The following is a 55,795-nucleotide window of genomic DNA, read 5'->3' on the forward strand; positions in this document are numbered from 1 at the left end:
GGTGCGGGAGGCCCCCCTTCGGCGAGCGATCAGCCCGCGAGCTGGGCGATGATCCCGGCCCGGTCCGGCAGCACCGAGTACTCCACGATCCGCCCGTCCCGGAACCGGATGGTGCTGATGCTGAACCCGGTGAAGTGCCGCCCGGTGTCCGGCACGCCGAAGAGCTCGCCGCGCTGCGTGCCCTCGATGGTCCAGTAGACGACGACCCGGTCGTCCTCGGCGACGGTGTCGACGACGGTGGCGGTGACGTTCTCGACATTGGCGCGCAGCCAGGTGATGTGCTCGACGAAGCCGCCGCGGCCCTTGACGCTGCCTGCCGGGACGGCGCTGTCGGTGCCGTCCTCGGCGATGATCTCGTCCAGCAGGTGCAGCTGCCCCTCGGTGATCACCTCGTGGTAGAAGCGACGCGCGACATCCTTGTTCGTCTGCGTGGTGGTGGTCAATCGTCTCTCCTTCTCGGGTGGCGGAACGGGATTCAGAAGGACTGGCCGGGCAGCGGGAGGATGCCGAGGTTGGCGTCCAGCCCGCCGTCCACGACGAGCGTGGTGCCGGTGATGTAGCCGGCCGCCGGGGAGGCCAGGAACCAGATGGCCTCGGCCTGTTCGCGCGGTTCGGCGAAGCGCCCCAGCGGGATCCGGCGTTCGATCAGCTCCAGCAGCGCCGGATCCTGGTGCACGTTCGCGGTGATGCCGGTGCGGGTGAGGCCGGGGGCGAGGGCGTTGACCCGCACGCCCTGCGCGGCGTAGTCGATGGCGAAGGCGCGCACCAGGTTGATCAGCGCGCCCTTGGAGGCGTTGTAGGCCCAGTTGCCGGGGTCGCCGCGCAGCCCGGCCACCGAGGAGGTGAAGATCGCCGACCCGCGGGTCTCGCGCAGCGCGGGAACGGCGGCCTTGAGGCCGTGGATGGGGCCGCGCAGGTTGACCCCGAAGATCCGGTCGGCCGCCTCGACCGAGCCCGGCGTCTCCAGCGGCGGGGTGCCGCCGGTGCCCGCGTTCAGCACGACGGTGTCCAGCCTGCCGAACCGCTCCAGCGCGGTCCGCACCGCGGCCCGGTTCACCTCCTCGGCGGAGACGTCGCCGGTGATGCCGACGATGCCGTCGCCGAGCGATTCCAGGCCGCGGGCGGAGACGTCGACGGCGACCACGTGCTCGCCGCGCTCGGCGAAGAGCTCGGCGGTGGCCCGGCCGATGCCGGAGGCGGCGCCGGTCACGAGCACCACGCGGGTGCGGGAGGGTGCGCTCACAACGATCCTTTCGAGAGGGGGACGGGGACGGCCGCGCGCGGGACGGCGGCCAGCAACTGCCGGGTGTAGGGGTGCTGCGGGGCGGCGAAGAGCCGCTCGGTCGGCCCGGCCTCGACGACCTGGCCGTCCCGGGTGACCAGCACCCGGCGGCACAGCCTGCGCACCACCGCCAGGTCGTGCGAGATGAAGAGCAGCGCGGTGCCGGTCTCCCGCCGGACCCGGTCGAACAGCTCGAGGATCTGTGCCTGGATGGTGACGTCGAGCGCGGAGACCGGCTCGTCGGCGACGATCAGCTCCGGCTCGGTCGCCAGGGCTCGCGCGATCGCCACCCGCTGCCGCTGTCCGCCGGAGAGCTGCGCCGGACGGCGTGGGACCAGCTCGGGGTCGAGCCCCACCGACACCAGCAGCGCCGCCACCCGCGCCGCCGGGGAACGCTCCCGGTGCAGCGCCTCGGCGATGATCCGGCCCACGTTCCAGCGCGGGTCGAAGGCGCTGAGCGGGTCCTGGTCGATGAGCTGGACACGCGGCCGCAGCGGCCTGCGGGAGCGTTCGGTGCGCGCGCTCCACGGCTCGCCGTCGAAGTGCACCGTGCCCGCGTTCGGGGTGAGGTGGGCCAGCGCCAGCCGCGCGATCGTCGACTTGCCCGACCCGGATTCGCCGACCACGCCGAGTGTCTCACCGCGGGCCAGGGTGAACGAGACGTCCTCGACGGTGCGCCGCCTGCCTCCACCGACCACCTTGTACTCGTGCGCCACCTCCCGGAACTCCAGCAGCGGCGGGCCGTCCGGCGCGGGCGGCTCCGCCGGGGGCGCGAGCCGGGCGCGCGGCCGGTGCTCGCCGGGGCGCAGGCAGCGCGCCGCGTGCCCGGCGCCGAGCTCGACCAGCTCGGGCAGCGCCGTCCGGCAACGCTCCTCGACCAGCGGGCAGCGGGTGGCGAACGGGCAGCCGGACCCGGCGGGCGGTGCCCACGGCGCGAGCGCGGGGTGCTCGGCCGGGCCGTCCACCGTCGGCGCGGCGGCCAGCAGCTCCACGGTGTAGGGGTGCGCGGGCGCGCCGAAGATCTCCGCGGTGCTGCCGCGCTCCACCACCACCCCCGCGTAGAGCACCGCCACCTCGTCGGCGCTGCCCGCGACCACGGCGAGGTCGTGGCTGATCAACAGCACGGCGCTGCCCGCGGCCCTGCGCTCGTCGAGCAGCCGCAGGATCTGCGCCTGCACCCCGACGTCCAGCGCGGTGGTCGGCTCGTCGGCGATGATCAGCTCCGGCCCGGCCGCGACGGCGGAGGCGATGAGCACCCGCTGCCGCAGCCCGCCGGAGAGCTCGTGCGGGTACTGCAGCAGCCGGTCGTCGGGGTCCGGGATGCCGACGGCGGTCAGCAGTTCCAGCACCGCGTCGTCCAGCTCGCCGGGTTTCGCCAGGCCGTGGATGTGCAACGGCTCGGCCACCTCGTGCCCGATCCGGCGCAGCGGGTCCAACGAGGTCAGCGCGTCCTGCAGGACGAAGCCGATGCGCCTGCCCCGGATCCGGCGCCACGCGCGGCCGGACAGTGCGCGCAGGTCGGTACCGTCGAAGCTCAGCCGCTCCGCGTGCACCTCCGCGTTCGCGCCGGCCAGCCCGAGCAGGGTCCTGGCCACCACGCTCTTCCCGGAGCCGGACTCGCCGACCAGCGCCAGGCAGCGCCCGGCCGCGAGCTCCAGCCCGACCTCGCGCACCGCGGGCGCGCCGGAGCCGAACCGCACCGACAGCTTCCGCACCTCGAGCAGCGCTTCGCTCACCCTTCTCCCTCCGATCGGGCCTGCAGCGCCCGGCCGAGCACGCTGACCGCGAGCACCGTCACGGTCACCGCCAGCCCGGGGAAGACGGCCAGCGTCCACTGCGCGGACAGGTAGTTGCGGGACTGCGCGAGCAGCGAACCCCACTCCGGCACCGTGGACTCCGCGCCGAGCCCGAGGAAGCTGAGCGAGGCGCCGATGATGATTGCGGTGCCGATATTGATCACCACCAGCACCCCGAGCGGGATCAGCACGTTCGGCGCCACGTGCCGCAGCACCACCCGCCACGGCGCGATGCCGAGGTCGAGCGCCGCCCGCACGTACGCGAACTGCCGCACCAGGTGCGTGCGGATCCGCACGATCCTGGCGAACCCCGGCGCCAGCGCCACCGTCACCGCGATCGCGACGTTCCCGGTGCCCGGCCCGAGGATCGCCACCACCAGCAGCGCCATCAGCACCGCCGGGAACGCCAGGAAGACGTCGGCGAGCCGCATGCCGACCTGGTCGGCCACCGGCCCGCCCAGCGCCGCCAGCAGCCCCCACACCGCGCCGACCAGGCTCGCCGCCAGCGTCGCGCCGACCCCGACCAGCAGCGTGGCCGCGGTCCCATGCACCACCCTGGCGTAGACGTCGCGGCCGAGCCAGTCGGTGCCGAACGGGTGCGCCAGGCTCGGCGGCCGCAGCGCGACCGCCGGGTCGATCGCCTCCGGCGAGCCGGCCAGCAGCCCCGGCGCCACCGCCGCCAGCAGGATCACCCCCAGCGTGACCCCGGCGAGCAGCACCCCGAGCCCGGGCAGCCCGGCACCGGGGGTCGGCACGATCGGGGTCGGGGCGCTCACCGGACCACCGCCCCGACCCGCGGATCGACGATCCGGTACAGCTGATCCAGGGCGATCCCGATCAGCGAGAACGCCGCCGCGGTCAGCACCACCAGCCCGGTCACCACCGGGTAGTCGCGCCCGCGCACCGCCGTCACCAGCACCTGGCCCAGCCCCTGCCGGGCGAAGACGGTCTCCACGACCACCACCCCGCCGAGCAGGTTGCCGAACATCCAGCCCGAGATGGTCAGCACCGGCAGCGCCGCGTGCCGCAGCGCGTGGTGCAGCCGCACCCTGGTCTCGGTGGCGCCGCGGGCCCGCGCGGTGAGCGCGAACGGCTGCGCCAGCGCCTGCTCGATCCCGTCCCTGGTCACCTGGGAGAGCACCCCCGCGATGGCGACCGCCAGCGTGATCCAGGGCAGCACCAGCGCCGCCGGGCCGCCGTTGCCGAGGACCGGGAACAGGTGCCAGCGGAAGGAGAAGAGCGCGAGCAGCAGGAACCCGATCCAGAACGTCGGCATGGAGAGCGCCCCGAACTCCGCCGCCCTGGCGATCGCGCGCGGCCGCGGCCTGCCCGCGGTGGCGACCGCCACCGCGAGCGCGAGCAGCAGCCCCAGCGCCATCCCGCCCAGCGCCAGCGCCAGCGTCGCCCCGGCCTGCTCGGCCAGCACGGTGAGCACCGGCTGGTTCAGCTGGTACGAGCGGCCCAGGTCGCCCCGGAGCAGCCTGCCCAGGAAGCGCAGGTACTGCACGAGCACCGGGTCGTCGAAGCCGTAGTCGGCGCGGATCCGGGCCAGCACCTCCGGCGAGGCGGTGGCCGCGACCCCGCCCGCCACCGCCCGCGCCGGATCGCCCGGGATGAGCAGCAGCCCGGCGAAGGTCACCGTGGCCGCGCCCCACATCACCAGCAGCGCCAGCGCCAGCCGCCCGGCGAGCCAGCGCAGCGGCTCCGGCACCCGGCTCAGGAGCCGAGCCAGACGTCGGCGAAGCGCGGGTAGGTCTGCGCGTCGAAGACCAGCCCGCGCACCGAATCCGCGAAGCCGGTGAGGCTCACCGGGGTGTAGACCGGGACGATGTAGGCCTGCTTCAGCACCTCGCGCTGCACCGCCGAGTAGGCCGCGCCCGCCTTGCCCGGATCGGCCGCCGCCTCGGTCACCCACGCGTCGATCTCCGGCGAGTTCACCAGCGCGACATTGCCGCCCGCCTTCGCGTAGGTGTTGGCGGAGAAGAAGGCGAAGCGCAGCACGTCCGGGGTCGGGCGGGCGAAGCTCACGTCCACCAGGTCGTACTCGCCGCCGATCAGGTAGCGGTCCACGTAGGTGCCGGTGTCGACGGTGGGCCTGGCGATCTCGATGCCGACCGTGCGGGCCTGCGCCTTGAACCCCTCCGCGATCACCTCGCGCTGCTCGCGGGTGCCCTCCGGCCAGTACGGCCAGACCAGGGTGAGCCGCCTGCCGTCCTTGACCCGGTACCCGTCGGCGTCGGTGCCGGTCCACCCGGCCTGGTCCAGGAGCCGACGGGCGGCGTCCGGGTCGTGCTTCGCCAGCTCGGCGCTCGCGCCGTCGTCGTAGTCGGCGGTGATCGGGCTGAGCGCGTTGTCCGCGACCGGGTATCGGCCGAAGTAGACGTTGCGCACCAGCGCCTCGACGTCGACCGCCGAGCTCAGCGCCCGCCGCACCAGCGGGTCCTGCAGCGCGCCGCGGCTCCGGTTCAGGTAGACGTTGTAGTTCAGCCCCGGCGTCTCGGTGCTGTGCAGGGCGAAGCCGGGCAGTTCGGCCAGCTCACCGGCGGAGACCGGGGGCACCCCGGCGATGCCGTGGACCTGGCCGCCGGTCAGCGCGCCGTAGCGGGTGGCGTCCTCCGCGACGAACTCGAACACCAGCCGGTCCAGGTAGGCGGCGCCCTGGTTCGCCGCGCCGGTCGGCGGCGAGCTGTAGGTCTCGTTGCGCACCAGCGTCTCGCGCTTGCCCTGCTCCCACCGCTCGAAGGCGAACGGGCCGGTGCCCACCGGCCGGTACTCCGGCGCGGCCAGCGCCGCCGGGCTCTGGATGCCGAGGCTCGGCGTGGAGAGCGCCTGCAGGAACGGGGTGAACGGCTGCCTCAGCACCACCTCGAGCCGCCGGGCGTCGAGCACCCTGGTCTCCTGGTACGGGGTGATCAGCGAGGCGGCGTAGGCCGACTTGGTCTTCGGGTCCACCACGTGGTCGAGGGTGGCGCGCACCGCTGCGGCGTCCAGTGGGGTGCCGTCGTGGAAGGTGACGCCCTCCTTCAGGGTGAAGGCGTAGGTGCGGCCGTCGGGGGAGAGGCTCCACTCGGTCGCCAACCACGGCCCGAAGCTCTCCGGGCCGGTCTGCACCACCAGCGAGTCGAAGATGTTCCGGTTGATCACGCTGGTCACCGCGGTGGCCGCGACCGCGGGGTCGAGCGAGACCTGGGTGCCCGCCACCGCGTAGGTCAGCGTCCCGCTGCGGGCCGGGGTCTCCGCCGCGGCCTCCGAGCCGGGGCGGGTGGCAAGCACCACCCCGGCCGCCACCACCGCGACGACCGCGATCACCGCCGCGATCGGCCACGCCCGGCTGCGGCCCAACCTGTTCCTCGGACGCCGGGGCGCTTCGTGCTCTGCAGACATGAAATCGACTCCAGCACGGCCGATCGAGCACGGTCAATGATTGGCGCACAACCGAATTCACGTTCCGCCGATACTGATCGGAACCGATCGGAAGAGGCGATCGAAGCGCGGAATCCCGCTGCGCGCAGCGCTGGACACGGCCGGAAATCCGCTGCCGCGCGCGGCGCCGCGCTCTACGATCCCGACATGACCGGAACCGGCAGGATCCTGGCCCGCGCGTTCCACGACGACCCCATGTTCACCTACATCCAGCCCGACCCGGCCCGCCGCGCGGCGGTGCTGCCGTGGTTCTTCGGCGCCAGTGCCCGGCTCGGCGCGAAGTACGGCAGGCTGGACGAGCGTCCCGGCGCGGGCGCGGCCATCTGGCTGCTGCCCGGGCGCGGACTCGGGATGCGCGAGCTCGCGGGCGCCGGATTCCTGAGCGCGCCGGTGCGGCTCGGGCTCGGCGCCTTCCGCCGCTTCGGTGCCTTCACCGGCGAGCTGGAGCGGGCCCAGCGGGAGGTGATCGAGCAGCCCTTCCTGCCCCTGTTCATCCTCGGCGTCGACCCGGCCGAGCAGGGGCGCGGGCACGCGGGCGCGCTCATCGACCCGGTGCTCGCCGAGTCCGGCCACCCGGTCTACCTGGAGACGGTCAACGAGGCGAACGTGCCCTTCTACGAGCGGCACGGCTTCGACGTCGCCGCCACCCACCGACCCGACGGCATGCCGCGGTTCTGGACCATGATCCGCAGGCCGTGACGCCGACGGCCCCCGGCGGGCTGCCGGGGGCCGTCGGGCGGTGTCGGTGTCAGGACGCGCGGTAGGTGCGCGCGACCAGCGCCGAGCGCAGGTACCACAGCCCGGAGGGCTGCGAGGGGTCGAAGCCGGTGAGCTGGCCGATCCGCTTGAGCCGGTAGTCCACCGTATTGGTGTGCACGTGCAGGACGCGCGCGGTGCGCTGCCGGTTCAGGTTGTTGGCGATGTGCCGCTGCAGCGTCTCCAGCAGCTCGGGGTGCTCGTCCAGCGGGTCGAGCAGCGACCCCAGGTACTCCCGGCCGGGGCCGGGGCGGGTGAGCTGGTACTCCAGCGCCAGCTCGTCGAAGCGGTAGAGCCCGGCCACCGCCTGCAGCCGCTGCACCATGTCCAGCAGTTCGTGCGCCTGGTCCGCGGCGTCCGGGATCTGCTCCGGGGTCGCCTCCACCACGGTCGCCGTGATGCCGACCTGCGCCGCCCGCGACAACTGCTCGACCAGGGCGTCGAAGCCCTCGCGGTCGAAGCGGGAGGCCGGGATGAGCACCGTGCCGCCGTCCACGCTGAGCAGCGAGAGCGCGCTCTCCCCGCAGCGGGTGGCCAGCTCGGCCTGCACCCGGCGCAGCTTGCGCCGCGCCACCACCAGGCCGTCCAGGGTCGGGTTCGCCTCGTCCCGGTGCGGCGGGATGGCGACCGCGAGCACCGCGTACGAGGTCGCGATGGCGATCCCGCACTCGCGGGCCATGGTCGAGGTGCTGTGCCCGCCGAGCAGCGCCGAGGTCAGCGTGTGCACCGCGGTGTGGTGCTCGCTGACCACCGAGCGCAGCTCGCGCACGTAGGCCATGGAGATCGTGGTGGTGATCATGTCGAGCATCTCGACGACGGTCTTGGCGCCGTCCACCAGGTTCTCGTAGTCCTTGATGCTGGCCTGCGACACCACCAGGTCGAGCCCCATCTTGAAGCCCTCGTGGATGGAGTGGTGGATGGTGTCGATCGGCACGCCCTCGCGCGCCCACCCCGCCGCCGCGTCCTGCAGCCGCTGCAACTTCTCCGGAATGTCCTTGCCGTCGAGCATGCTGACCGCGAATTCGAGGCAGACCCTGGTGATCGTGGTGACATCGCCGGAGATGGCATCGCCGGGTAGGGTCCCGCAGGGCACGACGTTCGCGACGAAATGCCCCACCATCTGACGGGACAGCGACCGGACGTCCTGGAGGGACGACGACATCGGTTTGCCCGACAGGGTCAGGCCCGCTCGGGACGAACTGTCGACGGACATAGGCGACTCCTTCTGCCCCCGGGTTCTACTAGCTGTGCAGGTTGATCACAGTAATCGCCGCACGCTGTCCGGGGAACGAATCCCGTGCTTCTGTGAATCCCGGCGTCGTCGCCCGAAAAGCCACTGTGACCGATCACAGCCGGTCCGGAAAGCGTAGCCGAAACCGGGCGTGAGTCGTATCACGTCCGGTTCGGGTCGCCGCCGAAACCCCGGGGCGGCGGTGGCCGCGGCTTGTAGAGTCGGTGCCGCCTCCGTCCGGTCGGCACCGGGAATCGGGGGCTTGCCGGTTCGTGTCGCGAGGCCGACAGTGAGGGCGATCTCGTGACACGCGCGTCGACGACCGATAGGAGCGGGCGGATGAGACCGGCTCTGCGCTGCCTGGTGTGGGAACCGGACCACACGCTGTGGAACGGCGCCGTCAGCGACGGCCACGGCGGTGCGCTGCGCCCCGCCGCGCTGCGCACCCTGCGGCTGCTCCGCGACCGCGGCGTGCTGCACGCCGTCGCCGGTCGCGGCCACCGCGACCGCACCGTGGCCGCGCTGGCCGGGCACGGCGTGCTCGAGTACTTCTCCGCCGTCGAGGTGGGGTGGGGCCGCAAGTCCGGGGCGGTGCTGCGGATCGCGCGCACGCTCGGCGTCGGGCTGGACGTGATCGGCTTCCTCGACCCCGAGCCGCTGGAGCGCGCCGAGGTGGCCGGGCGGCTGCCGCTGGTGCGCTGCTACGCCGCGCGTAACACGGACGTATTGCCCGCACTCGCCGACTTCCGCCCGGTCCCGAGCAACCCCTACCCGACGCCGCCGCTCGGCTTCGCCCGCGTCCCGGCGCACTGAGTTCTCAGGGGTTCCGCAGGAACTTCGCCGCCTGCTCGCCGACGAAGACGGCGGGGGCGTGCGTGTGCCCGCGGACCAGCAGCGGCATCACCGAGGCATCGGCCACCCGCAGCCCGTGCACGCCGCGCACCTCGAGCCGCGGGGTGACGACGCTGGCCGCGTCGGTGCCCATCCGGCAGGTGCCGACCGGGTGGTACAGCGTGTGCGAGTACTGCTCCAGGGTCAGCCGCATGGCGGCGGCCAGGTCGTCCGGGGCCTGCGGCGGGTAGATGAGGTCGCCGAGCACCGCCTTCATCGCCGGGGTCTGCGCGATCTCGGCGCAGGCGCGCAGCCCGGCCAGGATGGCGGCCCGGTCGGCGCCGTCGCTGTCGGTGAGGTAGCGCGGGTCGATGAGCGGCTTGGCGAGCGGGTCGGCCGAGGCCAGGGTGATGGCGCCGCGGCTGAAGGGACGCAGCAGCACCGTGGCCAGCACCACGCCGTGCTCCTCGGGGTCGCGCAGCCCCTCGTGGAAGAACGGCGCGGGCGCGAAGATCAGCTCCAGGTCCGGCTGCTCCAGGTCGCGGCGGCTGCGCACGAAGCCGTACGCCTCGCCGACGTTCGAGGTCAGCATGCCGCGGTGGCGCAGCAGGTAGCCGAGCAGCTCGCGCGGCTTCTCCGCGGCGAAGAGCGAATCGCCCTGCACCCCGTAGCCGAGCGCGGCCACCAGGTGGTCCTGCAGCCCCGCCCCGACCTCCGGCGCGTGCTGCACGACCGGGATGCCGTGCGCGGCGAGCTGTTCGGCGTCGCCGATCCCGGAGAGCAGCAGCAGCTGGGGGGTGTTGATCGCGCCGCCGCAGAGCACCACCTCGCGCCGCGCCCGCACCACCCTGGTCGCACCGCCCTGCCGGTACTCGACGCCGACCGCGCGGGTGCCGTCGAAGAGCACCCGGGTGGCCTGCGCCTCGGTCCGCACCCGCAGGTTGGAGCGGCGCATGGCCGGGCGCAGGTAGCCGTCGGCGGTGCTCCACCTACGCCCCGCCCGCTGGGTCACCATGGTCTGCGAGAAGCCCTCCGGCTCCGGCCGGTTCGCGGGCTCCACCGGGTACCCGGCCTCCCGGACCCCGGTCAGGTAGGCGGCGGTGAGCCCGCGCGGGCTGCGCTGGTGCTGGATGTGCAGCGGGCCGGTGGTCCCCTCGTCCGGGTACGCGGCGCCCTCGACGTTCTCGATCCGCCGGAACTGCTCGACCGCGGCCTGGAACCCCCACTCGCTGCCCGCCAGCAGCGCCCACTCGTCGTAGTCGGCCTTGAACCCGCGCACCCACATCATGGCGTTCATCGACGACGAGCCGCCCAGCATCTTGCCGCGCGGCCAGTAGATCTGCCTGTTACCGAGCTGCTGCTGCGGCTCGGTCAGGTAGTCCCAGTCCACCTCGGTGCGGAACAGCTTCGAGAACCCGGCCGGGATGTGCGCGAACCGGTTCTTGTCCGCGGGCCCGGCCTCCAGCAGCACCACCTGCGTGGCGGCGTCGGCGCTCAGCCGGTTCGCCAGCACCGCTCCCGATGAGCCCGCCCCGACGATCACGTAGTCGGCGTCGATTTCGTCCGTTGGCACAGTTGCACGCTCCGATCGGCCGCACCGGTGTGGGGACATTCGTCAATGTACGAGCAATGGTCGAACGCCATCCGCAAAACGCGCGAAGGCGGCGGCGCGGCGGTCAGCTCACCGCGGGGGTGCTCGGCTGCCCGGAGGTGATGTGCACGATGGGCAGCACGAGTGCGGCGGGGGAGTGCGCCGGGACCACCGGGTGCTCGGGCGCGACCGGGGCGACCTGCCGGTAGCGCTCGCTCTGCGCCGGCCGCTGATCGACCTGGCCCCGGTTGGGCCAGTAGGCGGCGGCCCGCTCGGCCTGGGCGGTGATGGTGAGCGAGGGGTTGACGCCGAGGTTGGCGGAGACGGCGGCGCCGTCGACCACGCTCAGCGTCGGGTAGCCGAAGACCCGGTGGTAGGCGTCGATCACCCCGTGCTCGCGGTCCGCGCCGATCGGCGCGCCGCCGAGGAAGTGCGCGGTGAGCGGGATGTTGAAGACCTCGCCCCAGGTGCCGCCCGCCACGCCGCCGATCTTCTCCGCGACCCTGCGGGTGACGTCGTTGCCCGCCGGGATCCAGGTGGGGTTGGGCTCGCCGTGCCCCTGCCTGCTGGTGAGCTTGCGGCCGAAGAGCCCGCGCGTGGTGTAGGTGGTGATCGAGTTGTCCAGGTGCTGCATGACCAGCGAGATGATGGTCCGCTCGCTCCAGTTCCGCACGCTCAGGAAGCTGAGCAGGGTGAGCGGGTGGCGCAGCGCGACGCCGAGGAAGCGCAGCCAGCGCGGCACCCGGCCGCCGCCGTCCACCATGAGCGTCTGCAGCAGCCCCATGGAGTTCGAGCCGCGGCCGTAGCGCACCGGCTCGATGTGCGTGTCCGGGGTGGGGTGGATGGAGGAGGTGATGGCGACGCCGCGGGTGACGTCCAGGTTCGGGTCGACCTTGCGGGTGGCGGCGCCGACGATCGACTCGGAGTTGGTGCGGGTCAGCTCGCCGACCCGGGGGGAGAGTTCGGGCAGCGTCCCGGTGTCGCGCATGGCGTGCAGCAGCTTCTGGGTGCCGAGCGTGCCGGCGGCCAGCACCACCTGGGCGGCGGACCAGGTGTGCGGCCGCTTGCGCAGCCAGGCGCCGGTGCGCTCGGTGGTGACGTCCCAGGTGCCGTCGGCGTGCGGGCGCAGCCCGGTCACCGTGGTCAGCGGGATCACCTCGGCTCCGGCCTGCTCCGCGAGGTAGAGGTAGTTCTTGACCAGCGTGTTCTTCGCGCCGTGTTTGCAGCCGACCATGCAGTCGCCGCACTCCAGGCAGCCGGTGCGCTCCGGGCCGACGCCGCCGAAGTACGGGTCGGGCACCGTCTCGCCGGGCTCGCCGAAGAAGACGCCGACCGGCGTCTGCACGAAGGTGTCGCCGACACCCATGTCGTCGGCGACCTGCTTGAAGATCTCGTCGGCGGGCGTCATGTGCGGGTTCCGCACCACGCCGAGCATCTGCTTGGCCCGCTCGTAGTACGGGGTCAGCTCGGCGCGCCAGTCGGTGATGTCGCGCCACTGCGGGTCCTGGAAGAACGGCTCCGGCGGCACGTAGAGCGTGTTGGCGTAGTTCAGCGAGCCGCCGCCGACGCCCGCGCCGCCCAGGATGAGCACATTGCGCAGCGGGTGGATGCGCTGGATGCCGTAGCAGCCGAGCTTGGGCGCCCAGAGGAACTTGCGCAGGTCCCACGAGGTGCGCGGCAACTCGTCGTCGGCGAAGCGGCGCCCCGCCTCCAGCACGGCGACCCGATACCCCTTCTCGACCAGCCGGAGCGCGGTCACGCTTCCGCCGAACCCCGAGCCGACGATCAGCACGTCGTAGTCGGTCGTCCGCTGGTCCATGGGCTGCTCCTCGATCCGGGCGAGTAGTGACGGAAGCAACACTACTCCTCGGTAGCTTGTAGACGAAACCGCCGGTTACGTCTTTGTGCGGAGCGGCGCTCACCAGAGTTGACACCGCTCTCTCTTCCGAGCCACGCTGGGACGATGCCGACACCCCGCGACCGCGCCAGGGCGCAGACCATGACCGACATCCTGGAGATCGGCCGCCGACACCTGGCGGCCGACGGTGCCGCCGCGCTCTCACTGCGCGCCGTCGCCCGCGACCTCGGCGTCGTCTCCTCCGCGGTCTACCGCTACGTGCGCAGCCGCGACGAGCTGCTCACCATGCTGCTCATCGACGGCTACACCGCGCTCGGCGACGCGGTGGACGCCGCACTGGCCGCCGAGCCCGGCGACCCGGTGCACGGGTTGCGCGCGCTCGGCCGCACGCTGCGCGGCTGGGCGCTCGCCGAACCGGCCCGCTACGGCCTGCTCTTCGGCACCCCGGTGCCCGGCTACCACGCCCCCGCCGAGCAGACGGTGCAGTCCGGCACCCGGCTCATCCTCGCCATGATGCGGCTGCTCGCCGCGGCGCACGCGGCGGGCGCGCTCACCGAGCCCCCCGGGGTTCCCGCTGCCTCGCCCGCACTGCACGCCGACTTCGAGGCGATCCGAACGGAGTTCGGGCTGCCGCTGCCGGATTGGCTCGCCGCCCGCGGCACCGCGCTCTACGCCGGGCTGATCGGCGCAGTGAGCGCCGATGTGTTCGACATGTACGGGGCGCAGACCTTCGCCGACCGCGCCGAGCTCTTCGAATACCAGCTGGACGGCCTGCTCGCGATGGTCGGAGCGCAGCCGGTCCGCCGCGCCGCCCCCGCGCCCCGCCCGCTCACCGCACCGTGACCACCCGGCTGTGCCACCCGGAGGAGCCGTCCGGGAAGGGGCGGGCGCGGGCGTCGGTCTGGGTGGTGCCGGTGCGGTCGGTGGCGCGCACCCGCAGCGTGTGCGCGCCCGGCGCGGCATCCCACGCCCAGCGCCACTGCCGCCAGGTGTCGATCGAGTACTCGGCCGCCAGTTCGGCCTGCTGCCAGGGCCCGCTGTCCACCTGCACCTCGACCCGGTCGATGCCGTGCCGCTGCGCCCACGCGACCCCGGCGACCACCACCCGCCCGGCGTCGACCGTGGCGAAGGAGGCGGGGACGTCGATCCGGGACGAGGTCTTGATCGGCGCCTCGGCGGCCCAGCCGCGGTCGGTCCAGTAGGCGGTGGCCCGGTCGAAGCGGGTGAGCTCGAGGTCGACCACCCACTTGGTGGCGGAGACGTAGCCGTACAGCCCCGGCACCACCATGCGGGCCGGGTAGCCGTGCGCCACCGGCAGCGGCTCGCCGTTCATGCCGACGGCGAGCAGCGCGTCGCGGCCGTCGGTGAGCGCGCCGAGCGGGGTGCTCGCGGTGAAGCCGTCGATGCTCGTGGAGAGCACCATGTCGGCCTCGGGGCGCGGGCCCGCCTCGGCGAGCAGGTCGGCGAGGCGGTAGCCGGTCCAGGTGGCGGTGCCGAGCAGGTCGCCGCCGACCTCGTTGGAGACGCAGGTCAGGGTGAAGGTGGACTCCGCAGCGGCGCGCTCGCGCAGGTCGGCGAAGGTGTACTCGACCTCGCGGTCGACCAGGCCGTGGATGCGCAGCCGCCAGTCGTCCGAGGTCAGCGCGGGGAGCTGCAGTGCGGTGTCCACGCGGTAGAAGTCGCCGTTCGGCGTGGTGAACGGGGTGATCCCCGGCTCGGGGAAGGTGGCGTCGGCCGGGATCGGCGGGGCCGGGCGGGCGGGCCGGGGGAGGACGAACCCCGCCCGGTCGGCGGCCACATCGCGCAGCGCGCGCCCGATGTACTGCCCGGCGGCATAGGTGGCGACGGCGACGGCGCCGACCCCGGCGGCGATCCCGAGAAACCCGCGGCGCGAATGGGCGCGTATCGGTGCGGAATCGCGCGACATCGGCCCCGGGCGGTCGGACTCGGCCGACCCCGATTCGCTGCCGCCACCCACCCGCACCGGGCCCGCCACCGCCGCGCGGATCAGGATGCGCAGGGCGAGGATCCCTGCCACCACACCCAGCACCGCGGGCAGCGCGAAGACCGCCGTCGCGCCCGGCCGCTGCAGCGCGGCACCGACCACGACCAGCCCGAGGGCCGCGAGCAGCCCGCACCCCGCGTAGCGGAACCGCCGCTCCAGCAGCCCGGCGACGGCGGCGAGCAGCACCATCACCACCGCCATGCTCGCGAAGAGCACCAGCTTGTCGCTGCTCCCGAACTCGCGGATCGCGAAGTCCTTGAGCGCCCGCGGCGTCCGGTCCACCATCCCGGCCCCGGTCGCCAGGAAGGGCGACGCGGCCGGGTCGACCAGCGCCGCCACCAGGTGCCCCACCCCGAGCACCGTGCCCGCGGCGAGAACGCCTGCGAGCGCGGCCGCGGCCCGGCCGGGGGTGTGCTGCTCGGTCGCGGTCATCGCGCCCTCCAGATCGTCTCGGATGCCGGAGGAGTTCGACAGCGCGCCGGGCGCGGACGGGTCAGTCCATGACCATGGCCGCGATCGGGCTCCCGCTCGGCGCCTGCGACCCACCGGTCGGCTCGACCGTGATCGCGATGGTGTCGGCGGTCTCGTACCGCGCGATCACCTCACCGGAGCCGGGCACGACCGCCGCGGGCTGCGGCGTCCCGCCCGGGGGGATGATCCAGAGCTGGTAGTCGCGGTCCGCGGGCAGCTCCGGCATGGCGGCGAAGGAGATCGCGGCCGCGCCGAGCGCGCTGGAGGAGTTCACGCTCAGCGAGCCGCCGCTCGGCACCGCGACGGTGGCGGCGCGCGCGTCCGGCTGCTCGATCACCCTGGCGGCGGTGATCTCCGACGAGGTCGAGCCGGAGTCCCGCCCGACCAGCACGGCCCCGCCGACCGCCGCGGCCACCAGCACCGCCGCGGCCGTCGCCAGCCAGCCCAGCCGCTTCCCGGAGAACCGGCGCGCGCTGCGGATGTCCCGGACCGGTTCCTGCTGCAGCCGGTCGAGCGCGGCCAGCAGCCGCCCCTCCAGCTCCGGCGGCGGCGGAACCGCGTCGACCAGGGAGAGCTCCGCGAGCACGTCGTGCGTGCGGTCGACGGTGTCGGCGAATCGGGCGGCGAGCGGCGCGTCGGCGCGCGCGAGCCGCTCGTCGATCGCGGCGCGTTCGCCGGCGTCGACGGCGTCGAGCGCGTAGAGGGGGGCGAGGTCGAGCAGGTCCGCCTCGTCGCGGTCGGTGTCAGGCATCGCTGGTCTTTCCGGTCAAGCAGGTCTCCAGCCGTTTCAACCCGTCCCGGATCCGGCTCTTGAGGGTGGGCAGCGGGACGGCGAGGTGGTCGGCGACCTCGCGGTAGGTGCGGCCGGTGTAGTACGCCAGCCCGACCGCCTCGCGCTGGGTGGCGGTGAGCGTCTCCAGGCAGCGCAGCACCGCCTGCTCGTCGAGCTTCTGCCCGACCTCCTCGGCCACGCTGTCGTGCGCGCGGCCCAGGTGCGCGTGGCCGTAGACCGAGTCCCGGCTGGCGGCGTTCTGCTCGGTGCGCACCCGGTCCACCGCGCGGCGGTGCGTGAGCATCATGAGCCAGCCGATCGGGCTCGCCTTGCTCTCGTCGTAGCGCGCCGCCATCGACCAGGCCTGCAGGTATACCTCCTGGGTGACCTCCTCGGCGGCGGCGTGGCTGCGCAGCACCCGCACCGCGAGCCCGAAGACCCGGTGGCTGGTGTGCCGGTAGAAGTCGGTGAAGGCGTCGCGGTCGCCGCCCGCGACGGCCGCGAGCAGCCCGATCAGCTGCCGGTTCTGCGCGACGGTGGCCGCCCGGCCTTCCGGGTCGGCGGGGCACGCCGGGTCCTGTCCGCCGGTGTCGGCGCTGTGCAGGCGAATCGGCGCGAACGCCGGTTCATTGGTCATGGTCGTGTCCCTGTCCGCATGACTGGCTTTCGACATGCCTCGGTGCTCGGATGGGTTCCGGGCTGGAATGTACTCGCCCGGCGTGGGCGGAAACACGGAACCGGGCGTACTCCGCGGAGAACGCCCGGTTCGGCACAGCGCGTCAGAGCGAGCGCGCGATGATCTCCTTCATGATCTCGTTGGTACCCGCGTAGATCATCTGCACCCGGCTGTCCGCCCACATGCGGGAGATCGGGTACTCGGTCATGTAGCCGTAGCCGCCGTGCAGCTGCAGGCACTCGCTGGCCACCTCGAGCGCGCGCTCGGTGGTCCACCACTTGGCCATGGCGACGGTCGGGATGTCCAGCTCGCCGTTGATGTGCCTGGCCACGCAGTCGTCGGTGAAGACCCGGGCCACCCGCGCCTCGGTCGCCACCTCGGCCAGCTTGAACTTGGTGTTCTGGAAGCCGAAGACCGGCCGCCCGAACGCCTCGCGCTCCTTGACGTAGCGCAGGGTGTGCTCCAGCGCCGTCTCCATGCCCGCCACCGCGCCGACCGCGATGATCAGCCGCTCCTGCGGCAGCTGCTGCATGAGCTGCACGAACCCCTGGCCCTCGGCCTCGCCGAGCAGGTTGGTGACCGGCACCCGGACGTCCTCGAAGAACAGCTCCGAGGTGTCCTGGCCCTTCTGCCCGATCTTGTCCAGCACCCGGCCGCGCCGGAACCCGGGCCGATCCGCCTCGACCAGCACCAGGCTGATGCCTGCCGCGCCCTGGCTCACGTCGGTCTTGGCGACCACGATGATCAGGTCGGCCTGCGAGCCGTTGGTGATGAAGGTCTTCGAGCCGTTGATGACGTACTCGTCGCCGTCGCGCAGCGCCTTGGTCTTGACGTTCTGCAGGTCCGACCCGGTGCCCGGCTCGGTCATGGCGATGGCGCCGACCACCTCGCCGCTGGCCATCTTCGGCAGCCAGTGCTTCTTCTGCTCCTCGGTGCCGTAGTGCAGCAGGTAGTGCGCCACGATGCCGTTGTGCAGGCTGGCGCCCCACGCGGTGTCGACCACCCGCGCCTGCTCCTCGATCAGCACGGCCTCGTGCGCGAAGGTGCCGCCCCCGCCGCCGTACTCCTCCGGGATGGACAGGCACAGCAGCCCCAGCTCGCCCGCCTTGTTCCACAGGTCGCGGTCGACGTGGTGCTGGGCGAGGTACTTGTCGATGTTCGGCGCGACTTCCTTGTCGAAGAACGCGCGCGCCAGCGAGCGCAGCGCGTCCAGGTCGTCGTCCATCCACACGGACCGGTAGGCGGCCATCGGGTTCCTTTCGTTTCGTCTGTAACCGCAAATAACGGGTACAGCGTGTCCCAGCGCTACTGTAGTGCCCGTCACCGCCCGGCGTCGAGTGCGCTAGCCTTGCCCGACATGACCAGAGGACGCGCCGACACCACCGGCACCCGCCGGGCCGCCGCGCTCTCCCCGGTACGCGCCGAGCGCCGCCGCGCCTTGGTCGACGCCGCCATCGCCGCCATCACCGAGCACGGCCCCGATGCCCTCACCGGCCAGATCGCGGACCGCGCCGGGCTCGCCAGGACGCACTTCTACCGGCACTTCGCCAGCAAGGAGGAGCTCGACCTCGCGGTTGCGCGGCGCGCGCACGAGGAGCTCACCGAGCGCATCCGCTCCGCGCTGGCCATCGACGGCACCCCGCTCGACGTCATCCGCGCGCCGATCGCCGAGCACGTGGCCTGGGCGGGCGAGCACCCGAACCTGTACCGCTTCCTGCTGCGCCGCAACTACTCCCGCGGCGCCGAGGAGGAGTCCAGGATCGGCGGCAGCGCCTTCGCCTCGGAGATCTCCGAGGCGGCCGGGCGCTACATCCCGCGCTTCAACGCCGACCACGCCGCCGCGGATCGTCTCGTGGTCGCGCTGCTCGGGCTGATCGACGCCTCGGTGCGCTGGTGGCTCGCGCACGGCGGCTCCACCGAGGCCGAGCTGGTCGAGCTGCTCACCGCGGAGTCCTGGCTGCTGATCGACCGCAGGCTGCGCGCGCTCGGCATCGAGCTCGACCCCGAGGGCCCGCTCCCGGGCCGGGATCACAGCGCGCCGGGCGCGTAACCGCAGGTGCGGCGGGTAGCCGGACAGCAGGGGCGCGGTGCCCCGGTCCGCGGCGACGGCGCAACCGGACTTCGGCGAGCGGAAGGTGGAGGCGCGTGCGGTGTGTGGTGTTCGGAGCGACCGGGTACATCGGCGGCAGGCTGGTGCCGGAACTGCTGAAGGCGGGGCACACGGTCCGGGTGCTGGCCCGCACCCCGGGGAAGCTGGCCGACGCGCCGTGGCGCGACGAGGTCGAGGTGCTGCAGGGTGACGTCACCGACGCCGACGACGTCGCGCGGGCGCTGGCGGGCCAGGAGGTCCTCTACTACCTGGTGCACTCGCTGACCAGGTCGGACTTCGACACCGTCGACCGCAAGGCCGCCGAGCTCGTGGTCCGCGCCGCCGACGAGCAGGGCCTGGCCCGCATCGTCTACCTGGGCGGCATCACCCCGGCCGGGCAGGATCTCTCCCGGCACCTGGCCTCGCGCGCCGAGGTCGGCGAGATCCTGCTGGCAGGCCGGGTCCCCGCGCTGGTGCTGCAGGCGGCGGTGATCATCGGCTCGGGCTCGGCCAGCTTCGAGATGCTGCGCTACCTGACCGAGCGGCTGCCCGCCATGGTCACCCCGCGCTGGGTGCGCAACCGGATCCAGCCCATCGCCGTCCGCGACGTGCTCTACTACCTGACCCGCGGCGCCGAGGTGGCCCCCGAGGTGCGCGGCGCCTTCGACATCGGCGGCCCGGACGTGCTCAGCTACCTGGAGATGATGCGCCGCTACGCCGCGGTCGCCGCGCTGCCGCGCCGGGTGATCGTCCCGGTGCCTGTCCTGACCCCGTGGCTCTCCGCGCAGTGGGTGAACCTGGTGACGCCGGTGCCGCGCGCCATCGCGGTGCCGCTGATGGAGTCGCTGATCAACGACGTGGTCTGCCGCGACCACACCATCGCCGAGCACATCCCCGACCCGGACGAGGGGCTCATCGGCTACGACCACGCGGTCGAGCTCGCGCTGGCCAAGATCCGCGACCTCGACGTCCCCACCCGCTGGTCGGACGCGGACGCGGGGACCGCGCCGTCGGACCCGCTGCCCACCGACCCGGAGTGGTCCGGCGGCTCGCTCTACCGCGACGAACGCTCGCTGGCCACCGAGGCCGACCCGCAGACCGTCTGGGCGGTGGTGGAGGCGATCGGCGGCGAGCACGGCTGGTACTCGTTCCCGCTGGCCTGGTCGGTACGCGGCTGGATGGACCGGGTGGTCGGCGGCGCCGGGCTGCGCCGCGGCAGGCGCGACCCGCACCGGCTGCGCGAGGGCGAGGCGCTGGACTGGTGGCGGGTCGAGCACCTGGAGCGCCCGCACCTGCTCCGGCTGCGCGCCGAGATGCGGGTGCCCGGCCGCGCCTGGCTGGAGCTGCGGGTCGAGCCCGACAAGGACGGCGCGGTCTACCACCAGCGCGCGCTCTTCGAACCACGCGGCCTGGCCGGGCACCTCTACTGGAAGGCCATCGCACCCTTCCACGCGGTGATCTTCGGCGGCATGGCCCGCAACATCACCGGCGCCGCCGAGGCCACGACGCACTGAACGAGCGAAGGCGGGTGCCCCCCGGGCACCCGCCTTCCGCTGTTCGCGCGCTACTGCGTGGACAGGCAGCCCTGGAAGGTCTGGAAGTCGCCCGCGAAGGCGAGCCCGCCCGAGCAGGTCGGCCGGTTCACCCCGTCCACCACGACGGTGGCGCCCGGTCCGGCGATCCCGATCGAGAGCCCCGGCCGCACGCCGAGGGTGATGACGCTCGCGCCGGGGCCGACGGCGACCGCGGCCGGAGCCGACAGGTAGCCCGACTCCGAGGTGGCCGCGCCGCCGTTCTGCGCGATGGCCAGCGACAGCCCGGCGGCGTTCGCGTCGGCGTCCGCGGTGCCGTCGGTGCCGATGGCGAGCGCCGCCGAACCGCCGACGCTCTCCGAGGCGCACGAGGCGTCGCCGACGGTGAGGGCGCGGACCTCGCCGCCCGAGGCCGGGCAGGACGCCGTCTCGGCGCTCGCGGCGGGGGCGGCGAGCAGGGCGCAGGCGGCGGCCGCACCGGCGCCGACGAGCACGGCCGCGGTGCGGCGCATGGCAGTGGTCTTCATGTCGTTCCTCCTGGGTCGTTCGGAACGCCGGACGATGGGTACCACCGCCCCGGCGCCGTTGTCCGGTGACTCAGTAATGACGCGAAATCGTCGCGTCAAACAGCCGGGTTTTCGCCCGCTTCAGTATCGCTACCTGCGAAAACAGAGAGATTCGACCGGCGGGAGCCGGTGGATGGGTCCGGCTCGGCGATGCGTCCGGATCCGCCGCTCAGCGCCGGGTCAGCTCGTCGAAGTGCGTCCGCATGGAAGTGATCAGGGCACTGAACACGCGGTGCGCCGCGGCCAGGTCCTCATCCGGGAGCGCGGCCATGGCGGCGCGGGTGCGGGTGCCGAGCGGGGTGAAGAAGCCGCGCGCGACGTCCATGCCGTGGTCGGCGTAGCGCAGCAGCACCTTGCGCCGGTCGGCGGCATCGGTGTCCCTGCGGATGTGCCCCGACTCGATCATCCGCTCCACCAGGTAGGTGACCGCGGCGGTGGAGATGCCGAGCAGCTTGGCCAGCCGCCCCGCGGTGAGCGGGTCACCCTCGATATCGGCGGTCGCGATGTGCATGAGCGCCCTGAAGTCGGTCGGCCGCAGTTCGTTGGCGCGCGCGAACACGTGCCCCAGCTGCTCCGAGACCGCGGTGAGCGCCCGCAGATCGGCGGAGATCTCGGACTCCAACAGCTCGCGCTCGCTCACCTGCGGCACGCGCTCCTCGGTCATCCCCGCGATCCTTTCCAACCACCCGGAAAGGCCAGCCTATCCGAGCGGCGCGCGGTGCAGCGTGTCAGCGCGGGACGGTGACCGGCTCCGTGCAGCTCGCCGCGCCGTCGACCAGCGAGCACGCCGCCGGGTCCCGGGTCGGCAGGTAGCCGGCCGGAGTGCCGTTCGCGCGGATCAACTCGGTGTAGGCGGGCACCGCGTCGGTCGGGCGGCGGGTGAGCGTCGGGTCGGTCAGGACGTCCACCGTGTACAGCCCGAAGCGGGGGGAGTAGCTGCCCCACTCGTAGTTGTCGGTGAGCGTCCAGTAGTTGTAGCCGATGACGTCCATGCCGTCGGCGACCGCGCGCTGCAGCCAGTAGACGGTGTCGCGCAGGTTGTCGGCGCGGGTGTAGCCGTCGGCGCGCGGCTTGCCGTTGTCGGTCGGCAGGCCGTTCTCCACGATGTAGAGCGGCTTGCCGGGGAACTGGCGGGCGTAGTGCCGCAGCGCGTAGTAGATGCCCTCGGGCTCGAGCGGGTTCTGCCAGAGCTTCTCGAAGTCGTACGGGGTGCGCAGGGCGTCGGGGGAGAGGCCGTAGTAGTAGTCGATGCCGATGTAGTCGAGCGCACCGCCGATCCGCTCCAGCAGCGCGCCGTTGACCGCGCCGTCGACGGCGGGGATGTAGGCGGCGTTGCTGGTCACCATGGCGCCCGGCTGCACCCGGTGGATGTGGTCGTAGATCGCCAGGTGCGCCTGCGCGATCTTCTCGTGCATGACCGGGACCTCGCCTGCGGGCAGCGTGCCGTGCTGCACCTCGCGCAGCAGGTAGACAGCGGGCTCGTTGAAGGTCACCCAGAGCGGGTCGGCGGCGGCGTAGCGGTCGACCACGGTGCGCGCGTTGGCCAGCCAGTTCGGCACGATCTCCGGGTCCGCCCAGCCCCCGCGGTCGGCCTGCCAGCCCGGGTACACCCAGTGGTCGAGGGTGATCATCGGCCGCATCCCCGCCGCGCGGATCGCCGCCACCACCTCGTCGTAGAAGCGCAGCCCCGCCTCGTCCCACACCCCCGGCTGCGGCTGCACCCGCGCCCACTCGACCCCGATCCGGTACACCTGCACCCCCAGCCCCCGCGCGAGCGCGATGTCCTCGCGGAAGCGGGTGCGGAAGTCGATGGAGTCGCCGTACGGCTCGTGCTGCCGAGCGGCGTAGCGCGACCAATTGCTGTCCGGCGCATGCCCTTCGGACTGGAAGCCGGAGGAGGCGACGCCCCACAGGAAGTCCGGCGGCAGGGGAGCGGGCGCTCCGGGGGAGGCTCCGGCCTGCGGGGGAGCGAACAAGAGCAGGGCGACGAGGACGGCCAGGATACGCATCGCGACACAGCGTAACTGGTCGCTCGTCCGAATGTAAGACAAATTGTGGTACCTAGATATGCGCATCTAACTATGTTTAATACCTCACCTCACAAAAGCAAAAGACGGCAGCGATCAGGAGGGGAAGTGCGCCCAGCGCTGGGCGATTCGGGCACACGCCCGGGTCAGCTCCGGCGGCTGCACATCGGTGAGCTCGGTGTCGAAGGTGGCCAGGATCCCGGCGATCCCCGCCCACGACCACGCACCGAGCGTCATCCGGCAATGCCCGGCATCCAGCTGTTCCACGACCGATCCACCCGGCGCCCACCGCGCGACCACCTCGGCCGGGAGCGCGAGCCGCGCCGAACCGGTGCACTGCCAGGCGGCGGGGGTGTCGCCGCGGTCAGGGCTGGTCATGACGAAGGCGGCGACGTCGCCCGGCAGCTCGCGCTCCGGGAACGGTTCGGTCGTGGCGCGCGGGCGCAGCCGGTCGACCCGCAGGACGCGCCAGCCCTCGTCCCAGGCGACCAGGTACCAGCGGGCCGCCCACACCGCGAGGTGGTGCGGTTCGATACGCCGGGCTTGCGCGAAGTCGGGGTCGCCGGGGGCGGGTCGGGTGCCGTCGGCGCGCAGCACCTCGACGACGAGGAGGTGTCTGCGCCGCACCGCGGCGCCGACCACCGCGAGGTCCTGCGGGTCGATGGGCGGTGCCGGGAATTCCCAGTAGTTGCGGAGCTGAGTGAGCCGCAGCGTGCCCATGGCGGCGCGCAGCCGGGGCGGCATGGCGCGGGTGAGGGTTTCGAGGGCGCGGGCGGTGTCGTCGGCGAGGCCGAAGATGGTGGCCGGTGCGGTCTGCAGCGCGACGGCGACGGCGAGCGCCTGGTCGTCGTCGAGCAGCAGCGGCGGTAGCGCGCTGCCCGCGCCGAGCCGGTACCCGCCGCCGGGGCCGCGCACCGTGGTGATGGCGTAGCCGAGTTCCCGCAGCGTCTCGATGTCGCGGGTGACGGTGCGGGCGCTGACCGCGAGGCGTTCGGTGAGTTCGGGGAGCGACCACTGCGGTCGCGCGGCGAGCAGGGAGAGGAGTTGCAGGGCGCGCCGGGAGGTTGTTGCCACGTGTCCATGGTGCGCGCGGTAGTGGTCATTCGGTGTCCGGTACCCGCGGGATCGTTGCGGGACAGGGTGCCGGATGAAGGAGTGGACGCGGATGCGGGTGGTTGTGGTCGGCGGCGGGATCGGCGGGTTGGCGCTGGGATCGGGGCTGCGCCGAGCGGGGGTTGAGGTGGCGGTGTTCGAGCGGGACACCGATGTGCGGGCGACGGGCGGCTACCACATCACGCTGGACGGGCCCGCGCAGGAGGCACTGCGCGGGCTGGTCGCGCCGGAGATCGTGGAGCGGATTCAGGCGTCCGGTTCGGCGCTGCGGCTGCGGGATCCGGACGCGTTCTGGGATCGGCGCGGGCGGTTCCTCGGGCAGGGCCGGGACCTGCGGGACGACCCGAGCCTCGATATCGACCGGATCACGCTGCGCGCGCTGCTGGCAGAGGCGGTCGGTGACGACCTACACCTGGGGAAGGTGGTGTCCGGGGTCGGGTACGACGAGGACGGTTCGCCGTGGGTGTCGTTCGCGGACGGCTCCTCCACGACTGGTGACCTGGTGGTCGGGGCGGACGGCGCGCACTCGCTCGTCGCGCGGTTCCTGGCAGGTGGGCCGACGAACGCGCCCGCCGGGATCGTCGGGTTCTCCGGTCGGACCTCGGTGTCGGAGCTGAGCGCGGGGGAGCGGGAGCGGTTGGGGTCGCGGTCGGGGTTGGTGGTCGGCCCGCACGGTGCGGCGCTGTATCTGGGGTTCCTCGATCCGGTGGGGAACGCGGTGCTGGATCGCCCGGAGCTGCGGGCTTCGGTGACCACCGGCCCGACGTTCATCTGGGGCGCGATGTTCCCCGACTCCGCGGTGACCGGCGCGCTGCGAAAGTTGCGCGGGAGCACGCTGCAGGCGGCGCTGTTGGCCCAGTTTCGGGAGCTGGGATGGAGTGCGAAGGTGCTGGAGGTGCTCGAGGCCGCCGATCCGGAGAGCGTGGCGGCGTTCCGCTTCAATGCGGCCTCGTCCCGGGCGGACGATCTGGCGCCGTGGCGGGCGGGCCGGATCACCGCGCTGGGCGACGCGGTCCATGCCACGCCGCCGACGGCCGGGATGGGTGCCGGTGCGGCGATCCGCGACGCGGCCGATCTGGTGGAGCGATTGGGCTCGGCCGTGCTCCCTTCGGCTGTCGAGGGTTTCGAAGCGGCCATGCGGGAGCGGGGTGCGGCGGTATTGACCGCGGCGATGGGCCCGGTGCGCTGGATCCTGTTCACCGATACGGCGGTCGGGGCGGCGCTGACGGTGGCGGCTGCCCCGATCCTCGCCGTCGCGTCGCGGGTGCTGCGTCGTCACTAGCCGCGCCGCCTCCGGGGCGGACGATCCCTGCCCGGCCGCGGCGGCCTCGACCCTTCCGTTCCGGCTCGCCGACCGCGGCCTGCGCATCTCCACCGTGCCCGGCGAGCATCCGCCGCGTCGACACAGCGTGCTCGCGGGTCGGCTGTGTTCAGCGGGCGTTGTGCCGGGCCAGGTTCCAGCTCTGCCAGGTGTCGCCGGCGAGCTGGTCGGCGAGGTCGGCGCGCAGCCGGACCCGAAGGTCGGCGGGGAGCCGTTCGATGGCGGGCGCGATATCGGCGGAGAGGCTGCCGAGGTAGGCGGTGTCGAGCTTGCCGCTGTGCTGCCAGCGGTCGATATTGCGGTCGGCAATGAGCCGCTCGGGGTCGAGGGCGGCCAGCGTGAGCAGGGTGGCGGCGGCGGTGGCGACGGTGGCGCGCGGGAGCCAGGCGAACCGCAACCGCAGCACGGCGCCGATGACCATGAGGTAGACGGCGGCGAGCCCGAGCTCGGTGGTGCCGACCATGAGTCGGTAGACGGTGAAGCCGTAGGCCTCCTGATAGGTCCAGAGCCGGGTGAGGGCGGAGGCGTCGATGATCAGGGTGAGCGCGCTGACCGCGACGAGCAGGGCGCGCAGCCAGCGGCGCTGGGCCGGAGTGTCCTTCGCGGCGCGGTGCAGGACGGGGAGGATGACGGCGAGGGTGAGCACGGTGACGGCGGAGAGCTGCCAGAAGCCGCTGCGCGCGTACTCGGCGTAGGTGAGGCCCGCGGTGCGCTGCACGTGGTCGTCGCCGCCGAAGGCCGCCACCAGCTGGGTGCCGAGGAAGGCGGCGAAGAGCGCGGTGAGGGTGCCGACGGGCAGTGCCCACTCCAGCAGGGTGAAGGTGCGGCGCGGGGGTTTCGTCGCCGCGGGGGCGGGCGGCCCGGCGAGCAGGTAGAGCGGGCTGACCACGCCGATGCCGATGGCGGTGAAGATGATGGCCCAGGCGAAGGCGGTGTCGCCGCCGATGCGCGGGGTGATGGTGTCGATTCCGGCGGCGAAGGTGGCGTCGGCGCTCGCGAGCAGTGGGACGAACACCAGCAGGACGGTGACCGTCGCCGCGAGCGAGACGGCGAGCCTGCGGTTTCCGGTTCCGGCCCTGCGGCGCGGGTCCTGATTGACCCATACCCAGCAGGTGGCGTCGATCGAGCTCAGGGGGATGGCGAGGGTGTCGAAGACGAATCCGTTGATCGTGCGGTGGCCGAGGACGGCGAGTGAGGCGGTGACTCCGGCGGTGATCGCGCAGAGCGCGAAGAGCCAGGGGGCGGCGCGGAAGGTGCCGACGGCGAGCAGGGCGAGGGTGGCGAGGGTCCACCAGAGGCGTTCCGAGCGCCAGAGCGGGACGGGTTCGCCGTTGTCCGGAACGGCGCGCCGGGCGCGCAGGTGGACGGTGGTGACGGCGCCGACGGCGGCGATGCCGGCGAGCAGCCAGCCGATACCGGGGCGGTCGGGGGTGACGGCTAGCGCGCCTGCCAGTCCGGCGGCGGTGGCGGCGGTGAGGACGCCCGCGGGGTAGCCGACTCGGCGCCAGCGGGGCGGGGCTGGTGGGAACAGCGGCGGCTCGTCGAGTGTGCCGATGGCGGGCTTCTGGTCGGGCACGGGTTCTCCTGGGAGGGTGTCAGTGGGCTGCCGGTGCGGTGGCGGGCAGCACGATGCGGATGCGGGATCCGGGGTCGGTGACGGCGATGGTGCCGCGGTGCAGGTCGATGACCCAGCGGGCGATGGCGAGGCCGAGGCCGGTGCCGCCGCCGTCGGTGCGCCCGCCGCGGGTGAAGCGGTCGAAGATGGTGTCGCGCTGGTGGGGTGGAATGCCGGGCCCGTCGTCCTCGACGTCGATGACGGTGTCGCCTGCGGCGGTGTGCGCGCGCAGCCGGACCTCGCCGCCGGTGGGGCCGTGCCGTGCGGCGTTGTCGAGCAGGTTGAGCAGGACCTGGTGCAGGCGGGCGCGGTCGGCGTGCACGGTGGTGCCGGGTTCGGCGGTGGTGTGGAAGCGGATGCCGCGGCCGAGCGCGGTGGCCATGACCCCGGCTTCGGCGACGACCTCGGCGAAGAGCGGGGCGAGCGGGAGCTCCTCGCGGTCGAGCGGCATGGCGCCGGCTTCGATGCTGGAGATGTCGAGCAGGTCGGTGACGAGGCGGCCGAGGCGTTCGGTCTGGTGCAGTGCGGTTCGCAGGGTGCCGGGGTCGGGTTCGGAGACGCCGTCGACGAGGTTCTCCAGCAGGGCGTTGAGTGCGGTGATGGGGGTGCGGAGTTCGTGGGAGACGTTGGCGATGAGGTCGCGGCGCTGCTGGTCGGCGGCGGCGAGGTCGCCGGCCATGCGGTTGAAGGCGTCGGCGAGCTGGCCGACTTCGTCGCGGGAGGAGGCGCGGACCCGGGCGGTGTAGTCGCCGCGGGCCATGCGTCGGGCGGCGGCGGTCATGTCGCGCAGCGGCAGGGTGATGCCGTGGGCGAGGAATTGGGAGGCGACGAGCGCGATGAGCATGGCGGCGAGGGTGGTGCGCGGGGGGATCCAGCCGATCTGGATCCAGAAGTAGACGAAGCCGATGCCGCCCGCGAAGGTCATGAGGACGGCGAGTTTGAGTTTGACGGAGCGGATGGGGTCGAGCGGGCGCGGCATGGCGGCGCTGACCCGGGCCGCCGCGGCGCGCAGCCGGGCGTTCACCGCTGTTCCAGGGCGTAGCCGACGCCGTGCACGGTGCGGATGAGGTCGGCGCCGAGTTTGCGGCGCAGTGCCTTGATGTGGCTGTCGACGGCGCGGGTGCCCGCGGCGTCGGCCCAGTCCCAGACCTGTTCGAGGAGCCGTTCGCGGGCGTGCACCACGCGGGGGCGCTGCGCGAGGCGGGTGAGGAGTTCGAATTCGAGCGGGGTGAGCCTTGCTTCGACGCCCGCGCGCCAGACGCGGCGCTGGCCGGTGTCGATGCGGAGGTCGCCGACGACGGTGACGGTGTCCGCGGTGGTGTCGGCGCGGTCGACGCGGCGCAGCAGGGCGTGCACGCGGGCGGTGAGGATGCGCAGGGAGAAGGGTTTGGTGAGGTAGTCGTCGGCGCCGACGCCGAGCCCGACGAGCTGGTCGGTCTCGTCGGTGCGGGCGGTGAGCATGAGGACCGGGACGGGGCGTTCGGCCTGGATGCGGCGGCAGACCTCGAGGCCGTCGTAGCCGGGCAGCATGATGTCGAGGACGACGAGGTCGGGGCGGAATCGGGTGGCGGCGGCGGTGCCTGCGGGGCCGTCGGGCGCGGTCTCGACGGTGAACCCCTCGGCGCGCAGCCGCGCCGCCACCGATTCGGCGATGGTCGGCTCATCCTCGATGACCAGGATCCGGCGCTGTTCCATGGTCGGGGAGCCTAACCAGGGGGTGTGGAGAGATCCTGGCTCGTTCGTGGAGATTCTGTGTGGTCAGCCGGGCAGGGTTTCGCCGCCGATCGGGGCGAGGATCTCGCCGGAGTAGTAGGAGGACATGGCTCCGGACGCGAAGAAGACGTAGGAGGGGGCGATCTCGTCGGGTTGGGCGGCGCGTTCGAAGGGCACCTGCTTGCCGAAGTCGGCGACCTTGTCCGCGTCCATCGTGGCGGGGATGAGTGGGGTCCAGACCGGGCCGGGGGCGACGGCGTTGACCCGGATGCCGCGGTCCTTCAGGGACTGGGCGAGGGAGTAGGTGAGGGCGTTGACGGCGCCCTTGGTGGCGGCGTAGTCGATGAGGGTGGCGTTGCCGCGCAGCCCGTTGATGGAGCTGGTGTTGATGATGGCGCCGCCGGGGGTGAGGTGGGCGAGCGCGGCTTGGATGGCGTGGTAGAAGCTGTCGATGTTGACGGCGAAGGTGCGCCGCCACTGTTCGGGGGTGAGTTCGGCGAAGTCGTCGACGGGTTGCTGGTAGGCGATGTTGTTGACCAGGATGTCGAGGCCGCCGAGGTCGCCTGCGGCGCGGTCGATGACGCCGCGGCAGTGGTCGGGGTCGGCGAGGTCGCCGGGGTAGAGGTGGCAGGCGCGGCCGGTGGCGGTGACGAGGTCGCGGGTGTGTTCGGCGTCGGCGTCCTCGGAGAGGTAGGCGATGGCGACGTCGGCGCCCTCCTTGGCGAAGGCGATGGCGACGGCGCGCCCGATGCCGGAGTCGCCGCCGGTGACGACGGCCTTCTTGCCGTCGAGCAGGCCGCGGCCGACCCATCCGCGCATCTCGTCGCGGGGCTGTTCGGCCATGTCTGCGGTGTGGCCGGGGTAGTCGATGGTGTGCGGGGTGTGCTCGGTCATGGTCGGCGCCTACCCGGCGCAGGCGCGGTGAACCGGGGTTTGCGGGGCGGGCTGTCGGGCACAGCGTCGGTGTTCACCGGTTCCGTTCCCAGGAGGTTGTCCCATGGCGCTGACCGCGCTCGCGCTGGTGTGCTCGCTGAAGAAGTCCCCGGCCGATTCCAGCAGTGAGCTGATCGCCAAGCAGGTGCTGGACGAGCTGTCCGGGCACGGGGTGACCGGTGAGACGGTGCGGGTGGTCGACTACGACGTCCGGCCGGGGGTGAGCGCCGACGAGGGCGACGGCGACCAGTGGCCGCAGCTGCGCGACCGGATCCGGGCCGCCGACATCCTGATCGTGTCGGCGCCGACCTGGGTCGGGCACATGTCCTCGGTGGCGCAGCGGGTGCTGGAACGGCTGGACGCGGAGCTGTCGGCGACCGACGAAGAGAATCGGCCGAGCATGGTCGGGAAGGTCGCGCTGGCGGCGGTGGTCGGGAACGAGGACGGGGCGCACAAGATCGTCGCGGATCTGTTCCAGGCGTTGAACGACATCGGGTTCAGCATTCCGGCGCAGGGGTGCACGTACTGGAACGGGGAGGCGATGCAGGGGACGGACTACCTCGATCTGGACGAGGTGCCGGAGCCGGTGCAGAGCACCACCGCCGCCGCGGCCCGCAATGCTGCGCACCTGGCGCGGGTGTTGCAGGCGCAGCAGTACCCGGCTTACCCGGCCTAGGCGGGTCGCGTTCGTGCGAATCGAAGTCGGCATCGAGGGCGAACTCGCCCAGCTCGGACCGACCGGCTACCGGCCGCTGCGAGTGCGCGACACTCTGTTCTGACCGTGTGCGGTCAGGGTTTCGGCGCGGACCTGGGAGGGGGGTTTGCCGAACCATCGTCGGCACGTGCGGGTGAACGAGGCGTGCTCGGAGAAGCCCATCACGGCCGCGATCTGGGCGAGTGGAATGTGGGTCTGGCGCAGGTAGCGGTCGGCTGTGCTGCGGTAGAGGTCGTCACGGATCGCCTCGAACGTCTCGCCGTCGCGGGCGAGGTGCCGTTGCAGGGTGCGGGGATGTAGTCCTAGCAGCGCGGCGATATCGGATTTCGTGCCGTTCCCGGCGCCCATGCTCGCGACCAGGGCGTGGCGGACCCGATCGGCGAGCTGGTCGCCGCGGGCGGTGAACCGCTGGGCGAGGTCGGTGCGGGCACGCTGGTAGATCGCCGGTTGGGCGTGCTGCAACGGCGCGCCGAGCAGACGCCTGCGGGCATGCAGACCCGCGTAGGGCTGCTCGAAGTGGACCGGAGCGCGAAAGTAGTCGCGGTAGAGCTGAGCGGGCGCGAGTGGGGTGTGTGGTAGCGAGACCGCCTCCACGCCGAACTCCGCGCCGGTGATCACCCGGCCGATCCCGAACGCGGTCGCCAGACAGCTGTCGATGAGTTGCCGCTGCCCGAGGCGGTCGTCGAGTCGTGCTTCGAACCGCAGGGTGGCACAGTCCGGGCCGACGGGGCTGTGCTGGTCCAGGGTGATGGAGTAGGCCGGGCTGTGGGCCAGCAGATAGCGCGAGGCATCGACGATCGCGGACTCGACGGTCCGGGAGTGCCGCAGCACGATCGCCAGCAGGCCGAGCACGCCGGGGTCTTGCCGCTGGGCGAGTCCGAGCCCGAAATGCGGGCACCGCAGCGTGTCGGCGCTGTCCTCGAGCAGCCGTGCCACAGCGTCCAGCGAGATCAGCGCTTCGGCGTCGTCGCCGATCTCGAGACCGTGTTCGGTGAGCAGCTGCTCCGGATCGCCGCCGAGGTCGCGCACGAACTCGCCGAAGCCCCGCAGGCTCCCCGCGCGCACGACCGTATTCACGGTGTCCACGCTCGCGACGGTGTCTCGATATGTCAAGTACATGGTTCGGCCGGTTGATAGCGTCGCGGCTCTTCGCTCGACCGGTATCGGAGGCAACGACCATGACCCGACAAGATGTGCTGCTCATTCACGGCACATGGTGCAACGGCGCGAACTGGGGCGACTTCGCGGCGGGACTCGAAGACCGCGGCTACCGGGTCCACACACCGACATTGCGCCATCACGGCCATCCGCACGACATCGACATCTGGGGCAACGCGCCGAAAGTCGCGAAGCTGGGTCTGCTCGACTACGTCGCCGACCTCGCCGCGCTGGTGGAGACGATGCAGACGCCCCCGATCATCATGGGGCACTCCGTCGGTGCGCTGATCGCGCAATTGCTCGCCGCCAGGGTGCGCTGCGCCGGAGTCGTATTGCTGGGTCCGGCACCGGCGTGGGGGATGTTCGCGATGTACCCGACCATGACCCGGCTGTGGGCCAGGTATCTGCCCCAGTGGCTGACCGGCAAGCCGATGTATCCGGTCTCCTGGAACGCCTGGGTCACCCTGATCTGCAACACCCAGCCCCGCCAGATCCAAGAGTCCTACTACCGGACCCTGTGCGCCGAGTCCGGCACCGCCTACCGCCAGATGGCACTGTGGTTCCTCGACCCCGAGCAAAGCGCCCGCGTCGACTACGCCGCCGTCGATGCCCCCGTGCTCGCCATCGCCGGATCCCAGGACAAATGCACGGCCCCGCGAATCGCCCGCGTCACCGCCGAGAAGTACGGAGCCCGGGCGACGTATGTGGAGCTGCGCGGATCCGACCACATGATGACCGTGGGCCGGTATCTGCCGGTGACCCTCGCGGCGATCGACGAGTGGCTGGCGGCCCACGCCCTCACGCCGAAGGTCGCAGCCGAGTAGCTGGCCGCCACTCGCCGCCCGCCGCCGATGCTTGCTGTGAGCGCCGCCGAGTTGTGGCGCGCAGCCCCCTGATCAGAGCCCGAGTTTGGTGACGGCGTTGTCGTCGAGGGGGTCGGCGGTGCGGATGTAGCCGTGCACGGTGCGCGGGTTGGACCACCGGCCCTGGCGCATGATCTCGCGGTCGCCCGCGCCGCCGAGCGCGGCCTGGGTGGCGAACCCGGCGCGCAGCGAGTGCCCGGAGAACAGGGCGGGGTCGAGCCCGGCCTTGGCGGCGTAGCGCTTGACGAGTTCGGCGACGGCGCGCCCGGAGATGGCGCGGTCGCCGATTCCGCCGTGCCGGGTGATCGCGGGGAAGAGGGGGAGGTCGGCGTCGAGGGCGGTGCCGGTGAAGCCGTAGCAGCGGTGCAGTGCCGGATCCCGGTGCGGTGGGGGGTTGGCCGGGGTGGTGGCGCGCAGTTCGAGCCAGGCGGCGTAGGCGCAGATCGGGCAGGTGTGCGCGCGGTTGCCGCGGGGGAGCGCGACGCGGTGTTCGGCGGTGCCGGTGGGGTCGGTCTTGGTGGCGGGTAGCCGGAGGACGAGGACGGGTTCGCCGGTGCGGTGGTCGGTGTGGACGGTGATGTCGCCGATGCGCAGCCCCGCGAGTTCGCTGCGGCGCAGCGCGCCCGCGAAGCCGGTGAGCAGGAGCAGGGTGTCGCGGCGGCGGGCGGGTTCGGTGGGCATGCCCGGTGGGGGCAGGCAGGCGAGGAGTTGCTCGAGGGTGTGCAGCAGGACCGGGCGTTTGCGTAGCGGTGCGCTGCGCCGGGCGCGCCGGATGCCCCGCAGGGTCATGCGGACGACGTCGGAGCGGGTGGGGGAGGGCAGGCCGTTGGCGGCGTGGACCGCCGCGACGGCCGATGATTTGCGTTCCAGGGTGGCCGCGCCGAATGCCCATCGGCCGTCTTCCTTGCGTGCGTCCGCGGCGGCGGCGAGGTAGACGGCGAGGTCGAGAGGGTCGGCGGGGAGTGCCTGGCGGTTCTCGCTCGCGCACCAGGCGGCCCAGGCGATCCAGTCCGCGCGGTAGGCGCGGACGGTGTTCTCCGATTGGGCGGCCTGGAGGTAGCGGCTGAGTGCGCCCGCCTGGGTGTCGTCGAAGCGTTCCCGGACCCGGCGCAGTGCTGCGGTGTCGATGAGGACGGTGCCGACGCCTGCGCGCAGCCGGGCTTGGACCGGGTCGGGGACGGCGACGGGGTATTCGGGCACGGCTCGAGGATAGTCGCGGTGGGGTGCTCTCTCTTCGACCAATTAAGTAGCGTTACGTGCGGCCAACGAAACGAAACGTATCGACGCTCGCAGGACGCGACTGACGCGGTGCCACCGACATCTAGCCTCCGATAATGTTCACTTATCGGAGGCTAGAGCTACCCGGGCTGCTGCCGCTGCGCGCTCGCCCGATCGAACGGCTGACCACCGCATTGCGGTGTGAAGGCGCCGACCGTCCGCTGCGGGGCCTGCCCGGGCACTCGGTTTCGAGGACCGGGCCCTGCTCGTAGACGGCACCCTCGTGCCGACCCGCGACCTCAGCATCGCCACACAGTCCAAGAACTACCGGTACTCGACCAACCATCAGGTCGTCATCAACACCGACACCCGAACTCGTCGTCGCGCTCGGGCGACCGCTGCCGGGCAACCGCAACGACTGCCGCGCCTACGCCGAGTCCGGCGCCGCCCACGCCTGCCGCAACACGATAGTGACCGCCGATGGCGGCTACCAGGGAACGACCGCGATCATCCCGCACCGACGGACGCCGGGCCGCGAACTGCCGGCTCGGAAGCAGGAACACAACGCCTCGCACAGGCAGGTCCGCGCGAGGGTGGAGCACATCTTCGCGCGGATGAACACCTCGAAGATCCTGCGTGACAGCCACCTGCGCGGCGATGGAGTAGCGGTCGCGATGGCCGGAGCGGCCCGGCTGGCCCACCTCGCTCACGCCGCCTGACAACTCAGGCTCGACGCCGATCTCCACCGTCTCGCACGACTTTCGGACAGCGTTCAGTGATCGGTTCAGCGGGGTGTGAGGTCGAGGCGGGTGCCGTCGCCGGCAGGGACGACGTAGAGGGGGCTGCGGGTGACGGGGTTCCAGGTGTAGGGGATGAGGAAGTAGCGGTCGGGGCTGCGGGCGAGCAGGAACAGCCCGTCGTAGCGGAAGCGGTACTTGCTGTCGGGGATGGTCAGGACCGCGATCTGGGCTTGGGGGAGCACGAGGCGGTCGGTGCTGTAGAGCTGCACCGCGGGCCGGCCGGGGAACCCGGCGGCGGCGACGGCGGCGGCGTCGCGGACGCCACGCTCGGCGGCGACGGTGCTCAGCCCCCACACCATGGCCAGGAACGCCACCCCGCCCAGGAGCATGATCTGCAGCACCGGCTGGCCACCGCCGAGCATGCGGGTGTGCGGCGGGATCAGCGCAGGGAACAGCGAGCGCAGGTACAGGGTGTAGCCGAGCAGCCCGACCCCGGCCAGCAGCACCAGCGGCAGGGTCGTGTTCGGCGCCGGGATCGAGACCGAGGCCACGAGCACGACCGCGGCCGCCGCGCACAGCAGCGCCCCGAGTGCGGTGCTGGCGCGGGCGAGCCGGCGCAGCCAGGTGTAGCGGCGGGTGCTGTGCAGGGCGAGCAGGATCGGGACCCGGCGGGCGGCGACCAGGACGCCGAGCACGATCAGCCCGAGCAGCAGCGGGAAGAACCCGGCCAGGCTGCGGACGAGGTAGTCGGCGATGGTGAAGTCCAGCATCTTGGCGTCGATGCCGAAGTAGCCGTACCAGGTCCGCAGGTAGACCTGCCCGCAGTAGTACAGCACCGCCAGCGTGACACCGGCCTGGGAGATGGCCGCGGCGCTGGTGAGCGCCTTGCCCACCGCGCTCGTGCCGCCCTCGGTACCGGTTTCGGGCGTACTCACCGAGGGATCTCTGCCCGGTCCCCGAGGTCCGGGATCTCCAAGTCCAGCTCCGGGCGCTCGAGAGCCTCCGGATTGAGGAGGTCGGGAACCACCGGCGGATCGGGGGTGATGTCCGGGCCGATCTCCAGTGAGTGACCGGGGACATGGTGCTGGGTCGGAAGCGCGCCGGTGGAGAGCTCCGGCAGCGTGGTGCCCGGTAGTCCCGCCCTATTACCCGGACTACCCCCGGCCTCGCCCGACGGCGCGGGCACGGCCGGCGCAGTCTGCTCACCGTTCGTACCCGCGAGGGGAACCGACGCGATCGGCGGTACGGCATCGACGACGGACTCGGGCCCGGCTCCTGCGCTTCCGGGTGGCGCGGGACTGCCCGCGGCGCCCGAAGAGCCCGGTGCCCCGGGGGGGCCTGGGGCGCCGGAGGGCGCCGCAGCGCCCGGGGCGCCCGGCGCTGGCGCGGGAATGGACGTTTGAGGTGCAGGAAGCGTGTTCGTGGGCTCGTCCGCGGAGCACCCGACCACCGTCGTGAGCGCCGCGACCAGTACGATCCACCCGCGTGCCGATTTCACGTGGATTCATCCCCTCGTAGGGCAGTACAGCCCTGCCTCGGTCGGCTCTGATTCGTCATCCCCGAGCTGCCAACCGCAGCCGAATCACGCTTGGCAACAACAGGATGCGACTCACCCTCCAGCCGCCGCGCCCCCTTTTTCCGGGCGGTCGCCCACCGCACACCTCGGGATCCCACCCCGCCCGGGCCTTCGAGCGCGGAACTCGATCTCGGCCGGGCACCCGCTATCGCGCGCTCTACCAGGCAAAACGAGCGCTGTGAAAGCGGGATTCCGTCTCGCCGACCTCGATCGTCATTGCATATGCGCGTACAGATGCAATTGCAGTCAATCCCTCTTGGCGCGGCCCGGCGCGCCACCGGCACTGTCAGATTCGTTCCGAATACTCGCATTTCCGGCCGACCTGTCCCTGCACAGGACCATCGAGCGCAGACCGCACTCCGTCAGGGCGCTGGCGTCGGCAACCGTTCGTTCGTTTTCCGAACGCTCGCCTGCGCGGCGCCGCTGAGTCGGGACTCGCGGAAGCCGGTGTTCGGAAACCGGTAGGCTCCCGCCCGGTTGCCGAACATGTTTCCCGAACGAACTGAGGAGCTTGCGGTGGCATTGGTCGGTTTGGTCCGGGTCAGCACGTCCAAGCGGGAGACCGCGCGCCAGCACGACGACCTCGATCCGATCTGCGTGAAGGTGTTCGAGGAGAAGACCTCCGACCGCCTCGCCGTCGCCGACCGACCCGGGCTGCAGGCGGCGCCGGCCCACCTGCGGCCGGAGGGCAGGCACGTGGTGCAGGAGGCCGACCGGCTCGGCCGCAACCTCCTGAAGGGCCTGCTGGTGCTCAACGACCTGTTCGAGCAGGGCGCCAGGTGAAGGTGCTGCACGGTATCGCCGCCGGCGAGCACACCGAACGCAGCCTCATCCTCGAGCTGGCCCTCGCCCTCGCCGAGGACCGCCGCCGCGACATCGCCCGCATGACCCGCGACGGTCTCGCCGCGGCAGCGAAACGCGGGCGCAAAGGTGGCCGCGCGAAGTAGCAACGGTCGGGAGATCCGCGACAGAGCGATCGGTCGACCGGATGCTCTCTCGCTCTGTAGCATTTGTAGAAGCGAGAGATCGCTGATCGGATGGGGGCGAGTTGTCCGACGACGAGGCCAGAGGGCCGTTGGCCGAGTTCACTGCACTGCGTGCGGAGACGGACCGGCGCGGCACGCTGCAGCAGGGGATCTTCGTGCTGCAGCTGACAGCGGCAGGGGCGATCTTCTCTTTCGCTCTTTCGGACCCTTCACGAGTCCGCTTCCTGCTCATCCTTCCGCTGACTTCGTATGCTTTGTGTGCTCGGTATTGCTTGCATCATTGGGGGATCGAACGTATCGGCACCTACGTGCGCGAGAGTCTCAGCGCCCGGGTCCCCGGCGGGCTGCAGTGGGAAACCTGGATTCAGCAGTACCCGGCCCGAATGCGCCTGATCGGCTGGGTTGACCCGTTCTATCTGACTTTTCCTGGAGCCTCGGCGCTTGCGCTGGCCTGGACCGCTCCCCATACGTTCACTGCCCGTGGCGGGCTGTCGCTGCTGGGCCGTATCTGGTTTTCCGGTCTGTGGGGGCTCGGTGCGATCGCGACGATGCTATCGATCTTCATGATCTGGCGAATCACGGTCCGCCACCGGCACTGAGGTGGAGCCCATCTGGCCGAAGTCTGAGGTCAGCAGGAAGGAGGGCAGAAGGTGGGCGGGAATGCATTCGCGCACCATCGTCTGTCGGTGCATCAACGGTCAAGCGTAAGTGGCTCCTCCGAATGCGAATTTCGGAGGAGCCTTCTCACATGCTCGGTTGACCGGGTTGTCGCCGGCCGAAGGCGCCGACGGTGAGTCGGGTGCGGCGAGCGTTAGCCCGGTCTAGCAGATGGTCACCGTGACGGACATGGCCATGACCTTCGGCGTTCTGTCCTAGGCGCGGGCGGAAAACCGAGACCGCCTGGCTGGTCACCGGCGCAGTCCTGCGAGCCGCAGACTTCGGCGCGCTTTGGCTGGCAGGTCGTCGAAGGAAGTAGAGAACGAAAGAATCGAAGAATCGCAAGGCGTTCGAGCAGCACTTTGCGAAAATCGAGAACACCGGCGTGTGTCACGAAATTCCGGCGCGACTCCACCCAGCTCGCGCGTACTGTACCTCGATGGACCTGCAGAGATATCGGCTGTTGCTCGAACTGTCCTGTTACGCTACGCTGCTGGATCAGCAGGGAATTTCTGCCCGAGGCTTCAGCGGATCGCTGGAGCCTTTTTCGTGTGCTGATCGAGGCCTCCGGCGATTCGCCGGGGGCCTTTCGTCATTTCTGGAGGGGTTGTGTCGTCTCATGCCGCGTTCCCGGTGCAGGTCACCGCGTGGACGGTGTTCTGGGTCCAATTGCCGGTGCTGGTCCTGGTCGTGGCGGTGATCGTCGTAGCGATCACCGCGCTGCGCCGCGCGCGGGCCGAGGACGTCCCGAAGGTATTCGAGGCCTTTGCCGCCGGGTTCGGCCGGCGGCTGGCTCCGCCCCCTGCCGCCCCGCCCGAGATCCAACCACCGGCGCAGAGCGAGGAGTAGCCGGTGCCGATGCGAATTCGCGGGCGGGCTCGGGTCCGGCTACCCCGCCGTCAGCCGAACACCTTCGACTACGTAGGCGAGCACGTCGCAAACAGCTTCCTGGCCGAGGATCTCGACCGGGCGTGGAGCGTCCTGAGTCCTGCCGACCGGGAACTCATCACCTTCCTGCTCGACACCTCCGAAGAAGCCGACTCCGACGCTGACAAGGTGCACAGGCTGATCGGTCGCTTGTCCGGCAGCATCCGCGTGAACGCCGCACTGCGCGGACGGCTGCTGGTCTACCTAGGGGATCGGGTTCCCGCAGGTCTGTGTCTGTGGTGCGGTCGGGAACTTCCACCCCCGGCCCGTCCCCGGCGGCCGCGCAAGTACTGCGGCGCCACCCACCGACAGAGCGCCTCGCGCGCCCGCCGTCGGCAAGCCGAAGCTGCGGAATGAGACTCAGCCTCGGCTCCTTCCTCGTTCACCTCGGCAGGCCCGCGAGAATCAGCATCGTCGACCCTCGCGGCGAAGCCGTGCGGAGGCCACGAGGGTCGGCGGTGCGTGCGGCGTCAAGCTCGACGGTGTGCTCGGCGGCCCGGGTACCGTGGGCGGCCTCCTCAGGAGTTCCGCGGCAACGTCGTGCTGGTCGCTCGCAACCGCGAGCCCGGCCAGTTGCTCAGGCAGATCGCGGCCGACTTCGGGATCAGCGACCAGGTCGAGGGCGGCGTGGCCGGGCACGAGTACGCAAAGGTGGCCGGGGCCGCCGGGCGGGGAGATCAGGACCAGGTCGGGCTGTCTGCCGTTGCAATGCAGCGGCTCCGGGTAGACGGCCACCGCCTTGAAGTCCATGTCCATCATCGTGCGCGTCCGCCATACCGCGCGCGGCGGGCGGCGGGCGCGGGGACGATCGCCCGGTCCGCGCGCAGCGTGCCGGTCGCGGTCCGCACCTCGACCGTGCCGCCCGCGTCGGTGATCGCGGTGACGGCGCTGCCGGTCCGGATGTCGAGGTCGGCCGCGCGGCGGGCCGCCGTGCTGGACGCGCTGTGGCGTCAGCCCGGCTGGCGCGCCAGGGGATGCGATGCGCCGGCATGAGTGCTGACCGGCGGCAGGATCCGATTTGCCCGATCTGCGCGGAACTCAGCGGGACTGGGCCATTGGGCGAGCCCGGTCGTCCGCACCGACGACCTCATGGTCGTCATCCACCGGACCGCACGGGGGGTGTGGGCACGACCGGGCCGCCTGTTCGTCGAACCCCGCCGCCACATCGCCACCCTGGACCGGCCCGACGACGCCGAGACCGTGGCGCTCGTCCGCGCCTTCCACTCCGCGGCCACCGCCCTGCGCCGAGGCCGCGATCCGCCCGGCTCCGGTCCGGCGTCAGCACAGACGGGCGCTGACGCCGGTCGCGACGGCGACCGTGCGGGCGCATACGTCCCAGCAGCCGGTGAGCAGTGCCGCAGCCAGTGCGGCTGGCGACCGCCCCCGCTCGTTCCCGCACGTCAATGTTCGCCCTCCCCGGCATCGCCCGTCCTCTCTGTCCGAGAGTAGCCGGGCCCCGTCCCGGGGGGCCTGCCATCACACGGAGCGGCAACTGGCCGCGGCCGAGCACCGGCTCGGCAGGCCCTCACCCCGCAGTGTCGGGACTGCTGTCGGTAGCCGACGGCGGTGACCACTACTTCCTGTACTTCTCGCTCCTCGGCGCCGCCGAGCTGACCCGAGCGGTCACCCCAGCGGCGGCGCGCCCGGATCAGACGGGGGAAGCGCTCAGCCCGCCGAGGCCGGGAAGGCAGAGACCTCGGTGATATCTTCCGGGTGCCGCGGCTACCCTGCTCGGCCGTCACCAGGTCACCGAACGGGTGCCGATCCGGCAACGGCTACGCGGAACCGACGTATTGCTCACGCGATCCTGCTCGCCATCACGGCCTGAGCAGCCGACGGATCGGGCGCGCCGCGGCCGGACTCTTCCTATACCGGGGCGCGGGTGTCAGCTCGGCGGGTTCAGCAGGGCCGCGGCGGCCGCGCGGTCACTCTCCGCGCCGGTGGTGAGCGCGTACAGGGCGTAGCCGATCGGGAAGGCGTTCCACAGGTTGCGTGCCTGGGCCGCCAGGCCGGGGTGCACGTGCCCGCCCGCTTCGGCGTAGGCCTCGAGGGTGGCCTGCAGCAGCTCCTCGCCCGCGGCGCCGAATTGGGCGGACAGGTCGCGGGCGGGGTCGTCGACGCGGGCGGTGGTCCAGTCGAGCACGCCGGTGATGGCGCCGTCCTCGGCGAGCAGGACGTGGGCGGGGTAGATCTCGCCGTGTGTCATGACGGTCCGGTCCGGCCAGCAGGTGTCGTCGGCAAGCCACTCGCCCCACGCCTCGGCGAAGGCCGGTGCCACGGTGAAGTCGGCGCTCACCTTCTCGATGTCGTCGCGCCACGCCTGCCTGGCCTGCTCGGGGGTGCGGACCTCAACGCCGGCGGCCGCGGCCTGCTCGGGGGTGACGGAGTGCAGGCGGGCCAGGAGGCGGCCGAGGCGGGCGGCGTAGTCGGGGCTCGCCGGGTCCATGTGCCAGTCCGGTTGGCCGTCGGCGGTCAGGGTCAGGCCGGGCGCGCCGGGCAGGGCCGGGTAGGCGATGAGCTCCGGGGTGCGGTGCTGCCAGTCGGGGACCGCGACGCCGTCGGCGGCGAGCGCGGGGCGGACCAGGTCGAGGATGCGGAGCTCGGCGGCCATGCCCGCGCTGACGTCGGCGCGGCGGGGCAGGCGCAGCACCCAGCGGCGCCCGGTCTCGTCGGCGGCCATGACGACCCGGTAGTCGAGGCCCGCCTCGTTCACCGTCGCACCCTCGGCGGTGAGGTGCAGGCCGTGCTCGGCCGCCAGGGCGATGACGTCGTCGATCGTGCTCATGGGGAGAGGATTCCATCCGGAACCGTGCCGGGTCCATTCCATTACCCGGGTTCCGACGCGCCCGGTTATCCTGGCGCCGTGGAATTCGGTCCCGGTGATGTCGTCTACTTCCCGGAGGGCCCGTTCGGCGGGGTCTGCGGGGTCGTGCGCGAGGTTGATACGCGCCGCGCCCGGCTGCGCGTCGAGCTGCACGAGGGGGTCGTGCACACCGAGGGCGGGGTGCTGCGCGGGCGCAAGCACTCGATGACCGCCGATTTCGGCGAGGTCGCCCTGGCCTGAGCCCGGCTCAGTGCCGGTGTCCGGGAGGCGGGGTGAGGTCGTCGACGACGACGTGGTTCCCGCCTCCCTGCTTGGCCCGGTACATGGCGGCGTCGGCGGCGTGCAGCAGCCGCTCGGGGGTGGGGCGCGGACAGTCCGCGCAGGCGGCGGTGTCGAACATCGCGACCCCGACGCTGGCGGTCACCTCCACCTCGCTCGCGCGCGGCTCGGCCACCGCCCGGCACAGCCGCTCGGCCTCGGCGCGCGCCGCCGTCGCGGCGAGCGGGGCGGCGACGACGAACTCCTCACCGCCGGTCCGCGCGACCACCGCGGCGGCCCCCGCGGCGTCCTGCAGGCGCTGGGCGGTACTGCGCAGCACGGTGTCGCCGACCCGATGCCCGAAGGTGTCGTTGACCTCCTTGAACCGGTCGATGTCGAAGGCGATCACGCAGAACGCGGGGTGGCCGTCGACGAGCCGGGGCAGCCGGATCTCCAGGCCGCGGCGGTTGAGCAGCTCGGTGAGCGGGTCCGAGAGCGACTCGGTGCGCATCAGCCAGTACAGGATCTGCAGCGCGGGCAGCACGCTCACCACCGCCGCGACCAGCAGCAACCCCACGGCGAGCGCGAGCCGCACCCCTTCGCCGCCGGTGGCGATCCGCACCGAGAACACCACCACCGACAGCAGCGACCACGCGGTGTGCACCGCGAGCGCCCGCGCGCTGTGGAAGAAGCCGAGGTAGCTGCCGGTGACCACGAGCAGCACCGCGCCCATGGCGCCGAACAGCCGATCCGGCACCTGCAGGAACGCCACGGTGAACAGCACGTCGGCCATACCGATCAGCACCAGCGACTCGACGCGGCTCGGCCAGGGCAGGAACCACCAGCGCAGCGCCCAGAGGATCCCGGACCCGATCCCGATGGTCGAGGTGATCTCGGGGTGTACCGGCCCGATCGAGCTGCCCGCGATCACCGCGCCCATGATCGCGATCACCACCCCGGCGAGCCCGTTCAGGATCTTGAGCGGCCCCAGCGCCCCCCGCGCCGCCAGGGTGCCGACCAGCCACGAGTAGTCGACCGGATCGTTCCACCAGGCCAGCAGCGTCTTGCCGTCGTTCATCCCGTCACCCTCGGTCCCCGACCGCCTCGTCCGCCCGTCCTCGTACTCCCGCGACTCCCGTCAGCTCATTCGCAGCAGTCTAGGCGGGACCCCGGTGATTCGGTCCGGACATGGCCCGAGGATGTCGGTTCAGCCGTGGCGGGTGGGGTGGTAGACGAGTTCCTGGATGCGGCCGTCGAAGGTGCGGCTCGCCAGCAGTTCGAGGTCGAAGTCGGCGACGCCGTCGAAGATGCGCTCGGCGCCGGTCTGCCCGCTGAGCACCGGGAATATCGTCACCTGGATCCGGTCGACGAGTCCGGCGGCGAGCAGCGAGCGGTTCAGCGACAGGCTGCCGTGCGAGCGCAGCGGCACCGCCGATGACGCCTTCAGCTCGGCCACCACCGGGACGGCGTCGCCGGGGATCAGGGTGGCGTCCGGCCAGTCGCCGGTGCCGGGCAGTGTGGTCGACACCACCGTGGTCGGCATACTCCGCATGCGGGCGTTCACCGGGTCCAGCTCGGCCGGGTCGATCTGGCCGAGCAGCCTGCCGAACTGCCGGAAGGTGTTCGCGCCGAGCACCATGCGCTGGTCGGCGCCGAGCACGGCCGCCCGGTGGGCGAGGAACTCCGGCCCCTCCTTGCTCCAGTAGCCGCCCCAGTCGCCGTGCTCGTCGTAGGAGGCGAAGCCGTCCAGGGTGGAGTAGACATCGAAGGTGTAGGTGGCGGTCATGCTGCGCTCCTCGGGGTCGCTCGGCTCGGGGGTCGTCCGTACAGACGTGGCCCCGCCCGCAAACTCATCGCGGTGGCCCGGCCTCGGACCGGTGCACGCCATTCGACGGTGAGTCAGCGCAGCTGCTGCTCCACCAGCTCCGCGGCCCGCGCGGCGGCCTTCTCCGCGGGCACCAGCGCGGCGGCGAGGTCGGCGGCCGCGGCGCGGGTGGCGGGCGCGAACAGGGTGCCCAATTCCACACGCACCTCGTCGGCGGTGAGGGTGCGCAGGCGCCGGGTCCCGCCCGCCCCGACCGCGCGGACCCGCTGCCCCCAGAACGGCTGGTCGGCGGTGATCGAGCAGATCAGGGTGGGCAGCCCGGCGCGCAGCGTGGCGGCGGTCGTGCCCGCGCCCCCGTGGTGGATGGCGGCCGCGCAGCGGGGCAGCAGCGCGGAGTGGTCGGTGGGGCCGACGAAGTAGACGCCGGGGTCGTGCGGGTCGGGGCCGCGGCGCTCGCCGATCGCGAACAGGACGCGGTGGCCTGCGCGGCGGCAGGCGGTGCGGACGATGCCGATCACGGCCTCGGGGTCGGTCAGCGGCATGCTGCCGAAGGAGACGAAGACCGGCGGCTCACCCGCGGCGAGCCAGTCCGCGAGCGCGGCGTCGGCCGGGGTGGTCTCCGGCAGCCGGGTGCGCGAGTCCGGCGGGAGGTCGAGGAAGCCGACGATCGGCTTGTGCTCGCCCCAGTCCGCGGCCAGCCCCGGGATCAGCGCCTCGTCGTAGGCCTGCAGCTGCGGGACTCCGGCCTCGCGCAGCCGTCGCGGCAGCGGACCGGAGGCCCGCGGCAGCCCGATCCGGGTGCGGAAGGACTGCTCGTTCCAGCCGGTCGCCCACCACGTCACCCGGTCGGCGGCCCGCCAGGACCGGCGCTTCCACTCCGGCGACCACCCGTCGCTCGCGCCGGGGACCGGGCCGAGTACCCCGTTCTCCGACAGCGGCGCGAAGCGGAGCACCACGATCGGCACCCCGAGCGCCTCGGCGACCGCCACCCCGCGGTCCTGGCACAGCGGCCCGGCCACCAGCACGTCGATGTCGCCGCACGGCGCGCCGGAGTCCAGGAACAGCCGCCGCAGGTCGGCATCGAAGGCCGCGAAGCCGCGGCGCACGTTCGACAGCGCGAACCGCAGCCGCGTCACCGGGTTCCGCGCCTTCATCGAGGCCGTCGCCTCGGCCGACGACCACGCCTGCTCGGTCTCCGCCCCCAGCTCGCGCACCTCCGCGACCCCGGCGCGGCGCGCGAACTCGACCAGGTTCGGCGGCGCGAGCACCGCGACCGAGTGCCCGCGGCGCTGCAGCTCCAGCGCCAGGCAGACGCCGGGTTGGATATCGCCGCGACTCCCGTACATGACCACAGCGATCCGCAGACCGGCTCCCACTCGCGCGTCCCCTTTCGTCGGTGGACTGCGATGGTAGTCAGGTGCCCGCCCCGCGCGGCCGACCGGAGGGCGCGGACACGACATTGTCCGCCCGACGCCCCGGCGCACCCGGTTGAAGGTTCGGTCCTTCGTTCCGGCGTGTACCGGCACCAACTGCCAACCGGGGCTTCAACGATACGGTCGAACTCCATGGACCTCGACGAACTGCGCGCCGTCACCGCCTACGCCATCACCTGCGCCGAACCGGCGCTCGCCCGCTTCGAATCCCACCGCCCCGGCGACGGTCGGCCACGGCAGGCGATCGAGGCCGCCCGTGCTTTCGCCGAGGGCGGACCGCGCACGAAAGCGATCCGGGACGGGGCGTGGGCGGCGCAGCGGGCCTATCGGGAGGCCCGCGACGCCGGGCAGCGGGCCGCGAGCGAGGCGGCCAGGGCGGCGGTGGCGGCGGCGAGCGCGGCCTACCTGCACCCCATCCCGAAGGCCACGCAGGTGTGGCACATCCTCGGCGCCGCCGCCCATGCCGCGCACGCCGCCGAACTCGACGGCGGCGCACCCCCGGCCGCCGTTGCGCCGGGCCCGACGGTGATCGCGGTGCTGAACCGCTACCCACCCGCCCCGACCGGGCGGGGTCGCACGGGCGAACTGCTGCGCGAGCTGGATCGTAGGCCGCGGGGATGACCGACCTCACCTACTCCCCGCCCGGCGCCACCCGGCCCGCCGAGCCGGAGTGGCACCTCGACCTTCCCGGGCACCGGCGCCACGAACGGACCGTGCCCATCGGCGCGGGTATCGAAGACTGGAAGCGGGCGAGCGCGGCGGTGCTCCGGTGGGAAGTGAAGCGGCGCAGCGGTTTCCGGGTCGTCCCGGACGGACCGGTGGTCGCGGGCGCGGACTACCGGGTGTGGTTCGGGCCGATCCGGGAGCCGGTGCGGGTGGTCGCGGTGGTCGACGAACCGGACCGGTGCGGCTTCGCCTACGGCACCCTGCCCGGGCACCCGGTCTCCGGTGAAGAGGCCTTCATCGTGCACCGCGACCCGGCGGGCACCGTCCACCTGACGCTGCGCTCGCTCACCGCACCCGCCGGGCGCGGCCCGTGGCGCCGCCTCTTCCCACTGCTGCTCCTCGCGCAGCGCGGCTTCCGGCTCCGCTACCTGCGCGCCCTGCGCTGACCCGACCCGCGGTCCGCGCTGTCCGGCCACCGGTGTCCGCCTGGCTACGATGCGCCCTGTGGCATCGAGCATGTGCAACTACCCGGGCTGCCACCGGCCCGTCACCCGAAGCGGGGGCCCCGGCAGGCCGTCGGAGTACTGCGACCACCCCGACCACACCCGTTGGCGGGCGTGGCGGGAACGGCAGCGGCAGCAGGAGAGCGCGCAGAATGAAGCCGCTGTCACTGTGACGGATAGTGCGCCGGTGACGGCCGCTCGGCTGCGCGCGGACGAACTGCTCGACCGGTTCCGGACGCTCGCCGAGCAGCTCGGCACCACGTTGAACTCGGCGGTCGCCGAACTCGGCACGCTCGCCGACCCCTCGGTCGCCGAGGCGCAGGTGCAGGCGGCCCAGGCCGAGGCGGCGCGGCGGATCGCCGAGGCCGAGGTCACCGCCGCCGACGCGCAGCAGCAGCGGCGCGCCGCCGAGGAGGCGCGCGCGGCCGCCGAAGCCGCCGCCGACGATGCCGCGGGCGCGGCCGAGCGGGCGGAGGCGGCGGTGGCCGCGGCAGGCGCGGCCCGCGACGAAGCGCTCGCCGAGGTCGGGCGGATCACCGCGCAGGCTGCCGAGGACGTCTTCGCCGCGCGCAGCGGGGCCGACGAGCAGGTCGCCGCCGCACGCGCGGAGCTCGAGGATGCTCGGAAGCGCATCGAAGCCGAGGCGCAGCAGCGTATCTCCGCGGCGGAGGAGCGCGCCGACCACGACATCCAGCGGGCCCGCACCGAGGCCGTCGACCGAATCGGCGCCGCGGCCGCCGACGCCGAGCGGGCGAATCAGCGCGCCGCCGAGGCCGAGCGGGCAGCGCAGCGCGCCGAGGAGAGCGCCGCCGAACGCGGCGAGACGCTCGCCGCCACCCGTCGGGATCTGGAGCGGCTGCGCACCGAGCTCGACACCGCCCGTGCTGACGCCGGTGCGGTGCGCGCAGAGCTCGACCGCGCGCGCACCGAAGCGCGGACCGAGCTCGACAGTGCGCGTGCCGAAGCAGCCGCAGTTCGCGTCGAGCTCGACGCCGCGCGGGCCGAGACCGCCGCCGTGCGCACCGAACTCGACACCGCGCGCGCCGAGACCGGCGTCGTACGCGGCGAACTCGACGCCGCGCGGGCCGAGACCGGTGCGGTTCGGGCCGAGCTCGGGGCGGCCCGGCGCGCCGCGGCGGAGCAGGCGACCGAGCTGCGCGCGGAAGCCGCGGCCGCCCTGGCCAAGGCCGAGGCCGACGCGGCGGGCCGCGAGCGGGCGCTGGACGAGGCCCGCGCCCAGACCCTGGCCAGGGCCGAGCGCGCCGAACAGCAGCTCGACGCGGTGCTCGCCCAGCCGCGCTGAGCGGGTAACGCGGCTCGAACGACGACTGTCGCCCCGGCGGAGGGAAGGTGAAATCTTCGCTGCGCCAGACTCGTTCGCCACGCGGTCGCCGCCACCCGTGTTCCGGTGCGGACCAGCGCTTTCCGGTGTGGCGGGCACCGCGAAACAGCCGTGCCCGCAACATGTTCGGTTCTCCCGACGCGGAGGTGGCGGACACCTGCCGGTAGTAGGGTTCCCGCGGCGCGGCGGCGGGGGACGGCCTCGCGCGGGCGAATTCGGGCGAGGTGAGGAGAGCGTTGTGGGTGACGAGGCGGACGGCAGAAACCGCGAGGAACAGGCGATCCAGCGGGTGACGGGCACGCTGGTGGAGAACTTCGCGGACACGCACTCCGCCGAGCGGATCGAGCGGACCGTGCGTTCCGTGCGCGAGCGGTTCGTCGGGCACCCGGTGCGCGAGTTCGTCCCGATCCTGGTCGAGCGGGTCGCGCGCCGCGAACTCGGGGCGACGCCCGCGGAGGAGCGGGTGGCCGTTGCCGCGGAGCCGGTGTCGGTCACGAAAGCGGCGTCGGAGGGTCGCGGGTCCGACGCGACGGCGGTGGGGATCGCCGTGGTCGGCGATCCCGCGCCGAGTAGCGCCGCGCGGAGTACTGGATTCGCGCCGAACGGTGAATCCGCGCCGAGTGCGGTCAGCGCGCCGACCGCCGAGTCGGGGCACCCCGCCGACAGCGCCGACGGCACCGGGACGAGTCCCGCCGACACCCCCGCCGGCATCGCGGGCACACCCGCGAACGGCAACGGCAGACCCCGCACCGGCCCCAGGCACGCGGCCCCGGAGATCCCGACCATCACGATCCCCGCCCCGACCGAGACCACCGACGACCACCTCAGTTTCTTCGGCGTCGCCCGCAGGTGGGCCGTCGAACGCCCGGTCGTCCCCCTGGTCGTCGGCCTGGTCCTGGTCCTCACCGCGGTACTCGGCATCGCCGCGACCCGCCCCGGCGGCGACCAGCCCGCCCCCGTCGCCGCGGCGACCCCGGTGACCGTGCGCGGCCTCGTCGGCTCGGAGAAGGCGGAGTTCTTCGCCGACCCGCGGGTCACCGAGGTCTTCGCCCGCAACGGCCTGGACGTGCAGGTGGAACCGGCGGGCTCCCGCCAGATCGCCACCCTGGACCTGGCAGGCTACGAATTCGTCTTCCCCTCCAGTGCGACGGCGGCCGACCGTATCCAGCGCGAGCAGAACGTGGCCACCAAGTACACCCCGTTCTCCTCGCCCATGGCCATCGCGACCTTCGCCCCGATCGTGGAGGCGTTGACCGCCGCAGGCGCGATCCGGCCAGGCCCGGTGCCGACCCTGGACGTCGCCCGCTACCTGCAGCTGGTGCGCGACAACGTCGAATGGGAGCGGATCCCCGGCAACACCACCTACCCGGTGCGCAAGAACGTCCTCGTCTCCACCACCGACCCGCGCACCTCGAACTCGGCCGCCATGTACCTGGCCGTCGCGGGCTTCGTCGCCAACGACAACGCCGTCGTCTCGAGCGTGGACGCCGAGCGCAGGGTGCTGCCGCTGCTGGGCAGGCTCTTCGCCGGCCAGGGTCGCACCGAGGGCACCAGCGAGGGCCCGTTCCGGGAATACCTCTCCGGCGGAATGGGTCCGGCGCCCCTGGTGTGGATCTACGAATCGCAGTTCGTGGAGGCGGTGGTCGCGGGGCAGACCGAGCCGGGCATGGTGCTGGCCTACCCGTCGCCGACCGTGCTCTCCCAGCACACCGTGATCCCGCTCGGCGACGCGGGCGACCGGGTCGGCGAGCTGCTCAGCAGCGATCCCGAGCTGCAGCGCCTCGCCGCCGAGCACGGCTTCCGCACCGGCGATTTCGCCGCGGTCGCCGGTCAGCACCGGGTACCGGTCGCGGCCGACCTCATCGACGTCATCGACACCCCGACCTCGGAAACCCTGGAGCGGATGATCGACGGAGTCGCCGCCGGCTACCGGTGAGCGCCGTGCCCAGCCGTCCCGACGAACACCGGGGCGGGCGTGGCACCGGTACCGCTGCTGCTGCGCAGCGCCGCGCTGCCCGCTGTCTGCTGTGGCTCTGCGACATACGCCACCGCGCTATCCGACTGAACCGGGGGCGGGGCAATTCGCGGCTGCCGGTTCCGGCCCGCCGTCCGTAGCGTGAAAAGCGTCGAAATACACACTCTCGGAGGGAAAGCCGATGCACACACACGCCCGCCCGCAGCTGTGGGACCTGCTCGCCACCGCGTTCACCTGGCTGATCTGAGCAACCGGAGCGCCGGGGCCGACAGGTCCCGGCGACACCGGGATTCGATCCCGCGACGGAGTCTCGACCGCCCACGGAAAAGGGGTGGTGACAATTCACGGCTACCGCCCACCCGAATTCGGCCCTACCGTGAACGGATCGCCGTTCCCGGAGGAATTCCCGATGACTACATTCCTGTTCCCCACCCAGCTGCAGTACCAATTGCTCTGGCTGCTCGCGGCCTTCGCGCTCGCCCTGTCCGCGTGATCAGCGCACGAAGTAGGCGGCCCGCTCGGCCAGGTCGAGCAGCGGCTGCGGGAAGACCCCGAGCAGCAGCGTGGCGACCGTGCCCACCGCCACCACCGCGGTGGTCGGCGCGGGGGTGATGACGCTCGGGCCGTCCGCGGGCGGGTCGGTGAAGAACATCATCACGATGACCCGCACGTAGAAGAACGCCGCCACCGCGCTGCACAGCACGCCGACGATCACCAGCACCGCCGCGTCCGCACCGGCCGCCGCCCCGAACACCGCGAATTTGGCGACGAAGCCACTGGTCAGCGGGATTCCGGCGAAGGAGAGCAGGAGCAGCGCGAAGGCGCCCGCGAGCCACGGGCTGCGCCGCCCCAGCCCGGCCCAGTCGGCCAGCGCGGTCGCCTCCGAGCCGTCGGGGGCGCGCACCAGCGCCACCGCGGCGAAGGCCGCGAGCGTGCCGAGGCCGTAGACGGCCAGGTAGAACAGCAGCGCCGCGGTGCCCGCGTCGTCCGCCGCGACGACGCCGGTGAGCAGGAACCCGGCGTGCGCCACCGACGAGTACGCCAGCATGCGCTTCACGTCGGTCTGGGTGACCGCCATGACCGCGCCGAGCACCATGGTCGCGATGCATACCGCCGCCAGCACCGGCCGCCAGTCGTCGCGCAGCGACGGCACCGCCACCACGAGCACCCGCACCAGCGCGCCGATCGCCGCGATCTTGGTCGCCGCCGCCATGAACGCCGTCACCGGGGTCGGGGCGCCCTGGTAGACGTCGGGCACCCACGCCTGGAACGGCACCGCGCCCACCTTGAACAGCAGCCCCACCGCCAGCATCCCGACCCCGAGCAGCGCCAGCAGCGCGTTCCCGGACTGCCCGGCCAAGGCGTCGCCGATCCCGCTCAACCGGACCGTGCCGGTCGCGCCGTAGAGCAGCGCCACCCCGTACAGGAAGAACGCCGACGAGAAGGCGCCGAGCAGGAAATATTTCAGCGCCGCCTCCTGCGAGAGCAGCCGGCGGTGCCGGGCCAGCCCGCACAGCAGGTACAGCGGCAGCGACAGCACCTCGAGCGCGACGAACATGGTCAGCAGGTCGTTCGAGGCCGGGAAGAGCAGCAGCCCGCCCACCGCGAGCAGCAGCAGCGGGAACACCTCGGTGGTGGCGACCCCGGCGCGCGCCGCCGCGTCCTCGTCGGCGCCGCCGGGCACCGCCGCGGCCTGCGGGGTGAAGGCGTCCACCCGGCGCGCGGCGTGCTGGGCGGCGGCCGCGGTCCAGGTGCCGGGCCCGGAGCGGGCGCGGCCGGGAGCGGGGAAGCCGCGCTCGGCGGCGAAGAGCACCCCGAGCACCGCGACCACCAGGATGGCGCCCTGCAGGAACAGCGTGACCCCGTCCACCGCGACCGCGCCCGCCACCGCGGTGGCCGAGGTGCCCGCCAGCAGCAGCACCGCCACGAGCGCCGCCACCAGCGCGGGCAACGCGATCGCCAGGTGCAGGGTGTAGCGCGAGCGGCGCGGCGCGAACGCCTCCACCAGCACCCCCAGCACGCCCGCGGCGAAGACCAGCAGCATCGGGGAGAGCAGCCCGTACTCGATACTCGGCGCGGGCAGCGCGGCGGCGAGAAGCATGCTCGAAGAACTCATTTCGGTTCCTTCCCGGCGTTAGCCGACGGAACGGTCGGCACCGGATCCTGCACGCCGATCGAGGTGAGCGTCTGGCGGACCGCGGGGTCGACCACCTCCAGCACCGGTTTCGGGTACACGCCGAGCACGACCAGCGCGGTCAGCAGCGGCACCACCACGACCAGTTCGCGCGGCACCAGGTCCGGCAGCTTCGCGTTCTCCGCGCGCACCGGCCCGGTCATCACCCGCTGGTAGAGCCAGAGGATGTAGATCGCGGCCAACACCAGCGCGCCCGCCGCCACCACCGCCGCCACCTGGTAGCGGGTGAAGGTGCCGACCAGCACGAGGAACTCGCTGACGAACGGCGCCAGCCCGGGCAGCGAGAGCGTGGCCAGCCCGGCCACGAAGAAACTGCCCGCCAGCACCGGCGCCACCTTCTGCACCCCGCCGTAGTCGGCGATCATCGTGCTGCCCCGCCGCGAGACCAGGAACCCGGCCACCAGGAACAGCGCGGCGGTGGAGATCCCGTGGTTCACCATGTAGAGCGTGGCGCCGGTCTGGCCCTGCCCGGTCATGGCGAAGATGCCGAGGATGATGAAGCCGAAGTGCGAGATCGAGGTGTAGGCGATGAGCCGCATGATGTCGGTCTGCCCGATCGCCAGCAGCGCGCCGTAGAGGATGCCGATCACCGCGAGGGTGACGACCAGCGGGGCGTAGGTGCGCGCGGAGTCCGGGAACAGTGGCAGGCTGTAGCGCAGCATGCCGAAGGTGCCGACCTTGTCCACCACCGCCATCATGAGCACCGCGCCCGCCGGGGTCGCCGCCACCGCGGCCCCGGGCAGCCAGGTGTGCAGCGGCCACAGCGGCGCCTTCACCGCGAAGGCGAAGAGGAAGCCGAGGAACAGCGCGTCCAGCACCGGCGCGGCCGCGCCGAGCTGCCCGTTCGCCGCCGCCTCCGCCACGATCCGCATGTCGAAGGTGCCGCCGCCGTCCGGGCCGAGCCCCTCGCGCGCGGTGAGCACGTAGAGCCCGATCACCGCGGCCAGCATGACCAGCCCGCCGAACAGGTTGTAGAGCAGGAACTTCACCGCCGCCCGCGAGCGCTGCTGCCTGGCCTGCTCGTCGCCGGTGCGCGGGCCGAAACCGCCGATGAGGAAGTACATCGGGATCAGCATGGCCTCGAAGAACACGTAGAACAGCAGGATGTCGAGCGAGGTGAACGACAGCAGCACCATCGCCTCGACCACCAGCATGAGCGCCACGTAGGTGTGCGCGGCGCGCGGCCCGGCGCCCGCGGCCCGGTCGTCGTGCCAGCCCGCGAGCAGCAGCAGCGGCATGAGCGCGGCGGTGAGCAGCACCAGCACCAGCGCGATGCCGTCAACGCCGAGGGTGTAGCCTGCGCCGAAGGCCGGGATCCACTCGTGCTCCTCGACGAACTGGTAGCGGTCCGCGCCCGGGGTGAAGCCGACCGCGACCACCACCGCTACCGCCAGGGTGAGCAGCGCCGCGCCGAGCGCGACGTAGCGCGCGGCGGCCGGGCGCGCGGCGGGCATCACCGCGGCCAGCAGCGCGCCCGCCGCCGGGACCAGCCACAGCACCGTCAACCAGGGAAAATCGCTCACCAGATCCTCACCGCCAGCAGGGCTGCGGCCACCAGGGCCGCGCCGGTGAACATGGATAGGGCGTAGGAGCGCACGAAACCGGTCTGTGCGCGCCGCAGCCGGGCCGAGAGCCCGCCGATGCCTGCCGCGGTGCTGTTCACCACGCCGTCGATGCCGCGGGCGTCGACGAACACCAGCGAGCGGGTCAGGTGCTGCCCGGGCCGCATGAACGCCGCCTCGTTGACCGCGTCGCCGTAGAGATCCCGCCGTGCGGCGGTGGTCAGCGCCGACACCGGCTCGGGCGCGGTGCGCGGCACCGGGCGCCGCCCGTACAGCCGGACCGCGATCGCGACGCCGACCGCGACCGTGGCCAGCGCCATGACCGTGACCACCCAGGCCGGAATCGCGTGGTGGCCGTGCGGTTCGCCGACCACCGGGGCCAGCCAGGTCTGCAGCCCGGAGCCGAGCACCAGCAGCCCGCCCGCGCCGACCGAGCCGAAGGCCAGCACGATCATCGGCCCGGTCATCGAGGCGGGCGCCTCGTGCGGGTGCGCGTCCTCGGCCCAGCGCCGCTCGCCGAAGAAGGTGAGCAGCATGACCCGCGTCATGTAGAACGCGGTCAGCCCGGCGCCGAGCAGCGTGACCGCGCCGAGCGCGATCCCGGCCGCGCCCGGCTCGGCGAAGGCCGCCTCGATGATCTTGTCCTTGGAGAAGAACCCGGAGAACGGCGGCACCCCGATGATCGCCAGGTAGCCGAGCCCGAAGGTGGCGAAGGTGATCGGCAGCGCCGCCCGCAGCGCGCCGTAGCGGCGCATGTCGGTCTCGTCGTTCATGGCGTGCATGACCGACCCGGCGCCGAGGAACAGCCCGGCCTTGAAGAAGCCGTGCGTGAGCAGGTGCAGGATGGCGAAGGCGTACCCGGCGGGGCCGAGCCCGGCGGCCAGCACCATGTAGCCGATCTGGCTCATGGTGGAGGCGGCGAGCGCCTTCTTGATGTCGTCCTTGGCGCAGCCGATGATCGCGCCGAAGAGCAGCGTCACCGCACCGACCAGCACCACCGCCAGCCGCGCGCCCGCCGACAGGTCGTAGATGGCGTGGCAGCGGGCGATCAGGTAGACGCCGGCGGTGACCATGGTGGCGGCGTGGATGAGCGCCGAGACCGGGGTCGGGCCCTCCATGGCGTCGCCGAGCCAGGACTGCAGCGGCACCTGCGCCGACTTGCCGCAGGCGGCGAGCAGCAGCAGTAGCCCGAGCGCGAGCACCGTGCCCTCGCTCGCGGCGGGCACCCCGGCGAAGACGGTGCCGAAGTCGACCGAGCCGAAGGTGGCGAACATGACCATCATGGCGACGGCGAGGCCGGTGTCGCCGACCCGGTTCACCACGAACGCCTTCTTGGCCGCGGTCGCCGCCGACGGCTTGTGGAACCAGAACCCGATGAGCAGGTACGAGGCCAGCCCGACGCCCTCCCAGCCCAGGTAGAGCACCAGGAAGTTGTCCGCGAGCACCAGCAGCAGCATGGCGCCGAGGAACAGGTTCAGGAAGCCGAAGAAGCGGCGGCGGCCAGGGTCGTCCTTCATGTAGCCGGTGGAGTAGAGGTGGATCAGCGACCCGACGCCGGTGATCAGCAGCACGAAGCACATCGAGAGCTGGTCCAGGCGCAGCGCCAGGTCCACCTGCAGGCCGTCCACCGGGACCCAGGAGTACAGGTCGGCGGCGATCGCGCGGTCGGCGGTGGCCCGGCCGAGCATGGCCACGAAGGCCACCGCGGCCAGCGCGAAGGAGGCGAGCGCGGTCGCGCAGCCGAGCCAGTGCCCCCAGCGGTCGGTGCGGCGGCCGAGCAGCAGCAGGACGGCCGCGCCTGCCAGCGGCAGCGCGGGCAGCAGCCAGAGCGTCACGGTATCCATGTCAGAACCGCAGCAGACTGGCGTCGTCGACCGAGGTCGAGCGGCGGGTGCGGAAGATGGTCATGATGATCGCCAGCCCCACCACGACCTCGGCGGCGGCCACCACCATGGTGAAGAAGGCGAAGACCTGGCCCTCCAGGTTCGCGTGCATGCGGGCGAAGGTGACGAACGCCAGGTTCACCGCGTTCAGCATGAGCTCGATGCACATGAACACCACGATCGCGTTGCGCCGCAGCAGCACTCCGGCGGCGCCGATGGTGAACAGCAGCGCCGACAGGAACAGGTAGTTCGCGGGATTCACCGGTTCTCCTCCTCGTCGAGCACCGTCGGATCGGTGAGCGCCTTGTCCTTGCGCCGGCGCAGGATCGTGCTCACCGACTGCTCGGCGAACGAGCCGTCCGGCAGCCTGGCCGGGACGTCGACGGCGTTGTGCCTGGCGTAGACGCCCGGTGTCGGCTGCGGGGTCGGCCGGAGCCCGCCGCCGTGGAAGCGGCGCCGCGCCAGCTCCCGCTGGTTCAGCCGCGGGCCGAACTGCTCGCGGTGCGCCAGCACCATGGCGCCGATGGTCGCGGTGATGAGCAGCGCGCCGGTCAGCTCGAACGCCCACACGTAGCGCAGGAAGATCAGCTCGGCCAGCTCCGCGATCACGTCCCGGCCCGGGAAACCGGTGGCCGGGAGGGCGATGTCGGCCTCCCGGACGCCGCGGGCCAGCCCGGCGACGAACAGCGCGCCGAAGCCGAGCCCGACCAGCGTCGCCGCCACCCGCTGGCCGCGCAGCGTCTCGGTGAGCGACTCCGCGGAGTCCACGCCGACCAGCATGAGCACGAACAGGAACAGCATCATCACCGCGCCGGTGTAGACCACGATCTGCACCACGCCGAGGAACAGCGCGTCCTGGGCGATGTAGAAGATGGCCAGCGTGATCATG

52 protein-coding genes and 1 pseudogene (1 of these 53 cut by a window edge) are annotated in these 55,795 nt (G+C 72.5%); 20 read left to right on the top strand and 33 right to left on the bottom strand.

Features of this window, described 5'->3' with window-relative positions:
* Positions 1–29 precede the first annotated feature (29 nt).
* From ACFUUZ_RS22285 to ACFUUZ_RS22310, 6 genes are read right to left on the bottom strand one after another with little or no spacing between them, the layout of a single operon-like run.
* On the bottom strand, positions 30–443 hold the full coding sequence (locus ACFUUZ_RS22285; RefSeq protein WP_378699160.1) for an ester cyclase: 414 nt from the start codon (positions 441–443) through the stop codon (positions 30–32).
* A 32-nt stretch (positions 444–475) separates the two neighbouring features.
* The gene (locus ACFUUZ_RS22290) at positions 476–1,243 is read right to left on the bottom strand and encodes an SDR family NAD(P)-dependent oxidoreductase (protein ID WP_378699162.1); all 768 of its coding nucleotides are present in this window, start codon (positions 1,241–1,243) and stop codon (positions 476–478) included.
* Entirely contained in the window at positions 1,240–3,018 is a 1,779-nt protein-coding gene (locus ACFUUZ_RS22295; protein WP_378699164.1) for a dipeptide ABC transporter ATP-binding protein, read from the bottom strand. Before ACFUUZ_RS22295 ends, ACFUUZ_RS22290 begins: the two co-directional genes overlap by 4 nt.
* Positions 3,015–3,854 (bottom strand): ABC transporter permease, encoded by an 840-nt coding sequence (locus tag ACFUUZ_RS22300; protein WP_378699167.1) that lies wholly within the window; start codon positions 3,852–3,854, stop codon positions 3,015–3,017. The genes ACFUUZ_RS22295 and ACFUUZ_RS22300 overlap by 4 nt, the downstream gene beginning before the upstream one ends.
* Positions 3,851–4,789, bottom strand: coding sequence for an ABC transporter permease (locus ACFUUZ_RS22305; protein ID WP_378699169.1), 939 nt, complete (start codon positions 4,787–4,789; stop codon positions 3,851–3,853). Before ACFUUZ_RS22305 ends, ACFUUZ_RS22300 begins: the two co-directional genes overlap by 4 nt.
* A gap of 5 nt (positions 4,790–4,794) precedes the next feature.
* On the bottom strand, positions 4,795–6,420 hold the full coding sequence (locus ACFUUZ_RS22310; RefSeq protein WP_378699171.1) for an ABC transporter substrate-binding protein: 1,626 nt from the start codon (positions 6,418–6,420) through the stop codon (positions 4,795–4,797).
* A gap of 228 nt (positions 6,421–6,648) precedes the next feature.
* Between ACFUUZ_RS22310 and ACFUUZ_RS22315 the strand changes: the two genes are divergently transcribed.
* Positions 6,649–7,200: a GNAT family N-acetyltransferase gene (locus ACFUUZ_RS22315; RefSeq protein WP_378699173.1), complete on the top strand. Its 552-nt coding sequence runs from the start codon at positions 6,649–6,651 to the stop codon at positions 7,198–7,200.
* A 49-nt stretch (positions 7,201–7,249) separates the two neighbouring features.
* On the opposite strand, the gene ACFUUZ_RS22320 is transcribed toward ACFUUZ_RS22315, so the two are convergent.
* On the bottom strand, positions 7,250–8,470 hold the full coding sequence (locus ACFUUZ_RS22320; RefSeq protein WP_378699176.1) for a PucR family transcriptional regulator: 1,221 nt from the start codon (positions 8,468–8,470) through the stop codon (positions 7,250–7,252).
* A gap of 357 nt (positions 8,471–8,827) precedes the next feature.
* Here ACFUUZ_RS22320 and ACFUUZ_RS22325 point away from each other — a divergent pair, with 357 nt between their 5' ends.
* The gene (locus ACFUUZ_RS22325; protein WP_378699178.1) at positions 8,828–9,301 is read left to right on the top strand and encodes a hypothetical protein; all 474 of its coding nucleotides are present in this window, start codon (positions 8,828–8,830) and stop codon (positions 9,299–9,301) included.
* A 4-nt stretch (positions 9,302–9,305) separates the two neighbouring features.
* On the opposite strand, the gene ACFUUZ_RS22330 is transcribed toward ACFUUZ_RS22325, so the two are convergent.
* Positions 9,306–10,892, bottom strand: coding sequence for a GMC family oxidoreductase (locus ACFUUZ_RS22330; protein ID WP_378699180.1), 1,587 nt, complete (start codon positions 10,890–10,892; stop codon positions 9,306–9,308).
* Positions 10,893–10,995: 103 nt separating this feature from the next.
* Positions 10,996–12,729 carry a GMC oxidoreductase gene (locus tag ACFUUZ_RS22335; protein WP_378699182.1) on the bottom strand — a complete coding sequence of 578 codons (1,734 nt, stop codon included), beginning with the start codon at positions 12,727–12,729 and terminating at the stop codon, positions 10,996–10,998.
* Positions 12,730–12,873: 144 nt separating this feature from the next.
* Between ACFUUZ_RS22335 and ACFUUZ_RS22340 the strand changes: the two genes are divergently transcribed.
* Positions 12,874–13,611 (top strand): TetR/AcrR family transcriptional regulator, encoded by a 738-nt coding sequence (locus tag ACFUUZ_RS22340; protein ID WP_378699183.1) that lies wholly within the window; start codon positions 12,874–12,876, stop codon positions 13,609–13,611.
* Here the strand turns inward: ACFUUZ_RS22340 and ACFUUZ_RS22345 are convergent.
* The 4 genes from ACFUUZ_RS22345 to ACFUUZ_RS22360 form a co-directional block, all read right to left on the bottom strand.
* A complete protein-coding gene (locus tag ACFUUZ_RS22345; protein WP_378699185.1) occupies positions 13,598–15,205 on the bottom strand; it encodes a molybdopterin-dependent oxidoreductase in 1,608 nt (535 codons plus the stop codon). The two genes, ACFUUZ_RS22340 and ACFUUZ_RS22345, sit on opposite strands and share 14 nt — an antisense overlap.
* A gap of 61 nt (positions 15,206–15,266) precedes the next feature.
* Positions 15,267–15,995, bottom strand: a complete 729-nt coding sequence (locus tag ACFUUZ_RS22350) for an anti-sigma factor domain-containing protein (protein WP_378699187.1) — start codon at positions 15,993–15,995, stop codon at positions 15,267–15,269.
* A complete protein-coding gene (sigK, locus tag ACFUUZ_RS22355; protein ID WP_378699189.1) occupies positions 15,988–16,653 on the bottom strand; it encodes an ECF RNA polymerase sigma factor SigK in 666 nt (221 codons plus the stop codon). The genes ACFUUZ_RS22350 and sigK overlap by 8 nt, the downstream gene beginning before the upstream one ends.
* A 142-nt stretch (positions 16,654–16,795) precedes the next feature.
* Complete coding sequence (locus ACFUUZ_RS22360) at positions 16,796–17,941, bottom strand: acyl-CoA dehydrogenase family protein (RefSeq protein WP_378699191.1); 1,146 nt, start codon at positions 17,939–17,941, stop codon at positions 16,796–16,798.
* Positions 17,942–18,049: 108 nt separating this feature from the next.
* Between ACFUUZ_RS22360 and ACFUUZ_RS22365 the strand changes: the two genes are divergently transcribed.
* A complete protein-coding gene (locus ACFUUZ_RS22365; protein WP_378699193.1) occupies positions 18,050–18,742 on the top strand; it encodes a TetR/AcrR family transcriptional regulator in 693 nt (230 codons plus the stop codon).
* Between the two features lie 107 nt (positions 18,743–18,849).
* On the top strand, positions 18,850–20,295 hold the full coding sequence (locus tag ACFUUZ_RS22370; RefSeq protein ID WP_378699195.1) for an SDR family oxidoreductase: 1,446 nt from the start codon (positions 18,850–18,852) through the stop codon (positions 20,293–20,295).
* A gap of 50 nt (positions 20,296–20,345) precedes the next feature.
* On the opposite strand, the gene ACFUUZ_RS22375 is transcribed toward ACFUUZ_RS22370, so the two are convergent.
* From ACFUUZ_RS22375 to ACFUUZ_RS22390, 4 genes are all read right to left on the bottom strand, one after another.
* Positions 20,346–20,840, bottom strand: a complete 495-nt coding sequence (locus tag ACFUUZ_RS22375; RefSeq protein WP_378699197.1) for a DUF6764 family protein — start codon at positions 20,838–20,840, stop codon at positions 20,346–20,348.
* Between the two features lie 208 nt (positions 20,841–21,048).
* Positions 21,049–21,543 carry a MarR family winged helix-turn-helix transcriptional regulator gene (locus tag ACFUUZ_RS22380; RefSeq protein WP_378699199.1) on the bottom strand — a complete coding sequence of 165 codons (495 nt, stop codon included), beginning with the start codon at positions 21,541–21,543 and terminating at the stop codon, positions 21,049–21,051.
* A 64-nt stretch (positions 21,544–21,607) separates the two neighbouring features.
* Entirely contained in the window at positions 21,608–22,888 is a 1,281-nt protein-coding gene (locus ACFUUZ_RS22385; RefSeq protein ID WP_378699201.1) for a family 1 glycosylhydrolase, read from the bottom strand.
* Positions 22,889–23,002: 114 nt separating this feature from the next.
* On the bottom strand, positions 23,003–23,980 hold the full coding sequence (locus ACFUUZ_RS22390) for a helix-turn-helix transcriptional regulator (protein WP_378699203.1): 978 nt from the start codon (positions 23,978–23,980) through the stop codon (positions 23,003–23,005).
* 91 nt (positions 23,981–24,071) lie between these two features.
* Between ACFUUZ_RS22390 and ACFUUZ_RS22395 the strand changes: the two genes are divergently transcribed.
* Positions 24,072–25,301 (top strand): FAD-dependent oxidoreductase, encoded by a 1,230-nt coding sequence (locus ACFUUZ_RS22395; RefSeq protein ID WP_378699205.1) that lies wholly within the window; start codon positions 24,072–24,074, stop codon positions 25,299–25,301.
* A 148-nt stretch (positions 25,302–25,449) separates the two neighbouring features.
* Here the strand turns inward: ACFUUZ_RS22395 and ACFUUZ_RS22400 are convergent, their stop codons facing one another.
* From ACFUUZ_RS22400 to ACFUUZ_RS22415, 4 genes are all read right to left on the bottom strand, one after another.
* The gene (locus ACFUUZ_RS22400; protein WP_378699206.1) at positions 25,450–26,916 is read right to left on the bottom strand and encodes a DUF4153 domain-containing protein; all 1,467 of its coding nucleotides are present in this window, start codon (positions 26,914–26,916) and stop codon (positions 25,450–25,452) included.
* A gap of 19 nt (positions 26,917–26,935) precedes the next feature.
* Positions 26,936–27,934, bottom strand: a complete 999-nt coding sequence (locus tag ACFUUZ_RS22405) for an ATP-binding protein (protein ID WP_378699263.1) — start codon at positions 27,932–27,934, stop codon at positions 26,936–26,938.
* Between the two features lie 41 nt (positions 27,935–27,975).
* Positions 27,976–28,650, bottom strand: a complete 675-nt coding sequence (locus tag ACFUUZ_RS22410) for a response regulator (RefSeq protein ID WP_378699207.1) — start codon at positions 28,648–28,650, stop codon at positions 27,976–27,978.
* Between the two features lie 63 nt (positions 28,651–28,713).
* The gene (locus ACFUUZ_RS22415) at positions 28,714–29,562 is read right to left on the bottom strand and encodes an SDR family oxidoreductase (protein ID WP_378699209.1); all 849 of its coding nucleotides are present in this window, start codon (positions 29,560–29,562) and stop codon (positions 28,714–28,716) included.
* 103 nt (positions 29,563–29,665) lie between these two features.
* On the opposite strand from ACFUUZ_RS22415, the gene ACFUUZ_RS22420 reads away from it, so the two are divergent.
* Positions 29,666–30,277, top strand: a complete 612-nt coding sequence (locus tag ACFUUZ_RS22420; protein WP_378699211.1) for a flavodoxin family protein — start codon at positions 29,666–29,668, stop codon at positions 30,275–30,277.
* 66 nt (positions 30,278–30,343) lie between these two features.
* Here the strand turns inward: ACFUUZ_RS22420 and ACFUUZ_RS22425 are convergent, their stop codons facing one another.
* On the bottom strand, positions 30,344–31,402 hold the full coding sequence (locus tag ACFUUZ_RS22425) for an AraC family transcriptional regulator (RefSeq protein ID WP_378699213.1): 1,059 nt from the start codon (positions 31,400–31,402) through the stop codon (positions 30,344–30,346).
* A 92-nt stretch (positions 31,403–31,494) separates the two neighbouring features.
* Here ACFUUZ_RS22425 and ACFUUZ_RS22430 point away from each other — a divergent pair, with 92 nt between their 5' ends.
* Positions 31,495–32,298, top strand: coding sequence for an alpha/beta hydrolase (locus tag ACFUUZ_RS22430; protein WP_378699215.1), 804 nt, complete (start codon positions 31,495–31,497; stop codon positions 32,296–32,298).
* Between the two features lie 72 nt (positions 32,299–32,370).
* Here ACFUUZ_RS22430 and ACFUUZ_RS22435 read toward each other — a convergent pair whose 3' ends face one another.
* Positions 32,371–33,537, bottom strand: a complete 1,167-nt coding sequence (locus tag ACFUUZ_RS22435) for a site-specific integrase (protein WP_378699218.1) — start codon at positions 33,535–33,537, stop codon at positions 32,371–32,373.
* 268 nt (positions 33,538–33,805) lie between these two features.
* Here ACFUUZ_RS22435 and ACFUUZ_RS22440 point away from each other — a divergent pair.
* Positions 33,806–34,274: pseudogene (locus ACFUUZ_RS22440) on the top strand (transposase); the annotation flags it as partial.
* 65 nt (positions 34,275–34,339) lie between these two features.
* Here the strand turns inward: ACFUUZ_RS22440 and ACFUUZ_RS22445 are convergent.
* The gene (locus ACFUUZ_RS22445) at positions 34,340–35,230 is read right to left on the bottom strand and encodes a hypothetical protein (RefSeq protein WP_378699220.1); all 891 of its coding nucleotides are present in this window, start codon (positions 35,228–35,230) and stop codon (positions 34,340–34,342) included.
* Positions 35,231–36,387: 1,157 nt separating this feature from the next.
* On the opposite strand from ACFUUZ_RS22445, the gene ACFUUZ_RS22450 reads away from it, so the two are divergent.
* The 6 genes from ACFUUZ_RS22450 (at position 36,388) to ACFUUZ_RS22475 (ending at position 39,434) form a co-directional block, all read left to right on the top strand.
* On the top strand, positions 36,388–36,654 hold the full coding sequence (locus tag ACFUUZ_RS22450) for a recombinase family protein (protein ID WP_378699222.1): 267 nt from the start codon (positions 36,388–36,390) through the stop codon (positions 36,652–36,654).
* Positions 36,651–36,818, top strand: coding sequence for a hypothetical protein (locus ACFUUZ_RS22455; RefSeq protein WP_378699224.1), 168 nt, complete (start codon positions 36,651–36,653; stop codon positions 36,816–36,818). Before ACFUUZ_RS22450 ends, ACFUUZ_RS22455 begins: the two co-directional genes overlap by 4 nt.
* 101 nt (positions 36,819–36,919) lie before the next feature.
* Positions 36,920–37,456: a hypothetical protein gene (locus tag ACFUUZ_RS22460; protein WP_378699226.1), complete on the top strand. Its 537-nt coding sequence runs from the start codon at positions 36,920–36,922 to the stop codon at positions 37,454–37,456.
* A gap of 667 nt (positions 37,457–38,123) precedes the next feature.
* Entirely contained in the window at positions 38,124–38,363 is a 240-nt protein-coding gene (locus tag ACFUUZ_RS22465; RefSeq protein WP_378699228.1) for a hypothetical protein, read from the top strand.
* Positions 38,364–38,366: 3 nt separating this feature from the next.
* Positions 38,367–38,798 carry a hypothetical protein gene (locus ACFUUZ_RS22470; RefSeq protein ID WP_378699229.1) on the top strand — a complete coding sequence of 144 codons (432 nt, stop codon included), beginning with the start codon at positions 38,367–38,369 and terminating at the stop codon, positions 38,796–38,798.
* A 183-nt stretch (positions 38,799–38,981) separates the two neighbouring features.
* On the top strand, positions 38,982–39,434 hold the full coding sequence (locus ACFUUZ_RS22475) for a hypothetical protein (RefSeq protein ID WP_378699231.1): 453 nt from the start codon (positions 38,982–38,984) through the stop codon (positions 39,432–39,434).
* Between the two features lie 892 nt (positions 39,435–40,326).
* Here the strand turns inward: ACFUUZ_RS22475 and ACFUUZ_RS22480 are convergent.
* The gene (locus ACFUUZ_RS22480; protein ID WP_378699233.1) at positions 40,327–41,226 is read right to left on the bottom strand and encodes a macrolide 2'-phosphotransferase; all 900 of its coding nucleotides are present in this window, start codon (positions 41,224–41,226) and stop codon (positions 40,327–40,329) included.
* A 78-nt stretch (positions 41,227–41,304) separates the two neighbouring features.
* Here ACFUUZ_RS22480 and ACFUUZ_RS22485 point away from each other — a divergent pair, with 78 nt between their 5' ends.
* A complete protein-coding gene (locus ACFUUZ_RS22485; RefSeq protein ID WP_378699235.1) occupies positions 41,305–41,505 on the top strand; it encodes a hypothetical protein in 201 nt (66 codons plus the stop codon).
* Positions 41,506–41,512: 7 nt separating this feature from the next.
* On the opposite strand, the gene ACFUUZ_RS22490 is transcribed toward ACFUUZ_RS22485, so the two are convergent.
* The 3 genes from ACFUUZ_RS22490 to ACFUUZ_RS22500 all read right to left on the bottom strand — a co-directional run bounded on the left by ACFUUZ_RS22490 (position 41,513) and on the right by ACFUUZ_RS22500 (position 44,694).
* Entirely contained in the window at positions 41,513–42,601 is a 1,089-nt protein-coding gene (locus ACFUUZ_RS22490; RefSeq protein WP_378699236.1) for a GGDEF domain-containing protein, read from the bottom strand.
* Positions 42,602–42,730: 129 nt separating this feature from the next.
* Positions 42,731–43,309 carry a dihydrofolate reductase family protein gene (locus ACFUUZ_RS22495; RefSeq protein WP_378699238.1) on the bottom strand — a complete coding sequence of 193 codons (579 nt, stop codon included), beginning with the start codon at positions 43,307–43,309 and terminating at the stop codon, positions 42,731–42,733.
* A gap of 113 nt (positions 43,310–43,422) precedes the next feature.
* Positions 43,423–44,694, bottom strand: coding sequence for a glycosyltransferase (locus ACFUUZ_RS22500; protein ID WP_378699240.1), 1,272 nt, complete (start codon positions 44,692–44,694; stop codon positions 43,423–43,425).
* 219 nt (positions 44,695–44,913) lie between these two features.
* Here ACFUUZ_RS22500 and ACFUUZ_RS22505 point away from each other — a divergent pair, with 219 nt between their 5' ends.
* From ACFUUZ_RS22505 to ACFUUZ_RS22520, 4 genes are all read left to right on the top strand, one after another.
* Entirely contained in the window at positions 44,914–45,402 is a 489-nt protein-coding gene (locus tag ACFUUZ_RS22505) for a putative immunity protein (RefSeq protein ID WP_378699242.1), read from the top strand.
* A complete protein-coding gene (locus tag ACFUUZ_RS22510; RefSeq protein ID WP_378699244.1) occupies positions 45,399–45,893 on the top strand; it encodes a DUF1990 family protein in 495 nt (164 codons plus the stop codon). Before ACFUUZ_RS22505 ends, ACFUUZ_RS22510 begins: the two co-directional genes overlap by 4 nt.
* Before the next feature lie 244 nt (positions 45,894–46,137).
* Entirely contained in the window at positions 46,138–47,253 is a 1,116-nt protein-coding gene (locus ACFUUZ_RS22515) for a hypothetical protein (protein WP_378699246.1), read from the top strand.
* 277 nt (positions 47,254–47,530) lie between these two features.
* Positions 47,531–49,228, top strand: a complete 1,698-nt coding sequence (locus tag ACFUUZ_RS22520; protein ID WP_378699248.1) for a three-helix bundle dimerization domain-containing protein — start codon at positions 47,531–47,533, stop codon at positions 49,226–49,228.
* 532 nt (positions 49,229–49,760) lie between these two features.
* Here ACFUUZ_RS22520 and nuoN read toward each other — a convergent pair.
* The 5 genes in view from nuoN to ACFUUZ_RS22545 are tightly spaced (at most 1 nt apart) and all read right to left on the bottom strand, a layout consistent with a single transcriptional unit that may run on beyond the window.
* Positions 49,761–51,383, bottom strand: a complete 1,623-nt coding sequence (nuoN, locus tag ACFUUZ_RS22525; protein WP_378699250.1) for an NADH-quinone oxidoreductase subunit NuoN — start codon at positions 51,381–51,383, stop codon at positions 49,761–49,763.
* A complete protein-coding gene (locus ACFUUZ_RS22530; protein ID WP_378699252.1) occupies positions 51,380–52,984 on the bottom strand; it encodes an NADH-quinone oxidoreductase subunit M in 1,605 nt (534 codons plus the stop codon). Before ACFUUZ_RS22530 ends, nuoN begins: the two co-directional genes overlap by 4 nt.
* A complete protein-coding gene (nuoL, locus tag ACFUUZ_RS22535; protein ID WP_378699254.1) occupies positions 52,981–54,867 on the bottom strand; it encodes an NADH-quinone oxidoreductase subunit L in 1,887 nt (628 codons plus the stop codon). The genes ACFUUZ_RS22530 and nuoL overlap by 4 nt, the downstream gene beginning before the upstream one ends.
* Before the next feature lies 1 nt (position 54,868).
* Positions 54,869–55,168, bottom strand: a complete 300-nt coding sequence (nuoK, locus tag ACFUUZ_RS22540) for an NADH-quinone oxidoreductase subunit NuoK (protein WP_378699256.1) — start codon at positions 55,166–55,168, stop codon at positions 54,869–54,871.
* Positions 55,165–55,795: the 3' portion of an NADH-quinone oxidoreductase subunit J gene (locus ACFUUZ_RS22545; RefSeq protein WP_378699257.1), read on the bottom strand. 149 nt of this gene lie beyond the right edge of the window; the window shows 631 of its 780 coding nt (coding positions 150–780); its start codon lies beyond the right edge, outside the window; it ends in the stop codon at positions 55,165–55,167. Before ACFUUZ_RS22545 ends, nuoK begins: the two co-directional genes overlap by 4 nt.

Origin of the sequence: Nocardia sp. NPDC057353 (assembly GCF_042667085.1) — a bacterium.
GTDB lineage: Bacteria > Actinomycetota > Actinomycetes > Mycobacteriales > Mycobacteriaceae > Nocardia.

What these genes read in the sequence shown, in the direction of transcription:
- ACFUUZ_RS22510 (WP_378699244.1), top strand. Translation starts at nt 45,399, where the DNA reads ATGACCGACCTCACCTACTCCCCGCCCGGCGCCACCCGGCCCGCCGAG.
- nuoN (WP_378699250.1), bottom strand. Translation starts at nt 51,383, where the DNA reads ATGAGTTCTTCGAGCATGCTTCTCGCCGCCGCGCTGCCCGCGCCGAGT.
- ACFUUZ_RS22500 (WP_378699240.1), bottom strand. Translation starts at nt 44,694, where the DNA reads ATGTACGGGAGTCGCGGCGATATCCAACCCGGCGTCTGCCTGGCGCTG.
- ACFUUZ_RS22410 (WP_378699207.1), bottom strand. Translation starts at nt 28,650, where the DNA reads ATGGAACAGCGCCGGATCCTGGTCATCGAGGATGAGCCGACCATCGCC.
- ACFUUZ_RS22415 (WP_378699209.1), bottom strand. Translation starts at nt 29,562, where the DNA reads ATGACCGAGCACACCCCGCACACCATCGACTACCCCGGCCACACCGCA.
- ACFUUZ_RS22375 (WP_378699197.1), bottom strand. Translation starts at nt 20,840, where the DNA reads ATGAAGACCACTGCCATGCGCCGCACCGCGGCCGTGCTCGTCGGCGCC.
- ACFUUZ_RS22325 (WP_378699178.1), top strand. Translation starts at nt 8,828, where the DNA reads ATGAGACCGGCTCTGCGCTGCCTGGTGTGGGAACCGGACCACACGCTG.
- nuoL (WP_378699254.1), bottom strand. Translation starts at nt 54,867, where the DNA reads ATGGATACCGTGACGCTCTGGCTGCTGCCCGCGCTGCCGCTGGCAGGC.
- ACFUUZ_RS22495 (WP_378699238.1), bottom strand. Translation starts at nt 43,309, where the DNA reads ATGACCGCCACCTACACCTTCGATGTCTACTCCACCCTGGACGGCTTC.
- ACFUUZ_RS22395 (WP_378699205.1), top strand. Translation starts at nt 24,072, where the DNA reads ATGCGGGTGGTTGTGGTCGGCGGCGGGATCGGCGGGTTGGCGCTGGGA.
- ACFUUZ_RS22335 (WP_378699182.1), bottom strand. Translation starts at nt 12,729, where the DNA reads ATGGACCAGCGGACGACCGACTACGACGTGCTGATCGTCGGCTCGGGG.
- ACFUUZ_RS22490 (WP_378699236.1), bottom strand. Translation starts at nt 42,601, where the DNA reads ATGAACGACGGCAAGACGCTGCTGGCCTGGTGGAACGATCCGGTCGAC.
- ACFUUZ_RS22385 (WP_378699201.1), bottom strand. Translation starts at nt 22,888, where the DNA reads ATGCGTATCCTGGCCGTCCTCGTCGCCCTGCTCTTGTTCGCTCCCCCG.
- ACFUUZ_RS22480 (WP_378699233.1), bottom strand. Translation starts at nt 41,226, where the DNA reads ATGAGCACGATCGACGACGTCATCGCCCTGGCGGCCGAGCACGGCCTG.
- ACFUUZ_RS22320 (WP_378699176.1), bottom strand. Translation starts at nt 8,470, where the DNA reads ATGTCCGTCGACAGTTCGTCCCGAGCGGGCCTGACCCTGTCGGGCAAA.
- ACFUUZ_RS22430 (WP_378699215.1), top strand. Translation starts at nt 31,495, where the DNA reads ATGACCCGACAAGATGTGCTGCTCATTCACGGCACATGGTGCAACGGC.
- ACFUUZ_RS22360 (WP_378699191.1), bottom strand. Translation starts at nt 17,941, where the DNA reads ATGGCCGCCTACCGGTCCGTGTGGATGGACGACGACCTGGACGCGCTG.
- ACFUUZ_RS22420 (WP_378699211.1), top strand. Translation starts at nt 29,666, where the DNA reads ATGGCGCTGACCGCGCTCGCGCTGGTGTGCTCGCTGAAGAAGTCCCCG.
- ACFUUZ_RS22380 (WP_378699199.1), bottom strand. Translation starts at nt 21,543, where the DNA reads ATGACCGAGGAGCGCGTGCCGCAGGTGAGCGAGCGCGAGCTGTTGGAG.
- sigK (WP_378699189.1), bottom strand. Translation starts at nt 16,653, where the DNA reads ATGACCAATGAACCGGCGTTCGCGCCGATTCGCCTGCACAGCGCCGAC.
- ACFUUZ_RS22405 (WP_378699263.1), bottom strand. Translation starts at nt 27,934, where the DNA reads ATGCCGCGCCCGCTCGACCCCATCCGCTCCGTCAAACTCAAACTCGCC.
- ACFUUZ_RS22350 (WP_378699187.1), bottom strand. Translation starts at nt 15,995, where the DNA reads ATGCCTGACACCGACCGCGACGAGGCGGACCTGCTCGACCTCGCCCCC.
- ACFUUZ_RS22340 (WP_378699183.1), top strand. Translation starts at nt 12,874, where the DNA reads ATGCCGACACCCCGCGACCGCGCCAGGGCGCAGACCATGACCGACATC.
- ACFUUZ_RS22345 (WP_378699185.1), bottom strand. Translation starts at nt 15,205, where the DNA reads ATGACCGCGACCGAGCAGCACACCCCCGGCCGGGCCGCGGCCGCGCTC.
- ACFUUZ_RS22315 (WP_378699173.1), top strand. Translation starts at nt 6,649, where the DNA reads ATGACCGGAACCGGCAGGATCCTGGCCCGCGCGTTCCACGACGACCCC.
- ACFUUZ_RS22365 (WP_378699193.1), top strand. Translation starts at nt 18,050, where the DNA reads ATGACCAGAGGACGCGCCGACACCACCGGCACCCGCCGGGCCGCCGCG.
- ACFUUZ_RS22505 (WP_378699242.1), top strand. Translation starts at nt 44,914, where the DNA reads ATGGACCTCGACGAACTGCGCGCCGTCACCGCCTACGCCATCACCTGC.